This window comes from Pedobacter caeni (genome assembly GCF_900129215.1).
GTDB lineage: Bacteria > Bacteroidota > Bacteroidia > Sphingobacteriales > Sphingobacteriaceae > Pedobacter > Pedobacter caeni.
Genome location: NZ_FQUQ01000001.1, coordinates 691681 through 749351 on the forward strand (window position 1 = coordinate 691681; position 57671 = coordinate 749351).

52 protein-coding genes and 1 tRNA gene (2 of these 53 only partly in view) are annotated in these 57671 nt (G+C 40.2%); 23 read left to right on the plus strand and 30 right to left on the minus strand.

Features of this window, described 5'->3' with window-relative positions; genetic code table 11:
* The 3 genes from BUC20_RS02850 to BUC20_RS02860 form a co-directional block, all read left to right on the plus strand.
* Positions 1-1848 carry the 3' portion of a TonB-dependent receptor gene (locus tag BUC20_RS02850; protein WP_073227146.1) on the plus strand. It extends 576 nt beyond the left edge of the window, so the window shows 1848 of its 2424 coding nt (coding positions 577-2424); its start codon lies beyond the left edge, outside the window; the stop codon is at positions 1846-1848.
* A 411-nt stretch (positions 1849-2259) separates the two neighbouring features.
* Positions 2260-4584: a GH92 family glycosyl hydrolase gene (locus BUC20_RS02855; protein ID WP_073227149.1), complete on the plus strand. Its 2325-nt coding sequence runs from the start codon at positions 2260-2262 to the stop codon at positions 4582-4584.
* A 10-nt stretch (positions 4585-4594) separates the two neighbouring features.
* Positions 4595-7732, plus strand: coding sequence for a GH92 family glycosyl hydrolase (locus BUC20_RS02860; RefSeq protein WP_073227152.1), 3138 nt, complete (start codon positions 4595-4597; stop codon positions 7730-7732).
* Positions 7733-7734: 2 nt separating this feature from the next.
* Here BUC20_RS02860 and BUC20_RS02865 read toward each other — a convergent pair whose 3' ends face one another.
* The 4 genes from BUC20_RS02865 to BUC20_RS02880 all read right to left on the minus strand — a co-directional run bounded on the left by BUC20_RS02865 (position 7735) and on the right by BUC20_RS02880 (position 11215).
* The gene (locus BUC20_RS02865; protein ID WP_073227155.1) at positions 7735-8226 is read right to left on the minus strand and encodes a cupin domain-containing protein; all 492 of its coding nucleotides are present in this window, start codon (positions 8224-8226) and stop codon (positions 7735-7737) included.
* Between the two features lie 11 nt (positions 8227-8237).
* Entirely contained in the window at positions 8238-9323 is a 1086-nt protein-coding gene (locus tag BUC20_RS02870) for an alpha/beta hydrolase (protein WP_200800875.1), read from the minus strand.
* 1 nt (position 9324) lies between these two features.
* A complete protein-coding gene (locus tag BUC20_RS02875) occupies positions 9325-10059 on the minus strand; it encodes a carboxymuconolactone decarboxylase family protein (protein WP_073227161.1) in 735 nt (244 codons plus the stop codon).
* 76 nt (positions 10060-10135) lie between these two features.
* The gene (locus BUC20_RS02880; protein WP_073229411.1) at positions 10136-11215 is read right to left on the minus strand and encodes an alpha/beta hydrolase; all 1080 of its coding nucleotides are present in this window, start codon (positions 11213-11215) and stop codon (positions 10136-10138) included.
* 201 nt (positions 11216-11416) lie between these two features.
* Between BUC20_RS02880 and BUC20_RS02885 the strand changes: the two genes are divergently transcribed.
* Positions 11417-12307, plus strand: coding sequence for a helix-turn-helix domain-containing protein (locus tag BUC20_RS02885; RefSeq protein ID WP_073227164.1), 891 nt, complete (start codon positions 11417-11419; stop codon positions 12305-12307).
* Positions 12308-12343: 36 nt separating this feature from the next.
* On the opposite strand, the gene BUC20_RS02890 is transcribed toward BUC20_RS02885, so the two are convergent.
* Positions 12344-12670: a MazG-like protein gene (locus tag BUC20_RS02890; protein ID WP_073227166.1), complete on the minus strand. Its 327-nt coding sequence runs from the start codon at positions 12668-12670 to the stop codon at positions 12344-12346.
* Positions 12671-12841: 171 nt separating this feature from the next.
* Here BUC20_RS02890 and BUC20_RS02895 point away from each other — a divergent pair, with 171 nt between their 5' ends.
* The 3 genes from BUC20_RS02895 to BUC20_RS02905 all read left to right on the plus strand — a co-directional run bounded on the left by BUC20_RS02895 (position 12842) and on the right by BUC20_RS02905 (position 15129).
* On the plus strand, positions 12842-13651 hold the full coding sequence (locus BUC20_RS02895; RefSeq protein WP_073227169.1) for an SDR family oxidoreductase: 810 nt from the start codon (positions 12842-12844) through the stop codon (positions 13649-13651).
* A gap of 136 nt (positions 13652-13787) precedes the next feature.
* Positions 13788-14705, plus strand: a complete 918-nt coding sequence (locus BUC20_RS02900) for a helix-turn-helix domain-containing protein (protein WP_073227172.1) — start codon at positions 13788-13790, stop codon at positions 14703-14705.
* A gap of 97 nt (positions 14706-14802) precedes the next feature.
* Positions 14803-15129, plus strand: a complete 327-nt coding sequence (locus BUC20_RS02905; protein ID WP_073227175.1) for a nuclear transport factor 2 family protein — start codon at positions 14803-14805, stop codon at positions 15127-15129.
* Positions 15130-15195: 66 nt separating this feature from the next.
* Here the strand turns inward: BUC20_RS02905 and BUC20_RS02910 are convergent, their stop codons facing one another.
* Both BUC20_RS02910 and BUC20_RS02915 read right to left on the minus strand, forming a co-directional pair.
* Complete coding sequence (locus tag BUC20_RS02910; RefSeq protein WP_073227178.1) at positions 15196-15582, minus strand: VOC family protein; 387 nt, start codon at positions 15580-15582, stop codon at positions 15196-15198.
* 29 nt (positions 15583-15611) lie between these two features.
* Positions 15612-16166, minus strand: a complete 555-nt coding sequence (locus BUC20_RS02915; RefSeq protein WP_073227180.1) for a dihydrofolate reductase family protein — start codon at positions 16164-16166, stop codon at positions 15612-15614.
* A gap of 133 nt (positions 16167-16299) precedes the next feature.
* Here BUC20_RS02915 and BUC20_RS02920 point away from each other — a divergent pair, with 133 nt between their 5' ends.
* Together BUC20_RS02920 and BUC20_RS02925 are read left to right on the plus strand one after the other, a co-directional pair.
* A complete protein-coding gene (locus BUC20_RS02920; protein ID WP_073227182.1) occupies positions 16300-17268 on the plus strand; it encodes a GlxA family transcriptional regulator in 969 nt (322 codons plus the stop codon).
* Between the two features lie 40 nt (positions 17269-17308).
* Positions 17309-18484, plus strand: coding sequence for an alpha/beta hydrolase-fold protein (locus BUC20_RS02925; RefSeq protein ID WP_073227184.1), 1176 nt, complete (start codon positions 17309-17311; stop codon positions 18482-18484).
* Here the strand turns inward: BUC20_RS02925 and BUC20_RS34045 are convergent.
* From BUC20_RS34045 to BUC20_RS02970, 10 genes are all read right to left on the minus strand, one after another.
* Entirely contained in the window at positions 18474-19004 is a 531-nt protein-coding gene (locus BUC20_RS34045) for a GNAT family N-acetyltransferase (RefSeq protein WP_073227186.1), read from the minus strand. The two genes, BUC20_RS02925 and BUC20_RS34045, sit on opposite strands and share 11 nt — an antisense overlap.
* A gap of 6 nt (positions 19005-19010) precedes the next feature.
* On the minus strand, positions 19011-19616 hold the full coding sequence (locus BUC20_RS34050) for an FMN-binding negative transcriptional regulator (protein ID WP_073227189.1): 606 nt from the start codon (positions 19614-19616) through the stop codon (positions 19011-19013).
* Between the two features lie 131 nt (positions 19617-19747).
* On the minus strand, positions 19748-20515 hold the full coding sequence (locus BUC20_RS02940; protein WP_073227192.1) for an ABC transporter permease: 768 nt from the start codon (positions 20513-20515) through the stop codon (positions 19748-19750).
* Positions 20515-21282: an ABC transporter ATP-binding protein gene (locus BUC20_RS02945; protein ID WP_073227194.1), complete on the minus strand. Its 768-nt coding sequence runs from the start codon at positions 21280-21282 to the stop codon at positions 20515-20517. The genes BUC20_RS02940 and BUC20_RS02945 overlap by 1 nt, the downstream gene beginning before the upstream one ends.
* 22 nt (positions 21283-21304) lie before the next feature.
* Positions 21305-22387 carry a pentapeptide repeat-containing protein gene (locus BUC20_RS02950; RefSeq protein WP_073227197.1) on the minus strand — a complete coding sequence of 361 codons (1083 nt, stop codon included), beginning with the start codon at positions 22385-22387 and terminating at the stop codon, positions 21305-21307.
* 209 nt (positions 22388-22596) lie between these two features.
* The gene (locus tag BUC20_RS02955; protein ID WP_084528477.1) at positions 22597-24093 is read right to left on the minus strand and encodes a lipopolysaccharide biosynthesis protein; all 1497 of its coding nucleotides are present in this window, start codon (positions 24091-24093) and stop codon (positions 22597-22599) included.
* Positions 24094-24124: 31 nt separating this feature from the next.
* Positions 24125-25831, minus strand: coding sequence for a potassium-transporting ATPase subunit KdpA (kdpA, locus tag BUC20_RS02960; RefSeq protein WP_073227199.1), 1707 nt, complete (start codon positions 25829-25831; stop codon positions 24125-24127).
* 56 nt (positions 25832-25887) lie between these two features.
* On the minus strand, positions 25888-26166 hold the full coding sequence (locus tag BUC20_RS33670; protein ID WP_143166681.1) for a hypothetical protein: 279 nt from the start codon (positions 26164-26166) through the stop codon (positions 25888-25890).
* Positions 26167-26488: 322 nt separating this feature from the next.
* Entirely contained in the window at positions 26489-27238 is a 750-nt protein-coding gene (locus tag BUC20_RS02965; protein ID WP_073227202.1) for a M57 family metalloprotease, read from the minus strand.
* A gap of 88 nt (positions 27239-27326) precedes the next feature.
* Positions 27327-28370 carry an NAD(P)-dependent alcohol dehydrogenase gene (locus BUC20_RS02970; RefSeq protein WP_073227204.1) on the minus strand — a complete coding sequence of 348 codons (1044 nt, stop codon included), beginning with the start codon at positions 28368-28370 and terminating at the stop codon, positions 27327-27329.
* A 157-nt stretch (positions 28371-28527) separates the two neighbouring features.
* Between BUC20_RS02970 and BUC20_RS02975 the strand changes: the two genes are divergently transcribed.
* Entirely contained in the window at positions 28528-29730 is a 1203-nt protein-coding gene (locus tag BUC20_RS02975; protein WP_159441044.1) for a toxin-antitoxin system YwqK family antitoxin, read from the plus strand.
* A gap of 12 nt (positions 29731-29742) precedes the next feature.
* On the opposite strand, the gene BUC20_RS02980 is transcribed toward BUC20_RS02975, so the two are convergent.
* The gene (locus BUC20_RS02980; protein ID WP_073227217.1) at positions 29743-30642 is read right to left on the minus strand and encodes a helix-turn-helix domain-containing protein; all 900 of its coding nucleotides are present in this window, start codon (positions 30640-30642) and stop codon (positions 29743-29745) included.
* A gap of 214 nt (positions 30643-30856) precedes the next feature.
* Here BUC20_RS02980 and BUC20_RS02985 point away from each other — a divergent pair, with 214 nt between their 5' ends.
* From BUC20_RS02985 to BUC20_RS02995, 3 genes are all read left to right on the plus strand, one after another.
* Positions 30857-31060 carry a hypothetical protein gene (locus BUC20_RS02985; protein WP_073227220.1) on the plus strand — a complete coding sequence of 68 codons (204 nt, stop codon included), beginning with the start codon at positions 30857-30859 and terminating at the stop codon, positions 31058-31060.
* A 210-nt stretch (positions 31061-31270) separates the two neighbouring features.
* A complete protein-coding gene (locus BUC20_RS02990) occupies positions 31271-33658 on the plus strand; it encodes a TonB-dependent receptor (protein WP_159441045.1) in 2388 nt (795 codons plus the stop codon).
* 213 nt (positions 33659-33871) lie between these two features.
* Positions 33872-34321 carry a hypothetical protein gene (locus BUC20_RS02995; RefSeq protein WP_073227225.1) on the plus strand — a complete coding sequence of 150 codons (450 nt, stop codon included), beginning with the start codon at positions 33872-33874 and terminating at the stop codon, positions 34319-34321.
* Between the two features lie 254 nt (positions 34322-34575).
* Here BUC20_RS02995 and BUC20_RS03000 read toward each other — a convergent pair whose 3' ends face one another.
* The 3 genes from BUC20_RS03000 to BUC20_RS03015 form a co-directional block, all read right to left on the minus strand.
* The gene (locus tag BUC20_RS03000) at positions 34576-36714 is read right to left on the minus strand and encodes an ATP-binding protein (RefSeq protein ID WP_073227228.1); all 2139 of its coding nucleotides are present in this window, start codon (positions 36712-36714) and stop codon (positions 34576-34578) included.
* An 815-nt stretch (positions 36715-37529) separates the two neighbouring features.
* The gene (locus tag BUC20_RS03010; RefSeq protein WP_073227233.1) at positions 37530-37796 is read right to left on the minus strand and encodes a hypothetical protein; all 267 of its coding nucleotides are present in this window, start codon (positions 37794-37796) and stop codon (positions 37530-37532) included.
* A gap of 28 nt (positions 37797-37824) precedes the next feature.
* Complete coding sequence (locus tag BUC20_RS03015) at positions 37825-38424, minus strand: hypothetical protein (RefSeq protein WP_073227236.1); 600 nt, start codon at positions 38422-38424, stop codon at positions 37825-37827.
* A gap of 432 nt (positions 38425-38856) precedes the next feature.
* Here BUC20_RS03015 and BUC20_RS03020 point away from each other — a divergent pair, with 432 nt between their 5' ends.
* Together BUC20_RS03020 and BUC20_RS03025 are read left to right on the plus strand one after the other, a co-directional pair.
* Positions 38857-39069, plus strand: coding sequence for a helix-turn-helix transcriptional regulator (locus BUC20_RS03020; protein ID WP_073227239.1), 213 nt, complete (start codon positions 38857-38859; stop codon positions 39067-39069).
* A gap of 22 nt (positions 39070-39091) precedes the next feature.
* Positions 39092-39556, plus strand: a complete 465-nt coding sequence (locus BUC20_RS03025) for a DUF4265 domain-containing protein (RefSeq protein ID WP_073227242.1) — start codon at positions 39092-39094, stop codon at positions 39554-39556.
* Here the strand turns inward: BUC20_RS03025 and BUC20_RS03030 are convergent.
* The 4 genes from BUC20_RS03030 to BUC20_RS03045 all read right to left on the minus strand — a co-directional run bounded on the left by BUC20_RS03030 (position 39549) and on the right by BUC20_RS03045 (position 44805).
* Positions 39549-40775: a site-specific integrase gene (locus BUC20_RS03030; protein ID WP_317042758.1), complete on the minus strand. Its 1227-nt coding sequence runs from the start codon at positions 40773-40775 to the stop codon at positions 39549-39551. The genes BUC20_RS03025 and BUC20_RS03030 overlap by 8 nt on opposite strands.
* A 244-nt stretch (positions 40776-41019) precedes the next feature.
* Positions 41020-41092: transfer RNA gene (locus BUC20_RS03035), tRNA-Lys, on the minus strand.
* Between the two features lie 212 nt (positions 41093-41304).
* Positions 41305-42537: a hypothetical protein gene (locus BUC20_RS03040; RefSeq protein WP_073227244.1), complete on the minus strand. Its 1233-nt coding sequence runs from the start codon at positions 42535-42537 to the stop codon at positions 41305-41307.
* A gap of 18 nt (positions 42538-42555) precedes the next feature.
* Positions 42556-44805 (minus strand): TonB-dependent receptor domain-containing protein, encoded by a 2250-nt coding sequence (locus BUC20_RS03045; protein ID WP_073227247.1) that lies wholly within the window; start codon positions 44803-44805, stop codon positions 42556-42558.
* Positions 44806-44966: 161 nt separating this feature from the next.
* Between BUC20_RS03045 and BUC20_RS03050 the strand changes: the two genes are divergently transcribed.
* The 8 genes from BUC20_RS03050 (at position 44967) to BUC20_RS03085 (ending at position 52447) form a co-directional block, all read left to right on the plus strand.
* A complete protein-coding gene (locus BUC20_RS03050; RefSeq protein WP_073227249.1) occupies positions 44967-45959 on the plus strand; it encodes a helix-turn-helix transcriptional regulator in 993 nt (330 codons plus the stop codon).
* 273 nt (positions 45960-46232) lie between these two features.
* Positions 46233-47795, plus strand: a complete 1563-nt coding sequence (locus BUC20_RS03055; RefSeq protein WP_073229419.1) for a glycerol-3-phosphate dehydrogenase/oxidase — start codon at positions 46233-46235, stop codon at positions 47793-47795.
* A gap of 52 nt (positions 47796-47847) precedes the next feature.
* A complete protein-coding gene (gene glpK, locus BUC20_RS03060; RefSeq protein ID WP_073227251.1) occupies positions 47848-49350 on the plus strand; it encodes a glycerol kinase GlpK in 1503 nt (500 codons plus the stop codon).
* A gap of 136 nt (positions 49351-49486) precedes the next feature.
* A complete protein-coding gene (locus tag BUC20_RS03065) occupies positions 49487-50215 on the plus strand; it encodes an MIP/aquaporin family protein (RefSeq protein WP_073227254.1) in 729 nt (242 codons plus the stop codon).
* A gap of 6 nt (positions 50216-50221) precedes the next feature.
* A complete protein-coding gene (locus BUC20_RS03070; protein ID WP_073227257.1) occupies positions 50222-50998 on the plus strand; it encodes a hypothetical protein in 777 nt (258 codons plus the stop codon).
* 127 nt (positions 50999-51125) lie between these two features.
* Positions 51126-51485: a TonB-dependent receptor plug domain-containing protein gene (locus tag BUC20_RS03075; RefSeq protein ID WP_073227260.1), complete on the plus strand. Its 360-nt coding sequence runs from the start codon at positions 51126-51128 to the stop codon at positions 51483-51485.
* A 162-nt stretch (positions 51486-51647) separates the two neighbouring features.
* Entirely contained in the window at positions 51648-51956 is a 309-nt protein-coding gene (locus tag BUC20_RS03080) for a hypothetical protein (protein ID WP_143166682.1), read from the plus strand.
* A gap of 53 nt (positions 51957-52009) precedes the next feature.
* The gene (locus BUC20_RS03085) at positions 52010-52447 is read left to right on the plus strand and encodes a tail fiber domain-containing protein (RefSeq protein WP_073227265.1); all 438 of its coding nucleotides are present in this window, start codon (positions 52010-52012) and stop codon (positions 52445-52447) included.
* A 54-nt stretch (positions 52448-52501) separates the two neighbouring features.
* Here BUC20_RS03085 and BUC20_RS03090 read toward each other — a convergent pair whose 3' ends face one another.
* The 5 genes from BUC20_RS03090 to BUC20_RS03110 all read right to left on the minus strand — a co-directional run.
* Entirely contained in the window at positions 52502-53533 is a 1032-nt protein-coding gene (locus BUC20_RS03090) for an adenylate/guanylate cyclase domain-containing protein (protein ID WP_073227267.1), read from the minus strand.
* A gap of 47 nt (positions 53534-53580) precedes the next feature.
* Positions 53581-55245 carry a serine hydrolase domain-containing protein gene (locus tag BUC20_RS03095; RefSeq protein ID WP_234994430.1) on the minus strand — a complete coding sequence of 555 codons (1665 nt, stop codon included), beginning with the start codon at positions 55243-55245 and terminating at the stop codon, positions 53581-53583.
* Between the two features lie 71 nt (positions 55246-55316).
* Positions 55317-56129 carry a helix-turn-helix domain-containing protein gene (locus BUC20_RS03100; protein WP_073227273.1) on the minus strand — a complete coding sequence of 271 codons (813 nt, stop codon included), beginning with the start codon at positions 56127-56129 and terminating at the stop codon, positions 55317-55319.
* Positions 56130-56165: 36 nt separating this feature from the next.
* A complete protein-coding gene (locus tag BUC20_RS03105; protein WP_073227275.1) occupies positions 56166-57128 on the minus strand; it encodes an XAC2610-related protein in 963 nt (320 codons plus the stop codon).
* Positions 57129-57321: 193 nt separating this feature from the next.
* Positions 57322-57671, minus strand: partial view of a M1 family aminopeptidase gene (locus BUC20_RS03110; RefSeq protein WP_073227278.1) — the 3' end only. Its footprint extends 3181 nt past the window's final position; the window shows 350 of its 3531 coding nt (coding positions 3182-3531); its start codon lies beyond the right edge, outside the window — the gene reads right to left on this strand; its stop codon occupies positions 57322-57324.

The following is a 57671-nucleotide window of genomic DNA, read 5'->3' on the forward strand; positions in this document are numbered from 1 at the left end:
TTAAACATGATGCCCTCAAACATCATCGCCTCTGTAGAGATCATTACTACACCATCTGCCAAATACGATGCTGAGGGTGCTGCAGGGGTGATTAATATCATTACTAAAAAAGACAGAAAACAAATGAACGGGGCATTGGAGGCCGTTGCCAGTAATTGGGAACAGGCGCTAAACCCTCGTTTTTCCATGGCCAATCAAAAATGGAACATCAATGTCAATGCGCACCTTCACCGCTTGAGAATGAAATCTGCAAGCGATTATAAGCGTAATAACTTCAGTGATCAGGGCGCTTTACTTTCTTCTCTTGATCAGACAAAAATAGAGGACAATACCGCGCCTCATGGTTCGGCCAATATCGCCATTGACTATGCTGCTGATACATTGAACCGCTTCAGTTTTGGTTTTAGTTCCTGGTTTGGCGACTGGCCAAATAATAACCGTCTTTTTAGTCAGGTTACAGGTCCCACCGGTACTTTACTTGAAAGCTATCACCAGGATGTCGACACCAAAGCGGCCTATCTTGGCGGAGACATTAACTTTGGTTACAGCAGAAAATTCAGAAATCCGGGACGTGAACTCACTTTGTTGGCGCAGTTTTCTCCTTCCAAGGATAAGTCAAGATACCTATCAGACAGAACTTCTACAGCAAATGAGCTTCTTTACAGGGAGTTAAATAACAGCGGCACAAAGAACTCAGAATGGACTTTTCAAACGGATTACCTGCATCCTTTTGGGAAATCCAATAAATATAGTTTTGAAGGAGGGTTTAAACTGATCAGCAGGAATGTGAGCAATGATTACCAGGTGGAGGGAAGCAAAGCAGGACAACCGACTGTGCTTGAACCCATTTCTGAACGAAACGACGTATTTGAATATGGTCAGCAAGTCTATTCAGGTTATGCTATCCTGAAATTCAACCTTCCGGCTAACTGGTATATTGAAACCGGTGCCCGTCTGGAACACACCCGTTTGAACGGAAATTTCATTGCTACAGGAAACACTTTTGCCAGGAACTTTACAAACCTCATTCCAACAGCCACTTTGTCTAAAAAGCTCAATGAGACTCAGTCTTTGAGTATGAGCTATACCAGACGACTTACCCGGCCGTATATCTGGGATTTGAATCCGAATTTAGACACCAGTGATCCGAAAAACATTGTTACCGGCAATCCTCAACTGGAACCCGAGCTGGCCGATCAGGCAGAGTTGTCTTATGCCGTTTCCTTCAATTCAGGTCTTTCTCTGAACAGTGCTTTATTTTGGAAGCAAACTAATAATTCTATTGAGGATTTTACCATTACTGATGCAAATGGGATCTCCACTACGAACAAGCAAAACCTTGCCGCCAACCGCCAGTTGGGGCTGAATTTCTCTGCAGCTATGCCTCTGAATAGCAAATGGAACATCAATTCAAATGTGAATATTTACAAACTTGATTTTCAAAGCAAGGCTTTGCAGGTGGACAATCAGGGATGGAATGCGGAAGTAAACCTGAATACTTCTTATAAACTGCCCGCCAATTTTACGCTGCAGGCATTTGGGGATTACTCCAGCAGAGTAAGAATGCTGCAGGGCTATAAAACCTCAAGATATTTTTACAGTATAGCTGCCAAAAAGGAGGTTCCATCAAAGCGGCTTTCTTTCACCCTGGCCTTTATCAATCCATTTAATGAGACCATTAACCAAAGGGAAGTGATCAATAGCAAAACTTTCAATTCAAGCGTATTCAAACGGAATTATAATCAAACGATAAAACTCAGCATCAACTGGGAATTTGGAAAGCTTTTCGAGCAAAAAGAAAGCAAAAAGATCACTAATGATGATGTGAAAAGCCGTCCAAACGGTTAGAAAATAGCTTGTCTGTTATGGTGAAGCCAGAAGCGCTACTTAAAGAGAGGGCTTTAAGTTTTGCTTTAATATTTTCCGTTTTTTTTCAACCTTAATCTTCTGATCGATATCAGTGGACGCATTTTTTTTTCTTTATCGGTCTTTATCAATAGGCCGGCATTGCATGGGAAATTGGAGAATGCGAATGTACACTTGCAAATAATCATTAAATTATTATGTTTGTACATTCTGCGTTTGTTAATGTGTCTCAAGATGCATTTAGCTGCGTTTTTGGTCTTTTATGTTATTTTTAATGACGTTTAGATTGTTTCATATGTTCATACATTTAGTTATGAATGTGATGATTGATCCTGGCGAAATAAGACGAAATGATCAAACGGCCATATCGAAGTAAATTGTTAAATACGAGTAATGAAGATTAAGTCAATAGTATTGTACTGCCTGTTAAATCTTTTTGGAACACTGTTGTTTGCCCAGGAAAAACGACCTGTTGATTATGTTGATGTTTTTATGGGTACCTCTAATTCCCGCTGGATGCTTGGGCCTTATGCCACTATGCCTTATGGAATGGTTCAGTTGGGACCAGACAACCAGGGAGCGAATCAGGGATACAATTGGATGGCGGGTTATGAGTATGCAATAAATAGTGTAGATGGTTTTAGCCATATTCATGCCTGGACGATGGCAGGTTTACGAATGATGCCCAGCACTGCAGATTTGAGTTATTCTGATGAGCCGACCGACTCACCTTATAAAGGCGCTGGTGCGGGCTATCATTCCCGGATCGAAAAAAGTACAGAGAAAGGCAGCCCTGGGTATTATTCCGTCTACCTCTATGACCATGATGTTAAAGCGGAAATGGCCGTTACCACCCGATGCGGCCTTCAACGTTACACTTTTCCCAAGAAAAAAGAGTCCCGTATTCTAATTGATTTGCAATTTCCTGCAGAGTATGATTTTAAGGTAAAGGATGCTAAAATAACAAAAGTGACAGCTACTGAAATTGAAGGTTATGCGGAATCAGCTTCCGGAGGTTTTAATGATTACAAAGTTTGTTTTGTACTCCAGTTTGACCGACCTTTTCAAAGTTTTAATACCTGGACCGGAAAAAAATTAACGAGGGATTGCAATGAAGTTTCCGGGAAAGGTGATGTAGGCGCTTTCGTTACGTATAACACGAAACAAGGTGATCAGGTGCATGTACGTTCTGGTATTTCCCTGGTCAGTATTGAACAGGCTCGCTTAAACTTAAAAACAGAAATGGAGCCTTTTGGCTGGAACCTTGAAGCGGTTAAGAGAAATGCGGAAAGCACCTGGAATAAGCTGTTGTCAACAATTAAAGTAGAAGGAGGAACGGAAACCGATAAGGTGAAATTTTATACCAATCTATATCGTGTTTTTGCGGCAAAGCAAACCTGGAATGATGTGAACGGAAAATATGTAGATCCGGCTGAAAACGTTCAAACATTAAAATATTGCAAAAGCATATATGGAGGTGATGCCTTTTGGAATACGTTCTGGAATTCAAATGGTGTACTCAGCCTGATTGCTCCGGAGGTGATGGAAAATTGGACAGGAACTCAATTAGAGTTGTTTGAACGTACAGGTTGGACGGCGAAAGGGCCAGCCGGACTGGAATACTCGGGCATTATGGAAGGCTCACATGAAATCGCGCTGATGGTTGCTGCTTGTCAGAAAGGCCTGATTAAAAATAAAGAAACGGTTAAGAAGGTATATGAAGCCGCTAGATTTATGATGATGAATGAAGGTGTCAGTCTGCATGGCGGTGAGGCGGGAAACCCTAAACTGAAAGAATATATGAAATTCGGCTATGTTCCTTATGAACATGGAAAGACCAATAAAGTCCTGGATTATGCTTTTGATGATTATTGTGTAGCACAACTGGCGAAATCTCTGGGTAAAAAAGCGGATTATTCCTATTTTAATAAACGGTCTGAGAACTATAAGCATGTTTTCCATCCAGATTTGAAATTTGTAGTTCCAAGAGATTCAACAGGAAAATGGATCCCTGACTATGATGAATTTTCAAACCGTTCGTTTGTGGAAGGAAACGGCTGGGAGTATTCATTTTATGTACCTCATGATGTGAGAGGGCTAATTGCGCTAATGGGAAAGGATTTGTTCAATACCCGTTTAAATGATGGTTTTGAGAAATCTGTGGACTATAAATTTGCGGCTCATGCCTTAGATCGTACTACAGGTGAGCGAAATGAATTTTATATTAATCAGGGAAATGAGATCAATATGCAAGCTGCTTTTTTATTCAATTATTCTGGAAAACCATGGTTAACCCAAAAATGGACCCGGGATATTATGGAAAGCTTTTATGGTTCCACACCTTATCAGGCCTGGGAAGGAGATGAAGATGAAGGACAAATGGGAGGGTGGTATGTCATGAGTTCCTTAGGCTTATTTGAAATGCGTGGCGGCACGGAAACCAATCCCGAACTTGACCTCACGACTCCATTGTTTGATAAAATGACCATTCAGCTGGATCCGAAATTCTATAAGGGAAAAGAGTTTGTCATTGAGGTATTGAACAATTCTAAAGAGAATATTTATATCCAATCGGCAACACTAAATGGCAAATCCTTAACCAGGCCTAAAATTCATTTTAAAGATATTGTGAATGGAGGGAAACTGAGTTTTGAGGTTGGACCCGTACCGAATAAAAATTGGGGAATAGAAAATTTTAAAGAAATCAATAAAAAATAATTATATACTGATGAAGATAACCGGATTGCTTTTAGTATTGTCATTCTTTTCGCTATCAACTTATAGCCAGCATACCATTTGGCAAATAGGAAAAGAAGACAACAGTGCTGCTGAATTTGCATTGGCTCCTTCAGGAAAAGGTAGTTTTCTGGCTGATTTCGGCGGCGAAAACACGGTATTTTCGATTGGTTATTCTACCCCTGAAAAACACTGGCCCTATATATTACCCGGCCCGTTGGATAGCTGGGCAGGTGGCGGGTATTGGTCGGGATTTTATCCTCGTCATTTTCCAAGAATCGTATTCAACTTAAAAGATCCGGTTGCTACAGGAAGCCCGAGACTTGTGATTGACTTCGCAGAAGTAAACACAAAGGAACCGACCGTATTAAGGATAGAGATAAACGGACAGCGCCAGGAATTGAATTTGTCTGCTGAAAATAAGAGGACAATAAAGCTTGAAATACCTGGCAACTGGTTGAAAAAAGGGATGAACACGATCCAGATGGGGATCATTTCAGGATCATGGGCCCTATTTGATGATATACGTATGGAAGGAAATAAAGCACTTTTAATTCAAGACAGCTCTTCCACTTTGATTCTTTCGGCTAAAGCCGCGCCATTTGAACTGAAACAGGAAAATAAGCGGATACAGCCGATACTTGTTGATCTCATACAAATGGATAAAACAGAATCGGTGAGTGTTTCCGTTACAGGGCTAAGCCCGGTTACAAAACTGATCGAGAAAGGACATTCAGTAATAGAAATACCTATGCCGGCTGTCGCAAGTGCCAAACAACGTTTGACTTCAGTAGTGACCATAAAAGCAGGCAATAAAATCATTTATACCGGGAACATTATCCGATCCAGACAGGAGCTCCAAACTTATTCAGATTATGTAGACCTGCTCATGGGAACTGGTAACTCCCGCTGGATGTTCAAGCCAGGCCCCTCATTGCCATTGAGTATGGTTCAGATTGCGCCGGATAATCAGGATGAAACCTGGAAAGCCGGGTATGAATATACTGTAGAAAACATTATGGGTTTCAGCCATTTTTCCGACTGGACGATGTGCGGTTTATTGACCATGCCCACAAGTGGCCGGCTACAGGTAAATCCAGGGACAGAAAAAGATCCGGATGGTGGTTACCGTTCCAGAATTGACAAAAAAACAGAGTCGGCAAAGATTGGAAAATACAGTGTATTCATGACAGATACCCGTATTAAAGCCGAAATCACTGCCACAAGAAGAGCCTCTCTTCAGCGGTATACCTTTCCTGCATTGGATTCCGCAAGAATAATGGTTGATTTGTTCACGCCAAACGAGTATCCCCATAACCTGAAAGAGGCAAAAATCACAAAAGTATCCGGCAATGAAATAGAAGGATTTGCCACTTATTATAACGCTTTTACCGGTTATACACTGGAGCAGTTGTATACTGTACACTTTGTAATGCAGTTTAGTAAGCCATTTCAATCCATGGGTGGCTGGGTTAACAATGAAGTAAAGCCGGTTACCGGGTATATCGGTGGATGGAATCGTACGCATGAATTTGGCTCCCAACCCCTGATACGCTACGATATAAAAGACATCAGTGGGAAAGGAGATCTTGGTGTATTTTTAAATTTTAAGACAGAAAAAAATGAAGCCATATCTGTACGAACCGGAGTGTCACTGGTGGATTTGGTCGGGGCCAGAAATAATCTTGAAAAGGAAATAACCACGCCTTTTGACTGGGATTTTGAAAAAGTGGTGCAGAATGCCCGTAAGGTCTGGAATGAATATCTGGGACGAGTTCAGATCACAACGGATGACCATCTGCAAAAAATGAAGTTTTATACTAATTTCTACCGTGCGATTGCAGCTAAAGCAATTTGGAGTGATGTGGATGGAAGGTATGTTGATGAGGTAGAGCAGATTCGTCAGTTTAAAAACAAGGAAGACTGTATCGTGAGTGGAGAATATTGGAATACCTTTTGGAATAATCAGCAATTGTTCAATCTGGTTGCTCCTGAAATATCTTCAAAATGGGCACGCTCTGCCATTGAATTGTATAAGAATAGTGGTTGGTTTAACACTGATCCGGCAGGGGTAGAGCATACTGGCGTGATGGTGGCCATGCATGGCATCTCACAGATACAAGGGGCCTGGCAAAGCGGGATCAGGGACTTTGATCTTCAAACTTCATATTCGGGATTTAAAAAGATGATGACAACTCCTCCTCAGGTTTTTTCAGGGGGTGGAACTGTAGGTGTGGAAGACATTCAGCCTTATATGAAATATGGATATGTTCCTGCTGGAATGGGCGCTGTATCGAATACAATGGAATATGCATACGACGATTGGTGTTTGGCCCAAATGGCTTCAGTACTCCATAAAACAGATGACTTTACTTATTTTAATAAACGTTCTGATAACTGGAAAAACATCTTTGATAAAGTGTCCGGATTTGCCAGGCCGAAAGACAAGGAAGGAAATTGGTTAAAGCCATTTGATCCTTATCATACACCAGGATTTGTAGAAGGGAATGCTTTTAATTACACCTGGTTCGTTCCACACCGTCCGGAAGAGCTGATCTCTGAAATGGGAAAAGATCGGTTTGTTAGTCGTTTAAATGAAGCAATGGAGAAATCAGCGGCAGCTAATTTTAATGCCTCAGGTGATGATTTTTCTTCGTTTCCTATTAATCATGGCAATGAGCCGGCGATGCAGGTAGCTTATTTATTTAACTGGGCTGGCAAGCCCTGGCTTAGTCAAAAATGGAATCGTGCCCTTCAGGAACAGTACTATGGAACGACTCCTTATGACGCTTATCCGGGAGATGAGGATCTGGGGCAAATGAGTAGCTGGTTTATCATGAGCACGATTGGTCTATTTCAAATGGATGGAGGATGTTCGAAACAACCCGTTTACGAAATTGGGAGTCCGAGGTACCCCCGTATATCCATCTTATTAAACCACAAATACAATCGGGGTATGAAGTTCACAATAGCAGCACACAAAGCCTCAAAAGAAAATAAATACATCCAATCAGCAAAGTTAAATGGGAAGCAGATACAGGATTTCAGGATTTTGCAAAGCGAGGTTTTAAAAGGAGGCATACTGGAATTGGAAATGGGGAGTCAACCAAACCAAAAATGGGGTAATTGATTTTATTTATTCCTGACAGCTTTATATTCTTCATCTGTAACCTCTTCATACCAAATTGTAGGACCGTTTTGCCGGCCTGTAATTGCGACCTGGACAAATGCCGTATCCTGACTGGCACCATGCCAGTGGGGAGTGTTTGGTGGACATTTGATCACATCACCCTTACGAAGAATCACCTTTTGTTGCCCCTTTTCCTGATAATAGCCTACACCATCGGTTGCCAGTAAAATTTGTCCGGCAGGATGAGAATGCCACTTACTTCTGGCACCCGGTGCAAATGTGACATTGCCCACTGCATTTTCGTTTAAACTATCCGCATCTACCAGTGATTTTACCCACACCTCGCCCTTGAAATTATCATTTCTATTTTTATCCCCTTTTGGGAAAATAACCGATGTTTTTTCCGCTTTAGCAGCGTCTTCTTTGGGTCTATCATTACAAGCGTAAATCAGGGCCAGTAAGAATGCGAGATTGAATTTTAAAATATGTTTCATATTGAATGTGTTTATTTCAGGTATTGCTTAAAGAAGGCGTCTATTTTTTTAAGGGATACTTTCATGTACTCTGGTCTGTCGTAAAGATCGACATGTGAAGCTCCCGGAACAACAAAAAGTTCTTTAGGTTCGGCTGCTTTGTTATAGGCATCTTCACTGAAATATTTTGATACCGCTCTTTCACCAACAATAAAGAGTAAGGGACGTGGTGAGATCGTTTCAATTTGTGCAAAAGGAAAGAAATTCATCATAGGGGCCAGGCTGGTAAAGGAGTATCCTGCAGTCGAGTTAGGATGCCCACCTCTTGAGGTGCGGTAATAATCAAAAAACTCTTTTGTGTTTTCTGTTTCATTTTCGCCAAGAACTTCAGGAATGGCATTGATGTCTTTTCTCTTTTCTCCTGCAAATTCCCTGGTGCGTTGTTCCCCGATTTCATCCAGGGTTTTCATGCGTTGCTCATAAGTAACTACATCACCAAGGCCTTGTCGGCGTGCGCGGCCCATATCGTACATACTTACTGTAGCAAGCGCTTTGATGCGATGGTCAATTTGTGCTGCACTTACTGAGTATCCGCCACTGGCACATACTCCTAAAACGCCGATACGGTTTTTATCTACCAATGGATAGTTGCTTAAAAAGTCCACTGCTGCACTGAAATCTTCTACTTTGATTTCCGGCACTTCAATATGTCTTGGGAAGCCAGCGCTTTCCCCATGAAAGGAAGCATCATAGGCCAGGGTTACATAACCAAGTTCAGCAAGTTTTTGTGCATGTAATCCGGATGTCTGTTCTTTTACTCCTCCAAAAGGATGCCCCACTACGATCGCTGCATATTTTTTGTTATGATCGTAGTTTGGTGGAAGGAACAAATTAGCGACTACATTAATCTGAAGCCGGTTTGGGTAAGACACCTTTTGGATTTTCACCCCATTTTCTCCATCTCTTAAGGGGTATATTCTGGTGTTCAGCAATTCTGCAGCTTGCTTATTGCTGACATTGCTTTGAGCTTTTAAGGGATCAGTATCCACTGTCGACATCACTATTGTGGTCAGGATCAGCATCGCTTTTTTGATTTTGTTTATGTTTTGAAAATTCATTTTACTTTTTGTTTTTAAGTACTTCATTTAATACGGATTCAGCTGAGTTACCTGCAGCTGCACCGATGTTTGATTTTATAATGCCAATGAATTGCCGCAATTGCTGAGATGTCAGGCCAACATGGAGGCAAATGTTCATATGAGAATTCAGCATAGGTTCGGCTCCGCCAATGCTGCTGAGCACTGCTATTGTTACCAGTTCTCTATCTGTATAAGTCAATACGTCACGTTCAAAAATATCGGCAAACAAATGCTCTTTGAGAAATATTTCTATTTCAGGGGCAAAGGCAGCATAGCCTGTTTTTGGTCCATCCTGCGACGCACCGGTCAGTTCTTCCAGGATCACTTTTCCCCGATCGTATTTACTTCGTTCATCTTTAACAGGGGAGGCATTGGGGCCCTGGTTGTCACTGATCCCTTTGGCCTTTCGCTCCTCCAGTACTGTCATCAATGTTTGAAGTCCGCGAATGCTTCGTGGAAATCCGCAATAGGCATACAGATGAACAATCACTTCTTTTATCTGGTTAACGGTTAAACCTGCATCAAGCCCCGAGTTCAACTTTGTTTTTAATGTTGTTAAATCGCCTTTAGCCGTAAAAGCGGCAATAGTGACCATGTTTTGTTGTTTGGAGCTCAATGTTTTTTCCATGGTATTTTTTTGCTGTGCCCATACGGGAGCATTTGTACCGATTGCTGCAATTAATAATGTGAGAGATACTTTAAGGAATAATTTCATGTTTAATGCTTTGATACAAAGATCCGGAGAACGAAAACTTTAAAAGGTAGATAGATTACGGGGATGACTACCAATATTACTGATCCAATCCCTTTTCCTTTAACCACCCGGACATCTGATTGGCTATTTCAATATTGTTTAAATCCGAAAAAGGAAAGTGCGTATTGCCTTTGATTCCTATTTCCGGCAGATGTATTACTGTTGCGTCACCACCATGTTTGTTAATTGCAGCCGCCCAGATCTTTGCCATTTCCAGTCCGGAACGCCAGTGGTCTTTATTCCATACTTTCGTTGGCTCCTTTGCAATATTATCGCCGTAATAAATGATGATTGGTATTTTTGTAAGCTTATTAAAATCAGACAAAGGAATCTCCTGACCTTTTAATTCGCCAAAAAGACCGGCTGACTTTATCGGCGGGGGCAATTCACCTTCGGGAAACAGGAAACCACTATAGGGTTCCCAGGCCACAATACCTTTAACTTTTTCATTTTTTATAGCTGTAAGCCAACCCGGACCACCGCCTTGTGAATGGGTGATCAGAATACCTCCTCCAATTTCATCAAATAGTTGAGAAATTGCATCAGAAACCACATTGCCATCGAAACCACCTGTATTTGGGGTCATTTGCCTATAAAATTGTTCCAGAGCAGGAGCATCCTTTGGAAACTGAACGTTCGGGAAATAGTCCGGATAATTACCTATCCTGAATTGTGTAAACCAAAACTGTTCGTCTGCAGTAGGGGTAATGCTTGCAGCAACAGTGCTTTTACCTGCTTCTCCACGTCTTGGCTGATCAAGCAGGTAAACCCCGAAGCCTCTTCTTAAAAAGATATTCTGAAAACCTTCTCTTCCATCAGGTGTGGTCTCCCATGTCTTTTTTGACTGTCCGGCACCATGCAGGAAAACTAAAGGATACCGATGAGCCTTTGCCGGAATCTGATAAAACACATAAGCGTGATCGCCATGAAGGGTTTGTCCCTGTGGTTTCAATGAATTGTTCAGGTCAAAATTTCCAGGTTCAGAAATCTTTGTTCCCCCAACGGAGAAACTGCCTTGCTGTTGAATCACCAATGGACCGTTGCCGATGTTCTGTTTATGCAGGCCACATGAGGCCAGCAGGACGGGGAGAAGAGTTATTTTAGCTATATTATTCATACAGAATTTCAGGAGTTTATGACTACAGGTGTTGATATTGATACCCAGGTAATCGGATGTATAGGACAAAGATGAAGACTAAAAATCAAGAGATTGGTATATACATTCCTGTATTTACTACCAATATTACTGATTGTACATGTGGTGTTATAGTAGAAACTTTCTAATGTCTATTTTTGTTTCAGAGAAACAACAGCAGCTATGGAAGAGACGATAAATTTCGCCAAGATCAGTGAGTATAATGCTTTCAATAATCAGGAAACTTTACATCCACTGGTAAGTGTGGTGCATTTGGATAAAGCCGAACCTCGCCAGCTTCGGCGTTTACGTTACGAATTTTATACTGTTTTCCTGAAACAGATCAAATGTGGTGACCTCCGTTATGGGCTTAATAATTATGATTATGAAGAAGGAACACTCATCTTTCTCGCACCGGGACAGGTGATCGGTGAAAATAAAGATGGGTATTATCAGCCTCAGGGAATTGCCCTTGTGTTTCATCCGGATTTGATCCAGGGGATGTCATTGGGAAATACCATTGGTAATTATTCTTTTTTCTCCTATGCGGTGAATGAAGCACTTCATTTGTCGGAACAGGAACGGAAAATCATACTGGATTGCTTCGCAAAAATTGAATATGAACTGCAGCATGCCATAGATAAACACAGTAAGCAGCTGATTGTCTCAAATATTGAATTGTTTTTGAATTACTGTGAGCGGTTTTATGACCGTCAGTTTATTACCAGGGACCAGGCCAATAAAGGGATTTTAGAAAAGTTTGAAGAATTGTTGAATGGCTATTTTGCATCAGAAAAACCATATTCCATAGGTTTGCCTTCTGTTGCCTATTGTGCAGATGAATTGCATCTTTCTCCCAATTATTTTGGTGATCTGATTAAAAAGGAAACGGGTAAATCAGCTCAGGAATACCTTCAGAATAAAATTATTGAAGTTGCGAAAAACAAAATCTTTGACCATCATAAAACAGTAAGCGAAGTCGCTTATGAGTTGGGTTTTAAGTATCCTCAACACTTTATCAGGCTCTTTAAAAAGCGTGTTGGAGTTACACCAAATGAATATCGAAGCCAATAGGATCAGCTGATGGCTTCGATAAGTCCTCGCCATAATTTATTTGTCTAACAGCTTTTCTGTTTTATTAAGAAAACCTTCAAGGGCGGTATTCATGTCCAATCCCATACGGTCTGCCAGGATGGTCAGCCACCAGATACATTCACCTAATTTATGTGATAACTCGGCATCGGTATTCCCACCTTTGGGCCACCGTCCTTGCTGCGACATGGTCAGCCTGCCAACCAAACCGGCATCGGTCAGAAATGCCAGGGCATCTTCTTCGATGGTCCATTCGCTACCATGGTTTTCTAGCTCTAACTGACGGTAAAGTGCTCTGATATTTTGAGATCTGGATATTACTTCGCTGAAATTTAGTTCGTTCATTATGATATTGTTTAAATGTTTATTTATGGTGCAAGATACCTGGTTTTGCCAGACACAACTAAACCGAATCTGTCTGAGTTGTAACCAAATAAACCAGACAAATGTTTTTTCGGTTACAAGTTCGTCCAAAACGGCAACATTAAGGCAAGGGCATGGAGCTACTTTTGGACTATGAAAACTATATTTATTACAGGAGCATCAGGCGGATTAGGAAAAGCATCCGCAAAACTATTTCAATCGAAAGGATGGAGGGTGATTGCTACTATGCGAAATCCGGAAAAGGAAGATGAGCTCAACATGCTGGAGAATGTAACGTTATTGGAAATGGACATAACGAAACCTGATCAGGTAGAAAAAGCCGTAACTGCAGCTATTTCTTCAGGTGATATTGATGTGGTACTGAACAATGCGGGTTATGGACTTACCGGGCCATTTGAAGCTTATTCAGCAACACAGATAGCCCGGCAGATCGATACCAACCTAACCGGCGTTTTCCGTGTTGCCCAACCATTTGTGAAATATTTCAGGGAAAATCAAAAGCAAGGTATATTCATTACCGTGACCTCGGCCGTTGCTATTGCGGCAAGTCCGTTCGCTTCGGTATATACCGCAACAAAGTACGCTCTGGAAGGCTGGTCTGAATCCATGAACTATGATCTGAATGCTTTCGGTATCCAATTTAAAACAGTTGCTCCTGGCGGCATTAAAACCAATTTCGGCAGTACCGCACTTGTACTGGAGCAACATCCTGCCTATGAGTTGGTTTGGAACAAGATGATAAAAGGTTTTGAGGATGGTAGCCTCATCCATTTTTCGGAGCCTGAAGAAATCGCATCTGTAATCTATGGAGCAGTAACAGATGGTCAGGACAGGCAGAAATATGCAGCGGGAAAAGATGCGGTCGCTTTAGCCCTCAGAAGAGAGAAACTGGGCTTTGAGCAGCACCGTAAAGAAATCACAAAATACTATCAGATTGAATAAGGAAAGAAATGAATACAACAGATAAACCGGGAGGGTTCGAGATGCTCCCTTTAAACTTAGAAGAATCAAATCCGGTGAAAAAACAATTGACTAGCTTAGTATTAAATTAACACTCTTTCTACACTGTACGATCAACATGAAAAAAGAAAATACGCTGCCAGTGATCTTTCAAAGCATATCAGCACTGCTTAAGGCCCTGGGGTTACCCAAACCAAAGCATCCTCTGATTGCGCTTGTTGATTATAAGGACATCAAGGTTGATACTTCGGAGCTTGGCAGGGGATATCTGCTTGATTTTTACAAGATCTCCTTTAAAGCTCATTTTTCGGGACAGATCAGATATGGGCAAGGACATTATGATTTTGAGGAGGGTGGTTTGTCTTTTACTGCTCCTAATCAGCTGATCGCTGCAGCTACGGAAGAAAAGGATTATAGCGGATATACCTTGTTATTTCACCCGGACTTTATCCGGAATTATCCATTGGGAAAGCAAATGATTAAATATGGTTTTTTTTCTTACTCCGTTGCAGAAGCTTTGTATCTCTCTGACGGAGAAAAGAAGATCATTTTTTCGGTTTTTGACAACATCACCATGGAACTTGATACCAATATTGATCATTTTAGCCAGGACGTCCTGATATCCCAGATTGAGGTGTTACTCAATTATAGCAATCGTTTTTATAGCCGGCAATTTATTACCAGAAAAATAGTGCACCATGATCTGATCGCAGAAATGGAAACTTATTTACAGCATATTTTCAAGACAGATCAACCCCTTGTTAATGGATTACCTACGGTGATGGAAATCGCAAATCACCTGAACGTCTCTCCAAGATATTTAAATGATATGTTGCGTTCATTAACAGGACAGACTACCCAGCAACACATTCACAACAAACTGATTGAAAAGGCGAAAGATATCCTGAGTTCAAGTAATCTGACGGTTGCGGAGATTGCTTATCAGCTTGGATTTGAGCATCCTCAATCTTTCAACAGGCTTTTCAAAACGAAAGTAAAAGTTTCTCCACTTGAGTTCAGGCAATCATTTGGTTAGCACACAATTTAATGGTTTTTTCAGTTACAATAATTGAGAAATCCGCTACAAAGCGTGATTCTCTACCGCCTAACTTTGTATGGTAATCATTCAAACTATGAAAAAAATCATTCAACAATTTATCATCGCTACAAATGCATTTGATGTAGAAGCTGCACTCAGGTTATTTGCTGATGATGCAGTGATAGACGATGTGTCTGTAGGCGAAAGATTTAAGGATACTAAAGGTGTGCGTGAGTATCTCGGGAAGTTTTTTGTTGGCTACAAAACTGTAACCAGGTTAGTATCTATTGAAATACTCGATGACCTGCATTTCAATGCACAGGTTGATTTCTCCGGGGATTTCGGTCATGAAACAGGCGGTCTGAATTTCAGCTTCAACACCGATGGCCTTATCGATACAATCGATGCCTATCTTGACTAATGGTAAGGATTCACTAAAAACAAAAGCGGCCTGCAGATTTTCAGGCCGCCTTTGCCAGGTCTCACCTTACTTCCATCTTAGAATGTTAAACTTATGCCCGTCAGGATCGGCAAAGGCACAGCCATACATGCTCTGAAATGCTTCTGGCGGACTAAATACATCTCCACCAGCAGCCTTAACTTTTACAGCCCAGTCGTTTACCTCTGCGTCTGTTTCGGCTGAAATGGTAAATATCACTTCGTTGCCCTTGCTCAAATCGGATAATTCTCCCTTCATTCCTTTTTTTAAGCTGTCTTCTTTAAAAAAGTGGATGATAAAATCATCCTCGCCAAATAAAAAGCTGACTAACTCATCGTTTTTCTGTCCATTTCTCTTAAAACCAAGTTTAGTGTAAAACTCCTCGGTTCGATCCAGATTTTTAGCGCCTAAATTGGCCCATATTTTTACTTTCATAATTAATTAGGTATTAGATGTATTGATTTTTATATCGCTTCATAACTTAGTAATACCGTCCCGCTTTTAAAAGATCGTGTATCGGTAAGTTTTAGCTTAAGTTGTTGCTGTATGCCGTTAAAAATAGAGCTGCCATTGCCAATAGCTATAGGGTCTATCATGATCTGGTAGTGATCGATCAAACCTGCTCCCGCCAGTTGCGTACATAGGTTGCCGCTGCCTAAAATGGTAATGCCTTTGGACGAGTTTTTTTTCAGTTCCTTCAGTTTTGTGACGATATCACCGCTGATGATGCGGGTATTTTGCCAGTCTGCAATTTGCAGGGTATTGGAACATACAATCTTTTCGGCATTGTTCATCCCTTTGGCTACCTCAGGCATCGCATCAATGGCGTTTTGTGTTGGCCACCAGGATGCCATCATTTGATAAGTGATGCGCCCAAACAGCAGAATGTTGTCCTGCCCTAAATTTTTAGCGCTGAATTCACCTTCTTCCTGACCGTGCTGGTGCCAGTCTATCCCATTATTGAGGTCTTTATAATAACCATCCAGGCTTATAAAATTAAATACACTTAGTTTGCTCATCGTATTTAGTGTGTTTGTTCATTACAAATTTCCGTAGATTATTGATGTTTTGCAGGTGGCATTGATGACAACTTACAGGTGCAAAAGTGACAAGTAAAACACCTAAATTAGTATAACCTAAAACCAATAAGCCATGCTAAATGTTTGCTTGTATATTTTTGATGAAGTTGTTCCATCCTCGGTAACCGGAGTTGTTGATTTACTGAGTGGCGCTAACCGTTATATGGAACGTGCCGGCAAAAAAGCGTCATTTGTCATTCATCTGGTGACGGAGAAAGGTCATCAAATCCCGTTCAACTTTGTTAATCCGGATATCCGACATCAAAATTACGAGGATGTATTAAAGGCCGATCTGATCATTATCCCTTCCTTTAGTGTGGGCAATGATGGCGTATTGATGCGAAATAAAGCTGCTATTGACTGGATAAAGGGAATGAGCGCCAAGGGTGCTGAAGTCGCCAGCTTGTGTGTAGGCAGTTACTTTTTGGCCGAAGCCGGATTGCTGGATGGTAAGGAAGTTACCTCACACTGGGCAGTAGCTGCCGACATGCAGAAGCTTTACCCCAATATCCGTATGAAAAGCGATTTGGTGATTACCGATCAGGATGGTGTTTATACCAGCGGAGGAGCATTCTCATCGCTGAAACTGATTTTGTACCTGATAGAAAAATTTTGCGGACGCGAAGCGGCATTGTGGATCAGCAAAATGTTTGCAATTGAGATGGATACGACCAGTCAGGCACATTTTAAAGTGTTTACCGGGCAGCACCAACACGATGATAAGAACATTCTGAAAGCCCAGCAATACATCGAGGAAAACTATAGTAACGATATCGGCATGGAGGAAGTATCCAGTCTCGCCAATATGAGTAAACGGAATTTCATACGCCGGTTTAAAGCCGCTACCAACAATACACCCTCTGAATACCTGCAACGGGTACGTATAGAATCGGCCAAGAAAGCCATAGAGATGAACCATAAAGACCTGCCCTTCATTATTGAAGATACGGGGTATAGCGATCTGAAAACGTTTAGAAAGGTATTTAGAAGGATAACCGGCCTATCGCCAATGGAGTACAAACGCAAATATGCCCGGGGATAAATTATACCACATTTATTAGCTAGCTTAAAAAAATAAAAGTATGAAACCGTTCATCATCAGCAGCTTGATTTTTACTGGTCTTTTGATTGGCCTGTTTACACCTGTATTGGCTCAGGGCGATGACCTTCCTGTAAGGGATCAGAAGAAGGTAGTCATTACCTCCAAAATCTTAAACGAGAAAAGATCATTGTGGATTTATACACCTGTCAATTATGAAACATCTGGTGAGAAATATCCTGTCTTATACTTATTGGATCCTGACCAGAATTTTGCTTATGTGACGGAACTTGAACGGTTTTTATCCGACAGGTACCGCATCCCACAGTTGATTATTGTTGGTATTGTAAACAATGACCGTGTAAAAGACTTTACACCTATACATTCCCTCATTTTTGAGGGTAAGATAGATAGCAACCTGCGGAGTACCGGGGGAGGAAAAGCGTTTCTAAGCTTTGTAAAAACTGAGCTGATTCCTTACATCAACAAGAACTACAGAACTCAGCCTTATCGTATTTTATCGGGGCACTCTCTTGGTGGGCTATTCGCTATGTACTGCAAGGAAGCTGAACCTGATCTTTTTCAATCGGAGATCGTGATCAGTCCGGCAATTTATGGTGGAAATATGGAAATTCTAGGCAGGTTTTCAGCTTTCCTTAAAGCGCATCCAAAGCTTCAGGGCAATCTGTCTGTTTCATTAGGTGATGAGCCTGGTGGTAAACTGGCTGTTGATTCCCTTGTGAATCAGTTGAAGTCTTTTGCTCCGAAATCACTTAAATGGCAATACAACTCCTTTCTCAAAGAAGATCATTTTTCTGTAGGATACAAGAGCATGTATGAGGGGTTAAGGTTTATTTATACAGACTGGTTTATTAACCCACAGGATACGTCGGTGGTAAGATCTTATCAGGACATAAAAACACATTTTCAGAAATTGTCTGCACAATTTGGATATGACATACAACCCGGCGAAGATTTTATGAATGAATGTGGTTACCGGCAATTGAACTTAGGGCATGTGGACCGGGGCATCGAAATATTTGCTCAAAATGTTAAAAATCATCCTAACTCTTCAAATGCTTACGATAGTTTGGGGGAAGCGTACTACATAAAAGGAAACCATAAGGTATCCCTCGCTTATTATAAAAAATCTGTATTGCTAAATCCAGGAAACAAGAGTGGAAAAGAAATGATCAGGAAGATCATGGCTAAGCTGTGATGTTTAAATTCTTTCTCATCATGATGTCAATCTGTTCATCATCACCCATTTTAAAGATGTGCTGATCGAAGGCAACAAATCCATTCTTGGTATAAAATTTTATTGCTCTTGGGTTTTCTTCCCAAACGCCCAGCCAGATAGCGGATTTCTTTAGCAACAGTGCAGTTTCCAATGCTTTTTCATATAATAGTTGTCCTACTTTTTTGCCGTGATAGCTGCTTAACACATAAATGCGCTCTATCTCAAGTGAACTGTCATCTTGTAGCTCCGTCTGTGCCCGGCCAGTATTTACTTTAAGGTAACCTACAGGATTTTGTTCGTCCCATGCGATGTAGAACAGGGATTCAGGATGGTTCACCTCCAGGCTCAATTTTTCCTGGTTGAAATGATCATCCAGATATTTTTTCATATCCGCTTCGGTATTACTCGAAGCAAAGGTTTCAAAAAATGTTTTTCTTCCGATTTGCTGCAGGGTGTCGATATCCTTGATGGATGCTTTAATAAGCTTAATATTTTCCATAGTTTTTTATAGTTTTCGAATGTAAGTCGCCAGGTCTTTTTCAACGGTATTGTCGCCTTTTTCCAGATGTTCAACAATTCGGTGTCGCTCGGCTTCGGTTTTATTCTGGCTCAATTTCTTTTGCCCCTGCAGGTCGGTAACTTCCAGTTCAAAAGCGACAATACCTCTCATCATGCCTTTTTTAAATTTGTCGGACAAGCTGTTCCATTGTGCCAAATAATTCTGGTCATAAAAGCTGATCATCTGTTCCAGGACTTTAGTTTTGGAATTTTCATCTTCAAGAATCTTTGCTTTGCCATAGGCATGTACCGAAATGTAATCCCAGGTAGGCACGCTTTCCTGTTTATCGTAATGAGCAGGGGATATATAAGCATGTGGTTCGGTAAAGAGGACCAAAGAGGTCGTTGCTTCGATGTATTTCGCCTGTTCGTTGGCAATGGCAAAATGAGAAGTTAAAACCAGTTTATCCTGTTGCTCCTCTATAAAAAAAGGCAATTGGGTAGCGATAGGGAGTTGGTCTTTATTGGTAATGATGGTTGCAAAACTATATTGCTTCATAAACGCAATCTTTTCCGCTTCGTCTTTAAACTGAAATTGATTCGGTACATACATAATTTTATCCCTTTGCTGTTGTACCGTCAAAAATACCTTATAATTGGATTACCTTTGTAATCCAATTATAACAAAATGAGTTGTCAGATTCTCCGTTCTTTCAGGAGTGATATGGATGATTTTATCTTCTTTTAAAGGCGCTTTTTATAAGCTCTTTTTGCAAGGATATAAGCCAGGAGCATAATACCGGTGCACCAGGCCAATGCCAACCATATTTCATTGCCTACAGTCTGGTTCGAAAGCAAGGCACGGATGCTTCCCACGATCGAAGTCACAGGTTGATTTTCGGCAAAGATCCGAACAGGTCCAGGCATTGATTTGGTAGGTACAAAGGCTGAGCTGATAAAGGGCAGAAAGATAATGGGGTAGGAGAAGGCAGTTGCTCCGTCTACAGTTTTTGCTGATAGTCCGGCAATGACTGCGATCCAGGTTAAGGCAAGTGTGAAGAGTGTCAGTATTCCAGCTACTGCCAGCCATGAAAGTACCCCTGCAGGAGAACGAAAGCCCATGATCAGGGCCACCAGGATGATGACGATAACAGAGATGAAATTAGAGACCAGTGAGGTCAGCACATGGCCCCAAAGCACTGCAGATCGTGCAATTGGCATGGAATTGAACCGCTCCAGTATGCCCCGCTGCATATCCAGAAACAAGCGGTAGGCCGTATAGGATACGCCACTGGCAATTGAGATCAACAGTATACCTGGCAAGAGGTAGTTTACATAGTTATCTGTACCAGTTTGGATGGCACCTCCAAACACATAGACAAATAGCAGCATGAACATAATGGGCATGATCGTTACGGTGATGATGGTGTCCATGCTTCGAAGGATATGGCGCATGGAACGTCCAAGCATTACATACATATCGCTGAAAAAATAGTTCTTTGTCGTTTCCATTATATTTCCTCCTTTTTACCTACGATGGAGAGAAATATTTCTTCCAGTGTTGGTTGTTTTTCAATGTATTCTACTTTTGCCGGCGGGAACAGTTTTTTAAGCGCTCCAAGTGTACCGTTCACAATGATTTTACCCTCGTGAAGAATGGCAATTGTATCAGCGAGTTGCTCTGCTTCCTCCAGGTACTGGGTGGTAAGAAATACGGTTGTACCGTTATCAGCAAGTTCTTTTACAATCTTCCAAACCTCAATCCGTCCTTCAGGATCAAGGCCGGTAGTCGGTTCGTCCAGGAAAATGACCTGAGGTTTTCCTACCAGGCTCATCGCAATATCCAGTCTTCGGCGCATACCTCCTGAGTAGGTGGCTGCGCTACGGTCTGCAGCTTCTGTCAGACTGAAGCGTTTCAATAAATCCTCAGCAACCTTTTGCGGATGGCTAAGGTGCCTCAAACTGGCCATCATAATCAGATTCTCCCGACCGGTCAAAATCTCATCTACCGCTGTAAATTGTCCGGTGAGACTGATGGACTCCCTTACATTGCCGGGTTTAGCAGATACATCGAATCCATTCACCGTAGCGTGTCCACTGTCTTGCTTCAGCAGTGTACTCAGAATTTTAACGATCGTTGTCTTGCCTGCTCCGTTAGCCCCAAGCAGGGCGAAAATACTACCTGTTTTTACTTCAAAATCTACTCCTGTCAACACAGGGATGTTCATATAGGATTTTTTTAATCCTTGTACCGAGATGGCGATTTCATTTTTTGTCATGATTCATTTCCTCCTTTATACTTTATACTTCAAATACCGTAATGCCAGTTAAATCTACTTTCCCGCCTTTCAGAAATTCATAGGTCATGCGGTCTGATTGGCAATTCACAAAGCTGACCCGCTTTAAACTATTGTTTTTGAAGAAGGTATTGGTTAGCCTTGTATTCTGGAAGGTCACCTTTTTAAAGCCACAGTTTTCAAAATAACAATCTTCCAGAGCACCCTCAAAAAGGAGTTCTTCTATCCGTGTTCCAATAAAGGAACTGCGATTCCATACTGCATTTACAATAGCATTGCTCAGAAAAGCTCCGGACTTAAACACAATTCCGGTGAAATTGGTATCGCTGAAATCGCAACTGTCGATATGAGTTTTTGAAAATTCAGCTTCTTTAAGGGAACAATTCTTAAATATACTGTTGGCTATACTGGAATTCAGCATGTGACTGTTGCTGATGTCGGAATTGCTGAAGTTACAAGCATCGGCATGATTACTTTTTAGCAGCTTCAGACCAGTAAGATCAGCGCCGGAGAAATCGCAACCGTTGATATAGCTCTTTGAAAACTCAGCTTCTTTAAGGGAACAGTCCTTAAACGAATTGCTAAGCAAGTTGGAATTCTGAATGTGACTCTTGCTGAGGTCAGAATTTGAGAAATTGCAGCTATCCACATTATTCCCTTTTAGCAGCAGACCAGACAGCTCTGAACCAATAAACAGGCAATGCTGCATGTTGGAGGAGCTGAATTTTTCCTGGAGGTTTTTCAGTCCGGAAAAGTCGGCATCCAGCCAGTTTCCGTCAGACATGTCCCAGCTTAATTTTTTCACCTGGTTTTCGGCGGGCAATTCATCTGTTGGTTTAATCAAAGGTTCAAAGGGCGTCAGCTCCCTGGTCTGAGATGGCATGCTTTCCGAAAAGTAGTTCAGGTCTACATCCAGGATTTCTGCGAGATGGTTTAAGGTAATGATATCAGGCATTGATTCGCCGCGTTCCCATTTCCCAACTGCCTGCGGACTGATAAATAGTTGCTGGGCAAGCTGGGCCTGAGAAAGGTTTTTCTTCTTTCTTGCTTCGGTAATTTTAGTACCAATCATTTTAGCATTTAACATAAATTCGATCTTTTTAAATTATTGTTTCGACCTTACAAAGGTATCCTGATGCCTTTCCGGAATCACTAAAAAAGCAAGAACATTTAGTTGTAATTACGCTAATTATAGTTGTAATTTAACAACTAACAGTTGTATTTGATCAAATTTAAAGATGAGGCTTTGTTTATGAATTGATTTGGGCTGTTATTGGCAGAAAAAGAAAGATTTGTTTATTTTTTTAACAATAGCTTCAGCTGGTCTTTTTCAAAATAAATAACCCCGGCCAGGAAAAGGAGTAATCCGCTATTTCCAATGTAAATGTTCCTGTTAAATACCCAAAATGAAAGTGTTACAATAACAACAGAAGTCATCAGATAAGCCAATATGCTCTTTAATTTATAAGGGATGGGATAATATTTTTGACCTAAAATGTAAGATAGTATCATCATTGCAAAATAGACTGTCATGGAAACCCATACCGAGCCCATATAGCCGTACTTAGGAATCAGCATAAAATTAAGAACAATGGTGAGTACCGCGCCTATCCCTGAAATATACAGACCGAATTTTGTCATATCGGATAGTCTGTACCAAACTGACAAATTCATGTATACCCCAAGACATACATAGCCAAATAATAAAAATGGCACCGCCTGAAGACCGTCCCAATATTCAGCTATATTCGTTTTACGGCCACTGATAAAATATTTGAGCATTTCAATGTTGGCGACCAATGCAATAAAGAGGATACTGAGTGCGATGACAAAATAGTATAGAATTACGGCATAATTCTGTCGCGCATTGGCATTTCGTGCATGACTAAAGAAAAAGGGTTCGGCACCAAGCCTGAATGCAGTGATAAAAATGCTCATGAATACTGCGATTTTGGAAACAGCCCCCAGTATTCCGACAGCTTTATCTGCAGCAGACTTTTCAAGTAATCCGCTCAGAGCAATCCGTCCCAGATTCTCATTTACGATAAAAGATAAGTTGGCAATCAGGATTGGCCAGGAATAGGCGATCATTTTTGCAAACAATGGGCGGTCAAATTTTAGCTGTAGTTGTGAGATTTCCGGTAACAACAGCAGTAATGTCACTATACTTGCAATTAGATTAGAAAGGAAAACATAGCCTATCCATTGATGTCTGTACCAGGATTCCAGCCATTCTGCCATTGGCCAGTGATTCCTGATGACCATTGGCAGCAGGAAAATGAAAATCAGATTCATGAAGACGAAACAACCAATGTTTAAAAATTTGATCAGGCTATATCGAAAAGCTTTTTGGTCTGCTCTGAGTTTTGCAAAAGGGATGACGCATATGGCATCCACAAAGAGGATCCATAAGAAATATTGCACAAAGCTTTTGTAGTCTGCAAGTCGGTCAGCGCCGTTTGAAAGGTAAATGGCTATTGGTTCGTTAAAAATGATCCCGGTAATCAGGAATAATAACGCAATAAAGGCAACGCAGAGGAATGAATTGTTATAGACCAGCTGTTTCTTATCTTCATGCTTGTTCAGGTAGCGGAAAAATGTACTCTCCATACCAAAGGCCAGGATCGCGTTGATCATAGCGGAATAAGCGTATAATGTGGTAAAAATACCATAGGTGACGGCAGGATATGTTCTGGTGTAAATTGGGGTCAGGATAAAATTCAGCAATCTTGATAAGACGGTACTGATACCATAAATAGCGGTTTGCCCAACAAATTTTTTAAGAATCGACATTTGGTTATATCTAAATAATCAGGATCAGCAATTAAGGGTTCATTCGAAAATATTCTTGTAATGGGCCTAAGGCAAACACAGGTAATGTACTCAATGCATTAAGCAGGATAATGACCATGAAGAGAAACAAACCAAATGTGACAGTTTCGGTTTTTAATACACCAGCTGAACTTTCTGTGTATTTTCTTTTGCTGATCATAGCGGCGATGATCAGGACGCCAATGATTGGAACAAATCGTCCACTTAACATTGCGATTGATGTACTGAGGTTCCAGAAAGCGGTATTATCGCCTAATGATTCAAATCCACTGCCATTTCCGGCAGTTGCGGATACATATTCATAAAAGATGGTGCTGAATCCATGAGCTCCAGTATTCGAAAGCCAGCCTAGAGTTTGATTGCCGCCGGGTGTCTCATTGATCACGAAACAGGCTATTGCTGTAAGCACCAGGGGGATCATAATTTGTAGCACTGCCACCCCGGTAGCAACTTGCATTTCTACTACTCCGATTTTCCATCCGAGTAAAACCGGAGTACGGCCAATCATTTGACAGCCTAAAAATACCGCTACAATCAAATAATAGAAGATATTGATCAATCCTGTTCCCAGCCCACCAAAAAATCCATCTACCTGCATACCAGTCAGCATTGGAATTGCTGACAGTGGCATATAGCTATCGAGCATTGAAGTAATCGTTCCTGCGGGAACTACCGCATTTTCACCACTATAGAAGCTGGTGTAATAACTCCCAAACCGGATTTCTTTTCCTTCCATATTACCAGGGCTGTTGTCTATTCCCATTTTGGAGATCATTGGATTCCCATTTACTTCCTGCCAGATAATGGGAATGGTAATGAGTACCAATCCAAGGGTCATGACGCCAAAGATCATGTTGCTGAATTTTCTGTTTTCAAGAAAATAGCCGATAAAAAATATGAAGGCCATAGGTAACAACAATACGATTATATAATGGATACTGTAGCTGATGGAATCAGGGTTTTCGAATGGATGGGCATTGTTTGTACCAAAATAGCCTCCTCCGTTAGACCCCAGTTCTTTAATTGGGATCATGGCTGCTACGAGCCCTGTCGCGACAACGGTGCTGTCGCCTTGAAGCGAAACAACAGTATCTGGACGACTGAAAGTCATGGGCATACCCCGGAACATGAAAAAGGTTGCTGCAATGAGCGATAAGGGGAGGAGTATCCTTGTACAGGAGCGGAGAAAGTCTACATAAAAGTTTCCCGGGCCCTGACTGGTTTTCCGGAGGCAGCGGATAATGGCCACTCCAACCGAAAGACTGGCAGCAGCACTTAGAAATTGCAAAAGGGTAAAAACAGCTATTTGTGAAAAATAAGTTGAGCCGGTTTCCCCCGAGTAGTGTTGCTGGTTGGTGCTGGTGATAAAACTTACCACCGAATGTAAGGCTAAAGTCCATTCCATTGATGGGTTTCCTGCGGGATTCAGGAAGAACCAGCCTTGAGTAAGCAATACAGTGAAGCCATATAAAAGCCAGACCGTGTTGAGCAGGGCAAAGCAGATAAGATACTGCCTGATGTTCATATGAACAGAAGAATCAACCTTGATCAGCCTGAATATTTTCAATTCAATTTTTGTGAGCAATCCGGGACGGGAAAAATCATGCTGATACACTTTGTTCATGTATTTGCCTAATGGCCAGGCAAGCAAGATCACTACGCTAAACAAGATGAGCGAACCGATGATATCAATAATCATAAAGAAGATGTGCTTATTTTTTAATGTTTACTATTTTGCCTGAACTGGAGGATTGATTAACCAAATTCCTTGTCGTTCGGATGAGCAGAGCTTTGATGGCGGTAAATTTTCCTGTAGAAATCTTTAGCCTTGAAAATGAGGTAAAAACATAATGCTCCAAAGAGAAGGAGTATTAAACTGAGGATGATAATTGCAGGCTGAATGTTGAGGATTCTGATGGTGATTCCCATCAGAATGATGAAGAGGTAAAAAAAAATGAGGTAGTAGAATGGCTTTACTTTCCTACATCGCCGGACCATTCTCCTTTTTTCCTGTATTGTTCGAATCCGTTCCATTTTTTATAGTTTAGGTTTTGATCGGTTTTAATTTAGAAGGCGCTATGCCAATTGCATTCCATTTAATGTGGGTTATCTGTAATTAATTGATTTTAAATGCGATAATGAATTTGTTGTTTGTTTTTTATGAAATAAAACTTACCATTTTGGTAGGTTATTTACTGAAATGACAAGAAGTGCCAGCCTGGAATGGCAATGTCCGGTTATTTTATAGCAGCTGAAAATGGAGAAATATGGCATAAAAAAAGCCGTCTTTTCAGACAGCTTTTTTTATCATCACGATTTGATTTCAGTTATTTTTTAATAGTTAGTTTTTGATTGACTATAGTGGATATAGGGCCGCAGTTGCTTGTTTATCTTTAGTTGATAAAACAGTAGCACCACTTCCACATTGTCCGCCGTTCATCAATGATGAAGCGTCAGTTCCTCCAACTCCCGGCACATCAATACTGGTTGATTGATTGGTGTGTTTAAAAGAGATGGTATGTCCAAACTCATGTGTAATTGTTCTTGTACGTTGTGCGAAAGAGTTGTTTTTGATCAACTCCTGATTGATCCACACTACGCTACCTGCTTTACCATTACTGGTAGATAAGTACGCTTGTCCGCAAGTTGAGCTTCCGATGGTATTGTCTACTTTGATCAGAATATCATAAGTACTGCCGGTAGTAAGTACGAATTTAATTTTAGAGTTAGGAACGTTATTCCATTGCAGGATTGCAGCATCAATTTCAGCAGCCATACTGGTGATAGACGGATCAACTTTAACACGAATATTATTCGCAGCAGTTACCAGGTAACCATTGTAATACTGTTCTGTTTTCGGTTGTCCATTGTCTGCCGGAACTTCCATGTTTTTATCAAAGACCATATCTCCATCAACGACATACCTGTCTCCACTTGACACGATTTGTCCGTCTGTGAATCCCAGGCTTTTGATGTAGGCAAGAACTTTGTCATTTTGCTCAGTTTTAACTTCCTGATCTGCAGGAGCATCATTTTTCTTTGAGCATGAGGTAATTAAAATAGCGAATACTGCGATGAGAGCAATGTTTTTAAATTGGTTTTTCATAATTTGAATTTTAGGGATGATCGTGATGATATTACAATGTAATAATTATTTTACGAATATCGCTCAGTATCATCCCCAAAATTTTAAATTATAAGGAGGCCATATCGATCACGAAACGGTAGCGAACATCTCCTTTAGTCATGCGTTCATAAGCTCCCTGAACATCTTTGATGTTGATCAGCTCTATATCAGAGACAATATTGTGTTCCGCGCAGAAATCAAGCATTTCCTGGGTTTCTTTAATCCCTCCGATACCAGATCCGGCAATACTTTTTCTGCCGCCAAGCAGACCGAATACCGGCACCTCAACTGGTTTAGAAGGAGCACCAACACAGATGTGTACCCCATTGGTTTTAAGCAATTGAAGGTAAAGGCTGTAGTCGTGGTCAGCAGAAATGGTATCAAGAATAAAGTCGAAGCTTCCACTGGCTGATTTTAATTGCTCTTCATCTGTAGTCACTACGAAATGATGTGCACCCAGCCTTCTGGCATCTTCTTCTTTGTTGGGAGAAGTGCTCAATACGGTCACTTCAGCGCCAAATGCCACGCCAAACTTAACAGCCATATGCCCAAGACCACCTAAACCAAGTACGGCTAATTTATGTCCTTTTCCTACCTTCCAATGTCTTAATGGGGAATAAGTCGTGATTCCTGCACATAGCAGTGGGGCGGTAGCTGCGAGGTCTAATTGCTCCGATATGTGAAGAACAAATTCTTCCCGAACAACAATGGTGTTCGAATATCCACCATAGGTTGGTGTTTTTCCATCCCGTTCCAATGAGTTATAGGTACCGGTTGCCCCTTCAAGACAATATTGCTCCAGGTCTTGTTTGCAGTTCTCACAAACCTGACAGGAATCTACCAAACACCCTGTTCCAGCAAGTTGGCCTACTTTAAAGTTCTTGACATGATCACCAACCTTTACAATTCGGCCTACGATCTCATGTCCCGGAACCATAGGGAAAATCCCAGGGAACCAGTCGTTGTTGATCTGATGCAAATCTGAATGACAAACACCACAATATAAAATATCAAACTGCACATCATGTGGTCCGACTTCGCGACGTTCGAAATCCCATGGGGCTAATTCTGCATTGGCACTTTGTGCCGCATACGCTTTTGTTTTTATCATAATTCATTAAATTATGGGAGTAAAAGTAACCTAAAAATGAGATTCAAAAACTACAAGAATCAAACAATAGATTGCGAATATCAAACAAAGAACAGATCATAGTTTTTTTGCTATATTAGAAGGTGAAATGTCATCTGGTGATAACTTGAAAAATAGTATGAGAATAAAAATATCGGCAGTTAATGTCCTCAAAAAAATATTGATTCTGTTTAGTTTTTTTGCAGGTGCTAAAAATTTACAGGCTCAGGAAAATATTAAAATAGGTAATCTCCTGGAGATTTATAACCAGGATAGTCTAAAAGTTTACCTCAACTCTGTAGGAAGAATCGTGAATGAAAAAAAAGCGAAATTTGTAAGAATTGGAAAAAGAGATCCTGTTTTTATGAATGTGGTCAGCAACTTCATAGATTATGATCTTAAAGGAAATGTAATTTTTAAGGGTACCATGTCAAATAACTATCTCAACGGTAGCGCGGTCTATTTTCATAACAGTGGTAAGATTAGCGAAGAGGGGAATTACAAGGATGATGTCCGGGTTGGTGTATGGAAATATTACTATCCAGATGGCAAATTATCTAAAGTGCTTGAGTTTGAAAACGGTATTATGACCATTAAAGAAGCATATTCAAAGAAAGGAGCGGTTGAGGTGATAGACGGCAATGGCAAAACTTTCTTATTTGTTTCCTATTTCAGGCAAGTTATTCCTTATGAAGCTTCCGGGACCGTTAAGAACGGTAAGATGAATGGAAAATGGAGATTACACTCATCAGAGACCAACAGAGACATTACTACAGAAACTTTTGAGAATGGACTTTTTATTAAAGGAGAGGATGTCTCATATGTTAACGGAAGTCAATCCTACAACGATTATCCAAGAATTGTACTGAACAGATTTTATCCGAATGAAGCAGTTGACTTTTCACATGGGGAAGATGCTTTGTCTGACAAGAATAGTATAAAATTATGGGAATATAAAGGAGCATTAGGTCCCGGAAATATTTATAAGCTGCTGTTGGCTTCTATTAACGGCAAGTACAAATTCCCACTTGCAGACCAATGGGTGATAATGGGCTTTAAAATTAATGAGAATGATAGCATATCACACATTAATATCTCTTCCTCCATTCATGATGAGACATTCAATAAATATTTATACCATATTTTTGCAAAAAGCAGTGGCTGGAAATCAGCAGAAGTCAATGATAAAAAAATCGCAACAGATGTAATCTTTAGCCTGATTGTTAAAGAGAAAAAAATTGTTTTACCAGCATTCCTTATTGATTACAGGATGCAGAAACTTCAAAAGACATGGGAATTTGCACTACCTGAAATCCCGGCTTATGATAGCAATCCTGAGTAACCATATCAAAGATCATATGGATTTCCGGAATGCAAGGGGAGTGACCATCGCTATTTTCTTAAAATAGTTGATAAATGCAGGCAACTCGTCAAAACCAAGCGACCAGGCAATTTGAGAGATGGTCCAATCCGTGTGCATCAATAGGGATTTGGCTTCCTGAACAACTCTATGTGCAATTAACTGGGAAGTGGTTTTAGCAGTTGTTTCCTTAAGAGAACGGTTTAAATGATTTACATGTATGGATAATTGTTTAGCAAAGTCGTTTGGAGCACGGAATTGAATCCGGCGGGTTAAGGATTCAACAGGGAATTGTCTTTCCAGTAACTCTGTAAAAAGAGAAGCGACTCTTATGGTCGCATTGGCATCATTATATTGATAACTACTGGCTGGTTTCATCTTTAAAGCACTATAAACCAACTCGCGGACCAGATTTCTCAATACATCATATTTGTACGTGAAGTCGGATTCTATTTCTTCCATCATCCTGAGGTAAAGCCTGCTGATTTCAGGTACCTGTTCTTCAGAAAGCATAAAAACAGGACTCTCACCCGGTTTAAACATGGGATAGTCTTTAATATGATCATGATTAAAAAAAGAATCGGAAAAAACGCAGAAAAAACCGGTGATATCCGCACTTTCACCTTCCCATGCATATGGGATCTGAGGATTTGTAAAGAGTAAGGCACTCTTTTCGAATGCGATCGCTTTGTCTGCATAATAGAGCTTAAAGTTGCCCCTGATTAAACTGATCTTATAAAAATCCCGCCGGGTATAAGGGACGCAACCTGTAACTGAACAGGTTAAATCTTCAAGTCTGAAAACATTAAACTGACCGACTTCTTTTTTTAGATTTCCAGGCATCCAATCTAAGTGGTCCTGACGGAGCTCTTCTGGTTGCAACTCTTGCTTCATGCTCAATGATACAAAAATCAAATAATAAATGCCAACGGATTATAGAAAAACAAAACACCATTTAGCAAAAAGCGGATAATAAATGAAATAGGACAGATGCTAAGCAAATTGCTACAATTATAAGATATCCATATTTTTCTTTGCAAAAAAATAACTAATATAGTACAACCATGTTTCACCTTAGAAACAATTTTCTCACTAAATAAATTAAAAAATGACAGTTACTTATATGATGCTGGCCTTTACCTCAATTTACCTTGCAGGAACCTACCTTTACTATAGGTATAGCGTAAAAAAAGGGCAGGTATTTCGCTACAAACCCATCTTTTTACTAATTATTGGCCTATTGTTTTTGCTATCTTTATACGGAAGTATAGTGAGCAAGCCCTTCAACGAAATTGTTCCATTTATCCGGTAAAAAGTAATCACGCTGAAGACCCTGAATTAATTAAATTTAATATTGTCATAGTTGAATACCGAAAAGATCTGGCTTCTTTGCAGTATGAATATGGGCTTATTGCTTTTTTTTGATTGCATTTGATCAATGCCCGATAAGTAGGCATGACTTGTCACTTCCTTATGGAATACTTATAAGAAAATCATCATGAGTAAAACTAAAACTTACTCAATGAAAAGAAATCTACTCGTCATTCTCTTAACTTTTATCACTTTAGTCGGATCCGCACAACATTTAATCAAAGGAAAAGTAATCGACGAGAACAATCAACCCATAATTTCTGCCAGCATCCTTCTTCAGAAAAAATCAGAAAAATCCATTGTACAAACCAGCATTACCGATAGCACCGGGATCTTCCTGTTGAATCCTAAGCAAACCTTAGAACATCAACTGGTCATTAGTGCCGTAGGCTTTGAATCTACGTTCGTAGATTTACCTCATGCCCTTCATCAGGATACCATTTTGCTTGTCAGGTTAGCCAGTCAGGGCAAGCAATTAAAGGAAGTAAATATTGACGTTAAGGCGCCACTAATCGTCCGTAAAACAGACCGGATTTTATTCAATTTAGAAAACAGCCTGTCCGCCATTGGCGGAGATGGGATTGATGCACTGAGCAAGGCGCCCGGCGTTCGCGTCAATGATAATGGTATCAATATCGTCGGAAAGAATAGCATTAAAATCATGGTAAATGATAAACTGATCCAGCTTTCGGGGGTTGATCTGATCAACTATGTGAAATCGATCCCCTCTGGCAATATCAAAAGAATTGAAATCATCACAAATCCCTCTGCACGTTATGAAGCAGACGGAAACTCCGGCCTGATCAACATTGTATTAAAGCAGAATGGCGAACAGGGCTTCAATGGCATGATCAATACTGGTGGTATTATGGCCAGCAGATATACCGCTGGCCTGACAGGGATTTTTAATTATAACCAGGGTAAGCTTCACATCAGCAGTAACCTGAGTGGTGTTTATTTGAAAATAGAATCTAAGTCTTCTTCAGCTTTTTCCGGCCCAAAAAGCTTATGGGAGCGACAGCTGGATGAGCTGACAACTGGAAAGGGTGGAAGAGGAGACGTCAGGGTGGATTACGATCTAACCACAAACACAACAATAGGGGTAAAGTATATGGAAGGTGCACGTCTTTACACCATAGATTCGAAAGAGGATGGCACATTCTATGCCCCAGGTCGGCTTTTAGATTCCACATTAATGCTTACAGGCAAAGATAAATTGAAGTATACGTTGAGAAACTTTGAATTCTATCTGGATCATAAAATTGATACCTCAGGAAAGAAAATAGAGTTTACTTCTAACTATTTTAAATACGGAACGATTGATAACAATCATTTTCAAAGTAAGAGTTATACGCCTGAGCAGAAATTGTTAAATAATTACCAGCCTGTTGACCTGGCTCAGGATGAGCGGTTTGACATTTTTTCCAGCAAAATAGACCTCAGCTTACCCTATAAATTCGCTATTCTGGAGTTGGGGGCCAAAGTCTCCAATATCAAAAGTAAAAACGACATGGTCTATGAGCGTGGTTCTGATGCAATGGTGCATAGCAATAACCTATTCGACTATAAAGAAAACACACAATCATTGTATGCAGCGGCAGATAAGAATTTCAACAAATGGAGCATCAAATTGGGTTTAAGGATGGAGATGACCCAGACTACCGGACGTTCCTCGCTACAAACACCCGCACACAAAAACGATTATGTCCAGTTGTTTCCTACTTTTTATCTGAAGCATAGCCCGAATGAAAACAATGTTTTCTCCTTTACTTACGGCAGGAGAATTAACCGGCCAGATTACAGCCTGCTGAATCCAGCCAGGCTTTATAGCGCCGTTAATGTCTACGAGGAAGGAAATCCGTTCCTGAAACCATCCTTTAGCAATAATTTCGAGTTGAGTTACAATTATAAAGATTGGTTGAGTACTTCTGTTTACTCCAATTTTGTTTCCAATGGATTTAGCACCCTAAACTTTTTCGATCCTCAAAGCAACATTCAATCCCGTGTACAACGGAATTATGCAAATTCAGTGACCATAGGTCTGAGTGAAACACTGACCGTCAATAAAATAAGCTGGTGGGAGAACAACAATCAGTTGAATATTTATATGGAAAGGTCTAAATCAAACGGGGCAATTGCCGAAGGAACGTTAAAACAATGGAGCGGCTATGTCTCGACGGACAATACTTTTACCCTCAACACAAAGAAAACGTTAATGGCGAATGCTAGATTTTGGTATCAGTTCCCTGAAGTAGCTAACCGATTGATCAGTTCAGCTTATTATGCAACTGATATAAGTTTAAGAGCGATGTTTATGGACAGAAAATTAACTTTTTCCCTCAATTCATCTGATATTTTCAAAACCAGTCAGCGGAAGTATAAGGGCGTTCTCAATGGTGTGCATCAGTTCAATACAGCATATAAAGACAATAGAAAAACAATGATCAGCATTCTTTACCGTTTTGGAAACAGCAAACGAAATAAAGCATCCAGAAATACCGATGATACAGAAACCAATCGGATCAAGCAGGGAATTTAATTGTCTCTTTCATCAAAGGACTATTCCCTTGATTTACTTTGACCTTGATTTTTGTGAAAAGTGCCGGATATTTAAGCTAATTCTCCTGCAACTTGGCCAACCGATTTGCTCAAAGGAAACAACTCGCTATATTTGGGATGGTAACGTTCTTTTGCATGAATAGAACTACGATGCAGAGAAAGATCCTGTGACAGTTATAGATGATAAAATCCAATGAATTTAAAATCATTCATAAACAATGAAATTTTACGAATAGACAACTATATCAGTACTGGTTTACTTAAAACAAGTATTGATATATTGGTAAAGAAAGAGGTAATTTATGGACAAAAGAACAACTTTATACTTCATTCGATTGAAGGAGGTAAAAAAGAAGTATTTACGTTTTCTATATCATATACATTCAAAGAGGACATAGAGGATGAGAAAGGACAGAGACCTAATGATATATCTTTAAGCATCATATTGCAAACTAACGATAATAAGAATTATAAAATTAATCAAGAAATTATTTTTGGAACCGGGCTTGATGATATTGAGTTCAATGTAATAGATAATATAGCCAATGTAAACTTTGAACAAAGGTTGGATTTTGATAAGCTTAGAGAAACTTTTGAAGTAAGTATTGTGAATTTTATTAAAGTATTATGCACATATCCCTGAGCCTCCATTGAATCTAACCAAGCCATACCTTCTTTCGAATCCTGATACCATTTAAAAAAAAGCTAATCTTTCGATTAGCTTTTTTTTGTGATCCCGCTGGGATTCACACCTAGTGTAAATCCCAGCGTTTATTCATTATCTGGGAGGTTCTGGATTTAGTACTCACCGAATCGCTCACCTTTTATTTGTACGTTTTGGCTGCAAATGCTATATCTGAATATACTAATAATATTAGAAATAAAGTACTGAATTAACTACTTTTTAGACCAACTAATTCTAATTATACGGTTTCTAAATGTGGTATTATTAAATTCACTTATAAGTTTTTCTCCTTCTTCCTTGCTACTCAATGTCACATATGCAAACCCACGTCCAGTTTTTCTAAAGAAATCTAATGGAATTGATACTCTTTCGATTGAATTATAGTCTTGGAATAAATTATTTAAATCATCTATAGTCGTTTTATATTCAACTCCCTCAATAAAAATTGTATGTTGTGGTATTACTTCAGAAGCAATGAATTTATTTTCTTCTTTTCTTTCGTTTTTTTCAGGCGTCACTTCAGTAACAATGAGCTTAGTTCCTTCTTTTCTTTCGTTGTTTTGAGGTGCCGCCGCTTTTAGACTTTCTTTTTTTATTGGGGCCTTATCTTTTCCATGGTAGTCCCAAATTCCTAACAAAATGGTTGTTGGAGCATTTGAGTTATCGATTAAATTTAGGAATTTTAGACGCTTAGAAGTTATTGTTGAATTTGTGTCATAGTATATGCAATTCTTAGGTAAATGACTTAATAGTTTCTTTAAATATTCTTTATCTATTTTAGGGGCATATCCAATAGTTTTTAATGACTCTGATAAAAGTTTAATACCTTCTTCACAATCTTTTGGAGTTCTAATTTTTAACCTTTTAACATCTCTTTTTGAAATGTTTTTTGATCTAGCAATCCTATCTTTCTCATCCTCTGTTTTAGTATTAAATAACAGACCTTTTATTTGAATTTGGTCAATAATTCTACGATAATCATCCCAATCAACTAACTCTAACCGTTCATAAATCTGCTGAGGAGATAATAAATCTTGATTCTTTCCCAACAATGCTATTAATGATTCTTCTCTATTTAAATTTAATAAGTCAAATGCCTTTAAAAATCTTTCATCTTCATCAGTAAAAACAGATTTACTGTGTAGTATCATAGTGAAGGCATTTTCAGTGTTTTTAAGTTCCGGCTGCATTAAATCATTTTGTTTCATTAAAGCAAAAATTCGTCTGATTCCTTCTCCCATTTCACGCATATACCCGATTTCTTTCAAAACTCTTGCAACAAACGAATTTCTAGACTGATGAGCCCCTTTTAGTTTTGACAAATCACTAATAGTAATATTTGAAAGCAGCCCACCGGGTGAGATTATTTCCATCCGATCATCAAAAATATTTATTTCAATACTTCTCCCTTCAATACTATAGTCCCTATGAGCAAGAGCATTGGTTAAAGCTTCTCTACATGCATCTTCAGGATACATTATACGCTGTTTAAACAGAGCATCAGCTGAAAATTTTGTTTCAACTAGATGTGGTCTAAGCTTTTCCCATGCATCACTCAATAGTTGAGTTATATTTCCTCTAGCGGATTCATCTGAAATCGCATTATAGTCTCTTCCTGTTTTTAATTCGTTGCCTTTAATTCGTACAATTCTTACTTCACATCTAGGATGCCATCGATAAATATCTTTTGCAAATAACAATAGGGCAGCACGTCTCAATTGAATTCCTCGGGAAAATTCAGCCAAACCTAAAGATTGTAGTACTTTTTCAACCGAGATACCTGGTGAAATAATCTTTCCGACCTCAGTTATTAAGTCAACATCTAAGTCCTTAAGTTCGGCCTCATGAACAAACTGTCTATCATATTCTCTTGAAATTTGCTCCTGTCTTTCAAAAGTTAATTGTTCTACGGCAACAGGAATCGTTTCTTTATCAGATCGCTGAAGGCAGCGACCATCACTTGTTAAATGAACATATTTAGTGCTTTTATCGACTGAAAAAAATAAAATTATTTTCCCGTCTATTTCAATTTTTTTTGCCGTAACATTTTGTAATGGCGTGTCTTTGTAAACGTTACTTTTATATGCTTCTAACAACTGGTCGATAGTTGCATTATTATGTTCAATTCCAGTTATTCTTCCATCATCTTCTACTCCAATAAGCAGATCACCACCATCAGCGTTAGAAAATCCGACTAATGTTTCTCCAATATCTTTAGCAATGCTTTTTGGGTCGCGTTTCTCTTTATTCTCTGGTGGACCAGACAACCCAGTTTTAAATTCCCTAAAATGACATTCTCCTTGCTCGATTATATTTTTTATTTTTTCAGGGAGGTAAAGGATTTCTTCCATGTTGATGCGTTTTATTTTTTCAAATGTAATTGCAAAAAATAAATAAACCTAATATAACACGCATCTCAAAGCGTTCAAAAATTGGTTAACTAATATTAAATAAGCTAATTTCTGCAAATGAGTATTTTATAGAGCAGTTTTCAAATCTACATTTTGATAATGAGTTGTAGAGTTTAACTAACGGCAATAATAAGAGTCTAATTATCAATAACTTTAACAGTTAAATGAAAGTATATATTCTTTCACCATCTCAAAAACTTCAGTCCCTATTCCGATCATATTTATAATGAATTGAGGTCGGGCATTATAAGAAAATATGGTGAACTGATCAGTAAGAATGATAGCCGTTTTGACTTGATTAAACGTATCTGCTATTTTCCGTTCAGGAAATTAGGTAGAAATAGCCAAGCCTTTTTCATCAGTGATCTGGAACTATTTGAGTTTTTTCAAGCTATAGAGCAAACGTTAAAATATTATGGGTCAGCTGAGCAAGCGGAAGTTGGGCAGAGCCCTACTTAATGCCCTCTAAGCTATTGCTATGAGGGTTTTTAGGATCCTCCGGGGATCCTTTAGCCTATTGAAGGCTGCCAGAAAGGCGAAAATAGGATACCACAGGGGATTCCCTCTGTATAATTATTTTTGGTAGTTTGAAAAAACAGTAGGATAGAGGTTTAATATGGCGTTGTCTTACAGAAGGATTTCCCCTCGCGCATTTGCGGCCTGCAAAACTCCTAACGCTCATTACCTCGATTGGGTTTTGCTTTGGTGCTTACGGAATTGGCTTGTGTTTTAAACGACGGTAAGATGTTTAACACTTAATGCAGCAGCTCTCTTAGGCTTCTGGCATTCGGATTTTGCCTTGCCAGTGTTCCCGGCTCAAAATCAAACAATTGTTCCATGATGACTACTTTTTCGTAGGGAATGTCCTGAACGTCATCGACCAGAATCTTCCGGTAATTGTGAAATGTGTTTAAGGAAACACCCAGTATTTTAGGAAGAAGTTGTATTGCTTTTCGGTATTGCCACACGTTTAGGTTGTACAAATATTCATTGATCCTGTATTTGCTAATCGGTTCGTTCATAACATTAGTTTTAAGGGTGTATACGATTTTAGTTTACGGTGGTGGTATTGCTTACATAGAGTACAGTTTGTGTAATGTCAATCAGGTAGATGACCTCAATCAGCTTTTCCAGATACTCTTTTACAATTACCATTGCGCTTCCATCCTCAATGACCTCATCAATGGTTGTCCGACGATAGGCATATTCAACAATCCGGCTCAACATTAACCGCCATTCGTTCAGGCTTAGAAAACTGAAAAAATCTTTAAAAAAGCAATGGGTGTTTTTAATCTCTTCCTGAGAAAGACTTTTAAAATGGGTGCTTATTAATACGTTGTAATAACGGGTGAGGTCTTTTGCACAAGGTGAGGCATTGGAAGAAGCACAATGAAGCGAGAATTTTGTACTCTTACAAAAGAAGATGTGTCCGGCTTCTAAAAGTTTAAGTAAACATCTGTAATTATAAAAATACTCTTCGCTTTTACCGTGTTGTATGGTGCTGCACGCAGAGCGAATCAGGTCGTGGATTTGTGTGCGGAAGGCTTCTATGTCAATTTCATATCTGCAAAAGTCCGCAATGAAGGTGTGAGGGTTTAATATCTGCTTATCCGTAAGCTGATTGTACCGAAGTTTGTTTTTGTTGCTCATTATTAAAGGGTTTTAATAACAAGCCTCGGACTAAATAATTATCGCAGCTGTTTTTAAATAGGGCTGGTAACTCGCTTAATCTGTTGCAGCTAGGTTCTGGTAAACCCGCCAAACCTTTCGGAATGGATCTCAGCAACATACATAAGCGAGCACCAGCCCTATTAATTTATAGGGTGGTGGATGCTACACTTACGCTCGCTGAGATTAAATTTACCAGATTTAGCTGCGAGGCTCGTATGCAATCCTAATTTTTCGTGACTAGAATTACAAAAGTATAATATTTAATTAATAACAATTTTTATCAAACTTAGCATTTAATAATGTAAAACACAAATTAAATAACAAATAACATTAATATATTGACGTAATACATTATTTAAATGAATAATATGATTGTTTCGTGAGTGCTATATTTGTTGTACATCAGTTTATATGAGTAAAATAACTTATAACCGCATAAAGTCAGTATTGGCTGAAAAAAAGAAGACGAACAAGGATTTGGCAGACACTTTAAAGATCGCACCTGAAACAGTTTCCAGTTGGTGTACAAATTCGGCACAGCCATCTATTAAAAAACTGTTTGAAATCGCCGTTTATTTGGACGTAGAAGCAGGTGATTTACTGGTTTCTTCCAAAAAAGCCTAAATTCAGTTATCAATAGATCAAAATGGCAGAAGAAGGATACGTTAAAGTACTTTTTCAATTTTATAGTAACGTGCTGGATCAGGAAACCGTTGAGACAATGTGGGCTGTAACTATTGATAAAGAGAAAGGATTGTACAAACTCGATAGTATTCCTTTTTATGCCCCCAATGTGGCAGCTGAAGATATTATTTATGCGGAATTTGATGAAGATCAGGAACGGTTAACGTACAGATATACCGTAGAACCTTCTGGAAATTCTACGGTACAGGTTGTGATATTGGATTCTGCGACAGAAACTAATGACATTAGAAGCCTGTTTGATGCTTTAGGCTGTTCTAGTGAGAAAGCCCATGAAGGGTATTTTGTAATTGATGTTCCATTTGCTCTGAATTACACCTCTGTTCAAAATAAACTAACTGAATTACAAGAATTAGGCATCTTAGATTATGCAGAACCTTGTTTATCTGAAAAGCATAGCATCAGCTAAAATTCAGAAAACTTTTCTTCCTCAGTTTGTTCATGTCAACACCAACTTTTATATCCAGAATCTTTGCATAGTGTTGCGTAGTGCGAATATTAGTATGCCCAAGCATCTTTGATACGCTTTCAATCGGCACGCCATTTAACAGGGTTACCGTAGTAGCAAAAGTATGGCGTGCAATATGAGAAGTTAGTTTCTTCTCAATACCGCACAGGTCTGCTATTTCTTTCAGGTATTCATTCATCTTTTGGTTACTGGGTACAGGAAGTAAATTACCATTATTGATACAAACCTTGTTTTCTGCATACTGATCTATTATGTTAATTGCTGTAGGCAGTAGGGGGATAGCAGAGCGGGTCTTTGTCTTTTGTCTGTTAGTGAAAATCCACCGTTCTCCGTCATTTCCTTTTTGGATATGCGATTGTTTTAGTTTAAACACATCGACATAAGCGAGTCCGGTGAAACAGCAGAAAATAAACACATCCCGAACCTGTCTTAATCTTTCAGATATAAACCGTTTAGCTACGATCTGAGAGAGTTCTTCGTGATTGAGGTAATGACGGTCAACATTCTTTGTTTTGCCCTTATAAGCAATAAATGGATCTTTTTCCATCCAACCCTTTTCTAAACAAAGCCGAAGGATTTTTCCTAGATTTTTGATGTTTTTAACGACATAGTTATTCGCACAATTTTTATCAGATCTTAGATAATAATCAAAATCATTTAGAAAAGCCTGATCAATATCCCTAATGTCTTTATCAATGACCCCATATTTTGAAGTTATGAAGGTCAAAAGGTGTTTTTCTAATACTTTGTAGCGGTTTAATGTGCCCTGTACATAGTCCTTACCCACCAAAGATTTCATCTTCTCATTATGATCTTTGATTGCTTCTATTAAGGTATGAGCGTTATCAGCTTTGCCCAGATACTTGTTTTTAATTGCTTCGGCGGTAATAAACAAACCGGAATTAACTACCGCCTGATGTGCAAGATAAACGGAGTTTTGCAATTGATCCAGATACACATTAAGCATCTTAACATCTTCTTTAGATCCGATAACACGCCCAGCTCTGGCATTCCACCGGCCAGGTTCGCAATCCCGACTGGTTGCGATTTCCGCACGTTTGCCCTGAACGGTAATTCTCATGTAGATAGGAACGTTGCCGCTGATGTAGTTCTTTTGCTTTTTCAGATAGAAAAGCAGGCTAAAATTAGTTTTCATCATTCAATCATTAAGGGTGAAACAAAATTAGCTTTGCTGCTTAACGTCTACAAGATGTTCAATTAATAACTACCTGTTCAGTAGTTGATTAAGTTGGATCCGGTGAGTAGGGTGGATCTTTAAAATTACTCACCGAATCGCTCACTTTTATTATGCGAATCGGTGTAAGTTTTGATACCCCTGAAAAAAACAAAACCCTGCTAACATTGTGTTTGCAGGGTTTTATACGTTTTGATGATGAATCTTGTGATCCCGCTGGGATTCGAACCCAGGACCACTACATTAAAAGTGTAATGCTCTACCAGCTGAGCTACGGAATCGTCTTCGATGTTTTGAAGAGCGGCAAAGATAGAATTTTAAAATTAAGTTACCAACCTAATCCTATTAAATCTGAAGTTTTGCCCCCTGAATCTCGTAAGGTATTGAAATCCAGCTAAAATGTTTTTGTATCAAAAATCAAAATAATCACTGATCTTTTGATTAAAGAGGAAAATGTCAGAAGAACCGGCTTTTCCTCTTTAAAAAATCGGGTTTATTGGAGTTTGTTGACCCCCATTAATCTGCTACCACCTTTTAACCGGAAGTTTTCTTTTGTTGTTCCGGTTTTCGGATCTAACTCCGTTAAGCCCGAGAAAGCATCCACAGCATTGTTTGAAATAAAATAGATTTTGCCATCTGCAAGAAAAGGTTGCTGATAGCAGAAAAAGTTATCTACAGGGATGTTTAGTTTTGTTGCTTTTTTGGTGTTCACATCAATAGAAGTCCAGTACCAGATGTCATCGCGGTATTTTGTTCCATGCGTACCACCACTGTAATACCCTGCAGGTTTAGAAGAAATCTTCGTATAGACCTTGCCGTCATGAGCAAATAAGGCATTGAAATCACTTGGATATATGTAGTCTTTAATGCTCAGTTGAAAACCAGCATCAAAAGCAGTTTGTCCTTTTTTGATGCGCAGAATTTTTGATTCAGGCGTTTGTGTTTTCATATTGCTTACTGCCACCATATATAGATCTCCTGTTACTGCATCCACGTTCCAAAGTGGATGATCGCCAAATAAACCAAGATTAGAAGCTTTAGCATATAGCGTAGTACTTTCATATTTTTGAGTGGCGATGTCAATTACTGCGAGGTATACATTCTCATCATTCGGCACAATTTGCCAGGCTGCAGTTCTGGTTCCATATTGCAGATCAACAAAAAGTTTTCCTTCTTTCTCTGCGATCACCAATTGTCCGGCAGCCTCATAGCTGGCTCCTTTGGTTAAAGCGGTCAGGTCGATTTCGCCTGTACGAACCATAGTAGCCGGGTTAAAAGTTTGGATTTTCATTCTTCCTTTTGAAGAGTCCCAGTAATAACCTTTATCTGCAGTACTGATATGGAAATTCCCTTCTTCGGCGTCGCTGCTGAAAGGCGTTTCCAGAAAGCCACTCTCCACTACAGCTCCCGAAGCGTTCACTTCCAGGCGCTGGATACCTTTTTTTGAATCGCTGTTCAACTTATAGATGTATTTACCAAATACACGACCACCTGCAGAATAACCCAGCTGATAACCACCTGTCAGACTCGAGATCTGGAATTCTCCGGCAGGAAGGCCTTTAGATGGATTGATCTTTCCTGACCAGTTAGCTTCTCCATTGTAAATGATCCAGGTGCTTTTTGGATCTTCTGTTGGTGGTGGGGTAACGACTTTTGAATCCTTCTTGCAAGCAAAGAGCACTGCACACATCGTTATCAGTAGAATGGGTTTGATTTGTTTAAACATGGTTTTTAGTATTTATGATTATAAAGAAATTGTGAGTTTAAGGTGAAATGTCCTGCCCGGTTTTTCTACGTACAGGTTATCAAATAGCTGTTGATTGGTGAGGTTATGGCATTCCAGACTCAGACTGCCATTGGGTTGAGCTAATTTTTGCATGATGCCTATCGTGTGGTTCTGCTGGCCCATTCTGCCGTCCTGTGGCAACCAGAATTTGTGGTTGGCATAGCCCGCAGGAAAGGACTCAAAGAAACCAATGGAACCAGGAGCAGTATCATCGTTGTTCTGACTGTAGAACCGATGGGTATAGCTGTAATACCAGTATAACTCTGTGGTACTTCCTTTCTGAAGAAAATCTTTGAAATGTAATCTTGCCTGTACATTCCCAAACAGGGGAGGTGTATTCGCCAGACGCCCCTTGTAGATAGGTGTTTCCAGCAGCGGACCATAAGAATATAGCCTGGTCAGGTAATTCCTCACATCCTGATAAGTGGCATTTGCGGTAAGAGAGAGCAGGGCGAAAGGGCGGTACTGGATATCAAGCTCAATTCCCTGTATTTTTACTTTGTCCTGGTTCAGGTAATAAGATTTAGGAATGTCCCGGTACAACTGGATCAGCTGACTGGTGTTTCTGATAAAGTAATTGGCCATGATTTCTACTGCACCTACGCCCCGCTTACGACTGTTATATTGGAGTTGAATATTGTAATTGTGACTACGTTCCGGTTTTAAATTGAAATTTCCGCTGGTTTTTATCGCATCGCCGTAAACCTCCACGTCATCTGGTAACCGGACGGCGTATTCATAAGAAACTTTGGTTAGCCATCGTACATGAGGCCGGTAGCTTAGTCCTTCCATCCATCCCCATTTATTTTCTGAATTCTTTTCTATTGTTTCTCCTCCTTCAGCCTGATAGTTGGAGAATCCGGAAGTATTCATATAGTAATGTTTCAGGGCAATCATATTTTCCAGTTTGTGATTAAACAACCAGGAGTGGAGCCCTGCCGCAGTGATATTTTTGCGGTAACTGGCAGGAGTCTGATAAACATCGAGATCGGTAAAGGCAGTGATGCCACCCAATGGATCCGACCCGATGCGTTTATTGCTGGTGTACACGTTGTTAAATTCCAGGGCATGCTGAGGATTGATCCGGTAGGTGGCATTGAACCTCAGTGAGGTGATTTTATAGTCTAAAGACAGGTCTCTTCCGGTGCCATTGAGCTCCCTTCTGCTTTGCGGACTGGAATCTTCTCGCATTAGAAAGTTGCCGTATTTGTCATATTTATTGAGGCTGGTATCCCGGAATATGGTACTTACCCAGCTGTAGGAGCCTACCGCATTGAGCTCAAGTTTGTTGTTGAAGAGCTTTTTATCGTAACGGAGCATCGGAGTGATGTTCTTTTCATCCGAATAAGCATGGAGGGCAAAGTACCTTGGGTTGGTGAAAGGGATAAACGGAATGCCCTTATAGAAACTGGAGCCAATGATGGTAAAGCGGAAGTCGTCTGCCCAGGATTGATGGCGGAGACCGACGTAAGCTTCGGCAGTGATTGTTTTGGTTTTATTGTTGAGGTATTTTACCCTTTCATAGCCAGGATTAGAACTATTCGGGCTATCATAATATTCTCTTTGCTCTTTGTAATCGTTATCTGAATAAGCGAAAGAAGCATTGATTCCGCTGTAGAATTGGTTTTTCCGGTCAGGTGCATATAAAGTAAGCGAAGCCCGGTGAGTGTTGTAACTGCTCACTTCGTAAGAGAGGTCTACGGTTGGTTTTGCAGGATATCGGCTGACGAAATTAATGGCACCTCCCAAGGCATCTGCGCCAAGGGAAACCGGTAAAACCCCTTTATAAACCTCCACACGATCAAGCGTGTTCACCGAAAGCAGGCTGGGATCAAAACTATGTCCAAATACAGACAGGGGAATTCCATCTTTAAAAAGTGTAATTGCTTTGCCTTCCATTCCGTTTAACGAAATATTGATCGGAGCACCGAGGTAACCATCGCTTCGCAGCCTGACCCCGGGCGATCTGTTGATGAGATCCAGCAGGTTCCCACTTTCAGCATGTACCTTTTTAACGTCAACCACCGTAATGTTGACCGGAGATTCTTTTATTTCAGTAATTTTTGTACGGGTCTTGATTTCTACCTCTTTCAGGTTTTCGGCTTTCCTGATGCTGTCTTTTTTGGTCTCCTGAGCTGCAACAGTGCCGATCAGAAATACCCAGGTGATGCTGAGCAGGGACTTTTTGTAGAAGTTATATATGATCATCCTTTTTTTAGAAGCCCTTAATCATGTGTATTTAAAGGCGATGCAAAAATAACCGGAGCAGAAAGGGACTGGTTACCAATAAGGGATGAAGAATTATGAATTTGGGATTATTTATTATTTGCTTAATTTAGACGCTTTCCAAATAACATGAAGATAGGAATATGAAGTTTAGTCTGGAGTCGAATTTTCTGGAAGAGTTGTATTACGATCAGGCTGCAGCCACGGTTATTTCGGATGGTTTCGTTTTTGAAACAAAAGCGTCTTTGGATCATGAGTTTGGAAACATCAGCTATCAGGAAAGTGAATTAGGGATAGGTTCCGTGCTAAACGGACATTACCGGATGGATAAGGATCTGCTCTTTAATTCAGAGATGGAACAGCCTTGTCTGGAAATGCATTTCAACCTGACCAATCCGGTTCGTTTTGGTGAAAAGGGGAAGAAGGGGCAATTGGTGGCGGGTATGGAGCAGAATTTGTTGAGCTTAAAAGCAGGGAAAGGTTTTGTGGAGTTTGAGGAAGGGAAAGCATACGAAACTTTCGACATCCACTTGTCGGCCGGATTTCTGGACCAATGGCATGGACAACATAAGATCCTGGATCAGTTTATCAAAGGAATGAATGGAGATGCCTCTGCACAGCTTTTTAAACAAGCCTTACCGGTTACTCCGGCCATGAAACGCATCATTTCGGAAATGAAAACCTGCCCTTTTTCGGGATTAACACGTAAAATCTTTCTGGAAGCTAAAGTACATGAGCTTTTTGCCTTACAACTGGATTTGTGTGATGTGTATGCAAATATAGGACAGAAGCAATCACTTAAATCTGCTGATATAGAAAAAATACATGCCGCTAAAAATTATATCACCCTGAACAGCAGCACACCATGTTCTATTATTGAATTGGCACATAAGGTTGGAACAAACGATTTTAAGTTAAAAAAAGGCTTTAAAGAATTGTTTGGGACTACCGTATTTGGTTATCTGCAGCAGGTCAGGATGGAAGAGGCCAGGCAATTTCTACAAGAGAAGGAAAAGAATGTAGGGGAGATTGCTGAGCTTTTGGGCTACCAAAACCTGTCGAACTTTACCGCAGCCTTCAAACAATACTGGGGATATCCACCGAGTACGATCCTGAAAGGTGTTAAAAACGGGTAGCACCTATCTGGTGTAATTTCAAATACTTTCGTGTTTTCCGAAGAAATATGCAAGTCCCGATTGGTGTGGTTATTGCTGCAATTTAATTTAATAAATTCTGCTTAAACGTTTATTTTCCTTCATTTTTAAGCGTTTTCTTACAGCCTGATTTCCTGAAAATTGGTGCTTTCAGAAAAAAACTTAGGAATAATTTGGAAATGAAAGTATAATAAGACAAATTTGTGAAAGTAAATGAAACTATTTGAAAGTTTCGTTTTATTAAAAGCTGCTATTATGAACAGACTTCAATTGATACAGAATTTAGCTGCCGGCACCCAATGGGATGTGATCATCATTGGTGGAGGAGCTACAGGTTTGGGTATTGCTATGGACGCAGCCACTCGTGGTTACAAAACTTTGCTGGTAGAACAAGCGGATTATGCCAAGGGGACTTCCAGTAAGGCAACGAAACTGGTACATGGTGGTGTCCGTTATATGGCCCAGGGTGATCTTGGTCTGGTTCGTGAGGCTTGTCATGAGAGAGGCTTGTTATTGAAAAATGCACCTCACCTTACAAAAAACGAGACTTTTGTCATTCCGAACTATTCCTGGTTCAACAATGTGAAGTATACCATAGGGTTGAAGTTTTATGATTTGCTGGCGGGGAAGCTGAGTCTTGGTGCTTCGAAATACATCAGCAGAAAGAAAACAATTGAAGCTTTGCCTTCAATCCGGCAGGAAGGGCTGAAAGGTGGGGTAACTTATCATGACGGTCAGTTTGACGATTCCCGTCTGGCTTTGAACATTGCACAGACAGCGATCGAAAATGGTGCAACTGTACTAAATTACATGAAGGTAGAGGGTTTACTGAAAAATGACAAAAAGAAAGTAAACGGTATAAAAGTGAAAGATATAGAAACTGGTAATAGCTATGAAGCGGTCGGTAAGATCGTGATCAATGCAACTGGTGTCTATGTAGATAATATCCTGAAAATGGACAAACCTGAAGCGCCACATCTGGTGCGTCCGAGTCAGGGGGTGCATTTAACGTTGGACCGTTCCTTTATGATCGGCGAAAATGCCCTGATGATCCCGGAAACAGACGATGGCCGTGTGCTTTTTGCAGTGCCATGGCACAATAAACTGATTGTAGGTACAACGGACACCTTGGTGGATCATGCGGAACTGGAGCCAAGAGCGTTGGAAAGCGAGATCGAATTTATCCTTTCTACAGCAGGAAAATACTTCGTAAAGAAACCACTTCGTTCGGATGTACTGGCGGTATTTGCGGGTTTACGGCCACTGGCCGCACCAAAAAGCGAGGGTTCGAAAACAAAAGAAATCTCCAGAAGTCATAAGATCATTGTTTCGGATTCGGGCATGATCACGATTACTGGCGGAAAATGGACCACTTTTCGCCGGATGGCACAGGATACTTTGGATAAAGCGATTGAAAAGAACTTCCTGCCGGCAAAAAAATGTGTAACCGAAGAATTGCATATTCATGGATATGTGCCGGCACCAGACCGTGCCGATCCTTTACATTTTTATGGGGCAGACATCACAGGAGTACAAAAACTCATCAATGAAAATCCGGCTTTGCTGGAAAGACTGTTGCCGGAATACCCGTATACCAAAGCCATGGTGGTATGGGCGGTTAGAAACGAATATGCCCGCAGGATAGAAGATGTGCTGGGCCGTCGTTTCCGTTTGTTGTTCCTGGATGTCCATGCCGCAGTTAAAGCTGCTCCGGCAGTTGCCGCAATACTAGCAGAAGAGCTGCAACTGGATCAGGCCTGGATGGCACAAGAGCTTCAGGACTTTACAGAACTGGCAAAAACGTATACACTCGTTTAGCCTTTTGATTTTAACCAAAATAAATATTATACCTAATTAAACCTTATATCATATGAATCCAGACCAAAAATTCATACTCGCACTAGATCAGGGAACCACGAGCTCCCGCGCCATCATTTTTAACCACGATGGAGAGGTGGTTGCGGTAGCCCAGAAACCATTTGAACAGATTTTCCCTAAACCGGGATGGGTGGAACATGATGCCAATGAAATCTGGTACTCACAATCTTCTGTAGCAGCAGAGGTGATTGCAAAATCGGATTTAAACGGATTAAATATTGCAGCAATCGGGATTACGAACCAACGTGAAACGACCATTGTATGGGATAGGGAAACCGGAATCCCGGTGTACAATGCGATTGTATGGCAGGACAGGCGAACGGCTAAATATTGTGACGAGCTGAAGGAAAAAGGATGGTCGGATAAGATAAAGGAAAAGACAGGACTGGTGATTGATGCCTATTTCTCAGGAACCAAGGTGAAATGGATTCTGGATAACGTAAAAGGAGCAAGGGAAAGAGCTGAGAATGGCGAGCTTTGTTTTGGCACAGTTGACAGCTGGCTGGTTTGGAAGTTTACGCGTGGTGCAATGCACATTACCGATGTTTCCAATGCAAGCCGGACCCTGATGTTTAACATCCATACAATGGAATGGGACAAAGAATTACTGGAATTATTGACCATCCCGGAAAGCATGCTTCCTGAAGTGAAACAAAGCTCAGAAATCTATGGAGACACCGTAACCACACTTTTTGCATCTAAAATTCCAATCGCCGGAATCGCCGGTGATCAGCAGGCTGCCTTATTCGGGCAGATGTGTGTGGATGCCGGGATGACTAAAAACACATACGGCACAGGATGTTTTATGTTAATGAATACCGGACATAAACCGGTGCTTTCTAAAAACAACCTGCTCACTACCGTAGCCTGGAAGATTGATGGCAAAGTAACTTATGCACTCGAAGGTAGTGTTTTTGTGGGTGGGGCAGCGATCCAATGGTTGCGTGATGGTCTTGGAATTATCCGGACCTCGGCAGAAAGTGAAAAGCTGGCAGCCTCGGTAGAGGATAATGGAGGAGTATATTTTGTACCTGCATTAACTGGTTTAGGTGCACCTTACTGGGATCAATACGCCCGTGGGGCAATCTTTGGAATTACTAGAGGAACCACCTCTGCGCATATTACCCGTGCAGCATTGGAAGGCATTGCTTTCCAGGTGCAGGACCTGTTGAAAAGCATGGAGTCAGACTCAGGCAAAAAATCGACTGAACTTCGTGTAGATGGTGGTGCGGTAGAAAACAATGCACTGATGCAATTCCAGGCCGATATTTTTGGCAGCAATGTGATTCGTCCGAAAGTGTTGGAAACTACGGCCCTTGGTGCAGCTTACCTTGCCGGATTGGCGGTAGGTTACTGGAAAAGCGTAGACGAGATCAAGAAACAATGGGCAGTAGAGAAAAAGTTCGAGCCTGAAATGGAAAAAGATAAAGCTAAAGAACTGCTTCATTACTGGAAAAAAGCAGTAGAAAGAACCAGAAACTGGTCGGAAGAATAGCTAAAAGCATCCTTTAAATCTTAATAAAAACACCTTGCTTTTACGCAGGGGGAAGAGGTTATTTTGAACCTTTCCTCCCTGCGGAGGAAGACTATTGCCCAAAATTTTCAATCCATAACAACCAAAAATAAACATTATGACACCATTTATTGCAGAAATGATTGGTACTATGCTGCTCATTCTATTGGGCGACGGCGTAGTAGCCAATGTGGTCTTAAAAGACACAAAAGGAAATAACAGTGGCTGGATCGTGATCACGACCGCCTGGGCGCTGGCCGTATTTGTTGGAGTAGTGGTGGCCGCACCTTATAGCGGTGCACACCTGAATCCGGCAGTAACTGTGGCACTGGCCATCAGTGGTGCTTTTCCATGGGCAGATGTACCCGGATATATTGTTGCCCAGTTTTTAGGCGCAATGATGGGTGCTTTTCTGGTATGGCTTACCCATAAGGATCATTTTGACCGTACCGAAGATGCCGGAGCTAAAATGGCGGTATTCTGTACCGGACCCGCAATCAGAAATTACGGAATCAATTTCATCTGTGAACTGGTAGGGACCTTTGTATTGGTATTCACTATTTTTCACATCACAGGGGCAGAAATCGCAGAGACCAAACAAGTGGTAGGCCTGGGTTCCGTAGGTGCATTGCCGGTGGCCATGCTGGTCTGGGTAATCGGTCTCTCTCTTGGAGGAACTACCGGATATGCCATTAACCCGGCCAGAGATCTTGGGCCGAGAATCATGCACATGATCCTTCCGATCAAAAATAAAGCGGGAAATGACTGGGATTATGCCTGGATCCCGGTAGTTGGACCACTTACAGGAGCTGCGCTGGCCGCATTCCTTCATTTGATGCTAAAATAAAGAAATATGAATAGTTTAAAGAACGTTGGGGTAGCTGTTGCTATGTTGTTGCTATCTGTGCCAACACTTCAGGCTCAGGATAGCACTGCCCTGAACCAGAGTGAAAAGATTAAAAAATATAAACCTTTTGATGCAAACCTGCAGCTTCGGAGCCTGTACATCTGGAGAGGATTTAAAGTGTCTGATGCACCGATATCGAATGTGGACCTGCATTACAAATCTAAAGACGGAAGCTTTCAGACGGGGTTCTGGGGAGGTGCAAGTCTCAACGGGAATTACAAAGAGTTCGACTATTATGTGAGTTATACTAAAAAAGGCTTTACGATAAGTGTGTGGGATATTAACAATTTCAGCGATTTTCCAAATGCCAATCTCTTTAATTATAAGAAAGGAACTACCTCACATTTTATTGATGCAGGGATCGCTTACAAGTTTGATTTCAAACTGCCTTTAACGTTAAGCTGGAATACAATTGTAGCGGGAAGAGATACTTATGTAAAAAATAACGGAAAGTTAGGAAACGCCTATTCCAACTATGTACAGCTGGATCAGGTGCTTTGGCAAGATGAGGAAAACAGCAATCTGCATGTATTTGCAGGTGGTGGTTTTGCTTTCGGCAGAGAGCAGAACTTCTATGGCAACCGTCCGAATGTGGTAAATGCCGGGCTGACCTATAACAAGGACCTTTTACTGTTTAAATACCGCCTTCCGGTTTCTGCAACAGCGATGTTTAATCCTGAACGTAAAATTGGCACCTTACAACTGGTAGCGAGCATCTTTTAACCAGGTATTCTGAACGTTAAACTTTTTAACGCTATTTGTACTTATAAATTGGATATAACTACAGAGAAATTTAACTTAGTGGAATATTCAAATAAAGAGAATTTAAAAAGGTTTAAAACAATTGAAAATGATTGGACTAAAAAAACTGTACATCACCTTTTTACTGACTCTTGTCGGAAGTTTTGCTTTTTCGCAGAAAAACATCAGGATGGTTTGCAAAAGCTCCCTTAGTGCAGATAGCCTGAAAAGGCCGCTTTTCGTGATTGTGATCAAGAACGAAAACATTATTTTAGAAGGCAAAAAAATAGACAGTTCATTTAGCAGGAGAGTAGATACCAGGCATATTGACAAATTAGACGTGCTGAAAGACGGTGCTGCGACAGCGCTATATGGCTCGAGGGCCCAATATGGTGTAGTTATCGTCACCATGAAAAAGAGTTATCCCAGAAAGGCCTACAGGGAACTACAGAAGTATGCTGCTTTATAATTCTACGCCATAAACTGATTGGCTAATGACATCGGTTTAAATAATTCAGAAAGGATTCCCGGCAGGCTTAGCTTAACGGGGATCTTTTTTTTTATGGCTGAATTGTCAAAAGCTAAACCGGATAACTATATATTGGCATATATTTTGCAAATTCGAAGCCATATGATTAAAAAGCTGAACTGTTTGTTGGTCCTGTGCGCTTTCCTCCTGGTAAAGAGCGGCCCACTCTATGCGCTTACTTTTAATCAATTGAACATCACACATGTTGCAGATCAGCAGGAGGAAGAAAACCCTGATGATGACAGCAACAGGGGAGAAAGAGCAGAAACTCTTGATGAAGACTTTACCAGCCAGAATGATCTTGCAGTTCCCGTTAAGAGTCTGGCTAAACTATGTCCTGTTTTTACCTTTCCAGATACCTTAAAGGTATACATCACCCTGAGTAATCCGCCTCCGGACCCGCTGGTTTAGGTCAAACCAGGAACATCAGAATTCAAATATTTTCTACAATAATTAATATAAATATGAAATATCCTTTAATATTTAAGGGTTCTTTATTAGGACTTTTATTGACTGCCTGTGCCATCACAGTAAATGCACAAAAAATCGAAGAACGAGAGCTGAAAGTAAATGTGGACAAGATTGGTCATTCTACCGAACAGTTAAAAAAACTGGAACCTGTTACTTTTCAGTACGATACAAAAAAATACAACTACCTTAAGCTGCCGGCAGGACAGCAATATGGCTTTTTAGCCAGCAATGTACAACCCGAATTTCCAGGAATGGTGTATGAAAATTCAAAATCATACCCAGCAGGGAAGAACGACTCGAAAATTATGCGCTATAATGAAGTGGAAACAGCACAGCTGATCCCTGTATTGGTTGCGGCTATTAAAGAGCAGCAGGCACAGATCGAGTTGTTAAAGAAAGAAGTGAATCTCTTGAAAGAGAAGTCCAAATAGTCGTTTTTTTAGTTCTAGTACAATGAAAAGGCCATCTTCGGATGGCTTTTTATGTTATTGGACAGGCATCAGAGCCACGAGCATCATTTCTTTTTCCTTGCCTCTTAGTTTGATGGAGCCCAGGGTAGTGAGGTTATACCTGCTGGTAATGCCCAGCTCAGTGATCAGATCAGCAGAAGCAATGATCTCCTGATTGAACTCCTTACACAGGCTTTGGATTCTTGAGGTGGTATTGAGCACATCGCCGGAATAGGTGATGTCCCTCTTGATAATTCCAACCTCTCCGGCAATGACCTTTCCGCAATGGATCCCTGCTTTAAATGCAGGAACAATCCCATAATGTTTCAGGTATTTCTCTTTCAAGCTGCTGATGTGTGTTTTGATGTCGAAAAAGCAATTGATGCATTTGCCATTTTCAATTCCATCTTCGTATTTCCAGGCTACCACTACTTCGTCACCCACGTATTGATAGATCTCTCCTTTATTGTCGATAATGGGGTTTGTGATGTCACTGAAGAAGTCTTTTAACAATTCATGATACTTCTGATCGCCAAGATTTTCGGCAATACTGGTAGAGGAATTGATGTCAAGGAACATGAAGATCCTGCGCTCTTCTTTTGGGGTATTGTATTTTCCGCGAATAATGTCCCAGAAAATCCCATGGCCAAACTTGCTGTTGATCTGTAAGAGAAATTGCGTGATGGCGACGATGACAGACCATACCAATCCATTTTTAGCCATCCGGAGCAGGTCTGGTCTGCCTAATAGGGTAAGTATGACATTGATGATGATAATGATCAGGATAAAAGAAACGGTAACCGCAATAACCGTATAAGCGTATGATTTATCCTGGTATTTGACATTGACATAAAAAACAAGAATACTGCCCCCAACAATGGCTCCGAAAAGCCCTGCACCAATGTTTATCGCAATAGCCAGTGGAAAAGAATAATTAGCAGCAGGACCACTGGAAATATGACTGTACACGACCATATGGTCGTATACCGCAATGATAAAACCTATGATCATCCAGGAGACCATGATGATGAAAAGCTGTTTTAACTTGAACTGCAGTCTTCTGTTCATTACTATTAAATCTTCCCTTTGGTTTTGGTTGATTTAAATTTACACCTTTATTTCAAGATTGCCGGCAATAAATAGTTTTGTACGATTTTATCTGCCTGAACATGCCCATAAGGCTTATTAAATGCTTTTGAGGTGATGATCACCACAAGCGGTAAGTCTTTAAAAATGATAAATTCGTTTCCACCGTTTCCAGCGCAGTAATAGGTTTCGTAATTCTTCCCCTTGTACTTAATGGTTTTATTCCAGAACAAATAGCTATAGAATTCATTATCCCGCTCAGGAATCTGAATTTGCTTTGTCAGCGTTTTTTGTACCCATGCTGCAGGAAGTACTTGCTTGCCATTCCATAGGCCATTGTTTTTATACAACTGTGCGTATTTTGCATAATCGAGGGATCTCATTTGAAGGCTGCCTGCGGTATTTGCCACTTTTTGCGGCGTATACTGCCATTGGTAGTTGGTAATATTTAACGGTTTGAAGAGTTTTTGATCAGCATATTTTTCCAGGCCACCAGGAACGTTCTTATCTAAAATATCTCCCAGCAGCACGACTCCTGCGGTAAAGTAATCCCATTTTCCTCCATTGGTTTTGGCAGGATCTATAGATAAATCTAAGCTGAACTTTACCCAGTTCTCTGTAGGATACATATTTTCTTCATTTCCTGGCGAATCACTATTGATGTCTGAACCGTTAAATGCGGAGCTCATCGTAAGCAGGTCTTTTATTTTTACACTGTCTTTCTTTGTGTTATAGTTTGCATAGGATTTTAAATCATAAAAAGAACTGAGTATTTGGTCTTCATTTTTAATATGCCCATCGTTTATGGCTATTCCCGCAAGGGTAGAGGCGAACGATTTCCCTGCCGATCGGGTATCGTGTAATGTGTTTCTGCTGGCCTCATTAAAATACTCTTCTATTAAGAGCTGACCATTGTGAACTGCAATTACACTTGTAATCTGCTTTAGGTTACGAGCCGCAATGTCCTTGTTTAACAGTTCAATTTTACTCCTGTTAAATGGTAAACCCGAAATTTCCCAACCGCTGTCCGGAAGTATGGCTTGTACCCTGATTTGTTCAGCACTTACCTCAGGAGTTTTTATGATCAGTTTAATTTCTCCTGTAGCGATTAAATCACCAACTTTGATTTTGTCATCTTTAGGAAGGACAATATATGGCCTGATTTCGATTTTGAGTATGTGGTTGCCTATAGTTAAGGCTTTTTCACCTCCATTTACTTTAAACTTGTCCCAAAGGTGTAACGACCAAAGGTTTTCTTCTTTGTCGCTTGTAAGGGGAATTCTTAAGGCTGTGGAGGTTTCTTTACTACTGCCAGGCCCAAAATTACATCCCGTATTAATATTCTCTTTATAGATCAGTTTATGGTCTACATAAAAAGTAAACTGAAGATTTCCTCTTTGTATCAGCTCCCCGGCTGACAATTCAGGGGCTAACTGATGGAGGTAGTTGGCTACCGAGTTGTTCAGAAAGATCCTGACGTTAAGATTTGATTTATAATTGAGGCTAAAAGACTGAAGGATATCAGATTTTTTATACAGATCTGATGGAATGTTTCCATCCATAAAAGTGATCTTTCCCCTGTTTAACCGATGTAGTTTCCCGGTAAGTCCATCGGTTTTAAAAAGATCAGTATTTTGGGCGGAAGCAACAAGACAGAAGAGGTTCAGCACCAGCAGAAATAAAGGTCGCATCATTTTTGTTTTAGATTGAAAAGCAAAACTATGCTTCTGCCAGCATTAAAAATTGTACAGAATTAACATTTGCCTTATTTTATGGAAAGTAATTTTAGATGTGCGGAGGGGTTTAATCCATTGACCTCCCTGAAACACCGGGTAAAATGACTTTGATCGGTAAACCCACATTCGTAGGCGATTTCTGTTAGGGATTGTTTTTTTAAGGAGATCAGAGAGAGGGCTTTTTCTACCTTCAATTTTCTGGCATATTCGCTTAAGGTACAGTGAAAATGTTTGGAAAAATCCCTTGAAAGATGGACAGGGTGTATTCCGGCTCTTTTTGACAAATCATCCAAAGTGAAAGTCTGTCCGGTCTGGTCATGAAGGATCTCTTCAATTACCTTTATCCATTTTGGTTTTTTGTCTGGCAATATATTGCTATCTGCTGCCAGTTTTGATAAGGTCTCTGTCAATAGGGTCTGTATGGAAAAGCCTGCATCTGCACCTTCAATTTTAGTAGCCCTGAAAATCTTATACATTAAAAGTTTGATATCCGGATTCCGGATATTAATGCTTCCCTGTAAATTATGGTCTGGTAAGGCGATATGGTCAAACCAATGCTTCTCGATTTCGAGATGAAAGCCTCTTGTAAATCCTTCCGGTTTGATGTTATAATGCGGTTCCTGCCAATTATGAAAAAGCAAACTCCCCGGACTACAGGTATAGGTTTCCTTTTTATTACCCTCAATCACATTGCCCTCAAGAATAAAAGTAAAATAAGCGTTCTCATGATAATGCCAATCCACTTTAGGGTGGGTATAAACAGTATCCGTCAATGTTAGTCCATCCAGCTCAATAGTCTCATTTGTTTGCCCATAGAATATGCCTTTTTGCAGGTTTTTCATAATTACAGCATTGATTTATTGCAAAGAACAACAAAATTATTGTCCGGTAGATTTGTAGGATTTCACCATCACTGGCTTCTTATTGATGATCTTGTATTCTTCGTAATGAGTAGCGTTATCGTTTTCAAAATTACGCTCTTTTTTAACAAGATAAAGTTTATTGTCGAGCCATTTATAGGTATGAGTGGATTCATTACCACTTCCGTCAGCGTAATTTTTCAAAACATGTTTGTTTTTGGCATCAAAGTCCAGCACCCCCAGTTCTTCGAGTTCCGCGTTGCGAATATATTTCTTCTGGCCGGGATGGTAGAGAAAGTAAAGGTAGGAAATGTCTCCTTTGGTCTGATCGGGTAGGTAGGTCTGTATCTTTAAGTCCAGGACACCATCAAAGTTGAGGTCTTCAAGCACTGCTTCTGCAGTTCTGTCGTAAACATATTCATCGAAACCTCTAATGGATTGAATCAAAACTCCTTTTTCGTTGAGGATGTCCAGTCCTTTAATCTTGTCTATTTTCCAGCCGGGATAGGTAACGGTAGATTTGTCGATGGTATATTGCAGGAATCTGTATTTGTTCTTTAGTGGATTATATGCCTTCTTTTTTTCCTGACAGGTTAACACAGAACTTAGTTTTTTATCTGCTTTCGCATTGGTCCATACACCGGCTAATTCCCAGTTTTCATTCATTTCCAGGCTGAAATAGCCAGTAATGTTGGTAATCAGTTTTTCATTTTTTACGGTATAATTCACTTCTGTGAGGGTAAGCGTGTTGTTATTAAAAGTTCCTTTTAAATGAATTGAATTGTCCCTGCCTTTTTTTGTGTAGTAATAGCTTCCGTCGATAGAATCCGTTCCAACAAAGTGGGTGATGGTCATTTCTATTGGATATTTATCAATTTTTCCACTGAAATTACGGATAATAGCTGTGCTGGATTTCTGCGGCTGACTTGTTGAAAGTACAAAAAAGACAAGGACTAATAGAAGCGGGGATGTGATTCTCATTAATAACTAAATTTCAACTCTTTGTTTTTACGTTGATGAATCGTAACCAGAGCGTCTGGAAAGTTAACAAATTTGTTTCAACCAATTACAGGATTCAGGTATTTTAATACCTGAAATACCCACCTTGCCTTTAGGAAAGAAGCCGGGAGTTAAGTATTTACTCAACTCCCAATGTCAGATCTGGCTTCTATACTTACTTGAACTCTTGCGTGTTATCCATTTGATTTTCATCTAAAACATAACCATAAGGATCGATCCCTGCTGATACTGGTTTTTTAGAAAGAACAATTGTTATTGTGGTTTCTTTTTGACTAAAATGATGTTTTTTGAGGTAAAATGGCTTTGGTCTATGATCTGGTGTTTCAGCTGGATAATCAAAAAAAGCAAGGTCAAAGTTCTCATTGATAGCCAAAGGTATCTGATTGGAATTTTGCAGTCTGTTTTTATCCAGGTACACTTTCAGGCTGACGCTATACTCACCATTTTTTAAGGGTTTACAGCTCAATGTCCCGATCTTTAAAGAATAAGTGATGATCTTTTTCA

Excerpts from the sequence above, each read along its gene's own strand:
- BUC20_RS02855 (WP_073227149.1), top strand. The coding sequence starts at position 2,260 with ATGAAGATTAAGTCAATAGTATTGTACTGCCTGTTAAATCTTTTTGGA.
- BUC20_RS02860 (WP_073227152.1), top strand. The coding sequence starts at position 4,595 with ATGAAGATAACCGGATTGCTTTTAGTATTGTCATTCTTTTCGCTATCA.
- BUC20_RS02865 (WP_073227155.1), bottom strand. The coding sequence starts at position 8,226 with ATGAAACATATTTTAAAATTCAATCTCGCATTCTTACTGGCCCTGATT.
- BUC20_RS02870 (WP_200800875.1), bottom strand. The coding sequence starts at position 9,323 with ATGAATTTTCAAAACATAAACAAAATCAAAAAAGCGATGCTGATCCTG.
- BUC20_RS02875 (WP_073227161.1), bottom strand. The coding sequence starts at position 10,059 with ATGAAATTATTCCTTAAAGTATCTCTCACATTATTAATTGCAGCAATC.
- BUC20_RS02880 (WP_073229411.1), bottom strand. The coding sequence starts at position 11,215 with ATGAATAATATAGCTAAAATAACTCTTCTCCCCGTCCTGCTGGCCTCA.
- BUC20_RS02885 (WP_073227164.1), top strand. The coding sequence starts at position 11,417 with ATGGAAGAGACGATAAATTTCGCCAAGATCAGTGAGTATAATGCTTTC.
- BUC20_RS02890 (WP_073227166.1), bottom strand. The coding sequence starts at position 12,670 with ATGAACGAACTAAATTTCAGCGAAGTAATATCCAGATCTCAAAATATC.
- BUC20_RS02895 (WP_073227169.1), top strand. The coding sequence starts at position 12,842 with ATGAAAACTATATTTATTACAGGAGCATCAGGCGGATTAGGAAAAGCA.
- BUC20_RS02900 (WP_073227172.1), top strand. The coding sequence starts at position 13,788 with ATGAAAAAAGAAAATACGCTGCCAGTGATCTTTCAAAGCATATCAGCA.
- BUC20_RS02905 (WP_073227175.1), top strand. The coding sequence starts at position 14,803 with ATGAAAAAAATCATTCAACAATTTATCATCGCTACAAATGCATTTGAT.
- BUC20_RS02910 (WP_073227178.1), bottom strand. The coding sequence starts at position 15,582 with ATGAAAGTAAAAATATGGGCCAATTTAGGCGCTAAAAATCTGGATCGA.
- BUC20_RS02915 (WP_073227180.1), bottom strand. The coding sequence starts at position 16,166 with ATGAGCAAACTAAGTGTATTTAATTTTATAAGCCTGGATGGTTATTAT.
- BUC20_RS02920 (WP_073227182.1), top strand. The coding sequence starts at position 16,300 with ATGCTAAATGTTTGCTTGTATATTTTTGATGAAGTTGTTCCATCCTCG.
- BUC20_RS02925 (WP_073227184.1), top strand. The coding sequence starts at position 17,309 with ATGAAACCGTTCATCATCAGCAGCTTGATTTTTACTGGTCTTTTGATT.
- BUC20_RS34045 (WP_073227186.1), bottom strand. The coding sequence starts at position 19,004 with ATGGAAAATATTAAGCTTATTAAAGCATCCATCAAGGATATCGACACC.
- BUC20_RS34050 (WP_073227189.1), bottom strand. The coding sequence starts at position 19,616 with ATGTATGTACCGAATCAATTTCAGTTTAAAGACGAAGCGGAAAAGATT.
- BUC20_RS02940 (WP_073227192.1), bottom strand. The coding sequence starts at position 20,515 with ATGGAAACGACAAAGAACTATTTTTTCAGCGATATGTATGTAATGCTT.
- BUC20_RS02945 (WP_073227194.1), bottom strand. The coding sequence starts at position 21,282 with ATGACAAAAAATGAAATCGCCATCTCGGTACAAGGATTAAAAAAATCC.
- BUC20_RS02950 (WP_073227197.1), bottom strand. The coding sequence starts at position 22,387 with ATGTTAAATGCTAAAATGATTGGTACTAAAATTACCGAAGCAAGAAAG.
- BUC20_RS02955 (WP_084528477.1), bottom strand. The coding sequence starts at position 24,093 with ATGTCGATTCTTAAAAAATTTGTTGGGCAAACCGCTATTTATGGTATC.
- kdpA (WP_073227199.1), bottom strand. The coding sequence starts at position 25,831 with ATGATTATTGATATCATCGGTTCGCTCATCTTGTTTAGCGTAGTGATC.
- BUC20_RS33670 (WP_143166681.1), bottom strand. The coding sequence starts at position 26,166 with ATGGAACGGATTCGAACAATACAGGAAAAAAGGAGAATGGTCCGGCGA.
- BUC20_RS02965 (WP_073227202.1), bottom strand. The coding sequence starts at position 27,238 with ATGAAAAACCAATTTAAAAACATTGCTCTCATCGCAGTATTCGCTATT.
- BUC20_RS02970 (WP_073227204.1), bottom strand. The coding sequence starts at position 28,370 with ATGATAAAAACAAAAGCGTATGCGGCACAAAGTGCCAATGCAGAATTA.
- BUC20_RS02975 (WP_159441044.1), top strand. The coding sequence starts at position 28,528 with ATGAGAATAAAAATATCGGCAGTTAATGTCCTCAAAAAAATATTGATT.
- BUC20_RS02980 (WP_073227217.1), bottom strand. The coding sequence starts at position 30,642 with ATGAAGCAAGAGTTGCAACCAGAAGAGCTCCGTCAGGACCACTTAGAT.
- BUC20_RS02985 (WP_073227220.1), top strand. The coding sequence starts at position 30,857 with ATGACAGTTACTTATATGATGCTGGCCTTTACCTCAATTTACCTTGCA.
- BUC20_RS02990 (WP_159441045.1), top strand. The coding sequence starts at position 31,271 with ATGAAAAGAAATCTACTCGTCATTCTCTTAACTTTTATCACTTTAGTC.
- BUC20_RS02995 (WP_073227225.1), top strand. The coding sequence starts at position 33,872 with ATGAATTTAAAATCATTCATAAACAATGAAATTTTACGAATAGACAAC.
- BUC20_RS03000 (WP_073227228.1), bottom strand. The coding sequence starts at position 36,714 with ATGGAAGAAATCCTTTACCTCCCTGAAAAAATAAAAAATATAATCGAG.
- BUC20_RS03010 (WP_073227233.1), bottom strand. The coding sequence starts at position 37,796 with ATGAACGAACCGATTAGCAAATACAGGATCAATGAATATTTGTACAAC.
- BUC20_RS03015 (WP_073227236.1), bottom strand. The coding sequence starts at position 38,424 with ATGAGCAACAAAAACAAACTTCGGTACAATCAGCTTACGGATAAGCAG.
- BUC20_RS03020 (WP_073227239.1), top strand. The coding sequence starts at position 38,857 with ATGAGTAAAATAACTTATAACCGCATAAAGTCAGTATTGGCTGAAAAA.
- BUC20_RS03025 (WP_073227242.1), top strand. The coding sequence starts at position 39,092 with ATGGCAGAAGAAGGATACGTTAAAGTACTTTTTCAATTTTATAGTAAC.
- BUC20_RS03030 (WP_317042758.1), bottom strand. The coding sequence starts at position 40,775 with ATGATGAAAACTAATTTTAGCCTGCTTTTCTATCTGAAAAAGCAAAAG.
- BUC20_RS03040 (WP_073227244.1), bottom strand. The coding sequence starts at position 42,537 with ATGTTTAAACAAATCAAACCCATTCTACTGATAACGATGTGTGCAGTG.
- BUC20_RS03045 (WP_073227247.1), bottom strand. The coding sequence starts at position 44,805 with ATGATCATATATAACTTCTACAAAAAGTCCCTGCTCAGCATCACCTGG.
- BUC20_RS03050 (WP_073227249.1), top strand. The coding sequence starts at position 44,967 with ATGAAGTTTAGTCTGGAGTCGAATTTTCTGGAAGAGTTGTATTACGAT.
- BUC20_RS03055 (WP_073229419.1), top strand. The coding sequence starts at position 46,233 with ATGAACAGACTTCAATTGATACAGAATTTAGCTGCCGGCACCCAATGG.
- glpK (WP_073227251.1), top strand. The coding sequence starts at position 47,848 with ATGAATCCAGACCAAAAATTCATACTCGCACTAGATCAGGGAACCACG.
- BUC20_RS03065 (WP_073227254.1), top strand. The coding sequence starts at position 49,487 with ATGACACCATTTATTGCAGAAATGATTGGTACTATGCTGCTCATTCTA.
- BUC20_RS03070 (WP_073227257.1), top strand. The coding sequence starts at position 50,222 with ATGAATAGTTTAAAGAACGTTGGGGTAGCTGTTGCTATGTTGTTGCTA.
- BUC20_RS03075 (WP_073227260.1), top strand. The coding sequence starts at position 51,126 with ATGATTGGACTAAAAAAACTGTACATCACCTTTTTACTGACTCTTGTC.
- BUC20_RS03080 (WP_143166682.1), top strand. The coding sequence starts at position 51,648 with ATGATTAAAAAGCTGAACTGTTTGTTGGTCCTGTGCGCTTTCCTCCTG.
- BUC20_RS03085 (WP_073227265.1), top strand. The coding sequence starts at position 52,010 with ATGAAATATCCTTTAATATTTAAGGGTTCTTTATTAGGACTTTTATTG.
- BUC20_RS03090 (WP_073227267.1), bottom strand. The coding sequence starts at position 53,533 with ATGAACAGAAGACTGCAGTTCAAGTTAAAACAGCTTTTCATCATCATG.
- BUC20_RS03095 (WP_234994430.1), bottom strand. The coding sequence starts at position 55,245 with ATGATGCGACCTTTATTTCTGCTGGTGCTGAACCTCTTCTGTCTTGTT.
- BUC20_RS03100 (WP_073227273.1), bottom strand. The coding sequence starts at position 56,129 with ATGAAAAACCTGCAAAAAGGCATATTCTATGGGCAAACAAATGAGACT.
- BUC20_RS03105 (WP_073227275.1), bottom strand. The coding sequence starts at position 57,128 with ATGAGAATCACATCCCCGCTTCTATTAGTCCTTGTCTTTTTTGTACTT.